Origin of the sequence: Kitasatospora sp. NPDC094016 (assembly GCF_040304045.1) — a bacterium.
GTDB lineage: Bacteria > Actinomycetota > Actinomycetes > Streptomycetales > Streptomycetaceae > Kitasatospora.
In genome coordinates this window covers 57,672-115,055 of sequence record NZ_JBEOUK010000025.1, presented here as the reverse complement: position 1 = coordinate 115,055, position 57,384 = coordinate 57,672, and the positions used below count along the sequence as shown (strand labels likewise).

The following is a 57,384-nucleotide window of genomic DNA, read 5'->3' as shown; positions in this document are numbered from 1 at the left end:
CCGGCACGCGGAGCGGGTGACCCACCGGCCCGTTGCTCAGGGTGATGAAGCGCTTACTCTGTCATGCTGTCGGCAGGGGGCCGACTGTGCACGTCCATCGGTCCGTACGGCCGCGCGTGTCGGGCCGGACGGGGGGTCCTGGCGTCCGATCGGCCGCCGGACGGGTGGCGGTGCTGCGCCCGGGTGCCGCTGAACCGTTTCGGCGCGCGCCGCGTCCGGAGGTCGCGCGATACCGGGCCTACGCTGCGCCAATGGTGGATCACCCTGAACTCTTCGAGGACGTCACCGCGGCCCTCGCCCGCGCCGGAATCGACGCCGGGCCGGGCCCGTCCCTGCTGCGGATCGGCCACCGGCCGCCGGGGGTGGCGGTCGGCTGGTCGCCGGGGGAGGTGCCGGACGGGCCGCCGTCCCGGGGAGCGCGCGAGGCGGTCAGCGGTGCGGCCGCCGTCGTGCTGCGCGAGTGCGGCTACCTGGTCGCCGAGACGGCCGGCGGCGAGCTGCTGGTGACGCCCGCCGCCGCACCGGTGGCGGTGCCGGCGGAGCCGGAGACGGTGCCGGAGCAGTGGTGGGGCTGAGCCGGGCCGACTCGGCAGCCCTCATACCGAACCCTTACCTGAACAGGGGGTCCTGTTGACCACGGTGACTCTAAGGTTTGCCTAAGCTAAGTCGAAGCGCCCTGGACCCTCGTGTCCGGGGCGTTCGGCTGTGCCGCGCCGCCGCCACCCGCGGCGGGCCGCCGAGTTCAGGTACGACCCGGGGTGACCGGGGGAGGAGCCCGCTGCATGTGGGATGAGGCGTTTCCCAGTTTTCTGATCGGGCTGCGCGAAGGTCTGGAAGCCGGACTGATCGTGTCGATCCTGGTCGCCACGCTCGTCCGCTTCGGACACAAGGCCCGGTTGCCGCAGGTGTGGACCGGCGTCGCGGCGGCGATCGCGCTCAGCCTCAGCTTCGGCGCAGTGCTCACCTTCACCGCCGCCAACCTCTCCGGCCACGCCCAGGAGGCGTTCGGCGGGGTGCTGAGCCTGATCGCGGTCGGCTTCGTCACCGCGATGGTGTTCTGGATGCGCCGCTCGGCGCGCACCCTCTCCGCCGACCTGAAGGAGAAGGTCCAGGCCTCGCTGGCGATGGGCGCCGGCGCACTGGTGCTCACCAGCTTCCTGGCCGTCGGCCGCGAAGGCCTGGAGACCTCGCTCTTCCTGTGGACCAACGTGCGCACCGCCGGGGAGTCCACCGGGCCGCTGCTCGGCGCGGCCGTCGGCCTGGTGCTCTCGGCCGGCCTCTGCTGGGGCCTGTACCGGCGGGCGCTGAAGATGAACCTCACCCGGTTCTTCACCATCACCGGCGCCGGCCTGATCGTGGTCGCGGCGGGCGTGCTCGGCTACGGCCTGCGCGACTTGCAGGAGTCCGGGCTGGTCGGCGGCGGCAGCTCGTACGCCTTCGACCTGAGCGGCCACCTGGACGCCTCCTCCTGGTACGCCACGCTGGTGCAGGGCACCCTCAACCTGACCGTCACCATGACGGTCCTCCAGGTCGTCGGCTACCTCGCCTACCTGTGCATCGTGATGACGCTGTTCGTCGAGGGCGTCCGCGGCGGCAAGACCGCGCCGGCCGCCGGGAAGGCGGCGCAGGGTCAGGGGACGGCACAGGGCGGGGAGACGGCGCAGGGTCAGGGGACGGCACAGGGCGGGGAGACGGCGCAGGGCGAGAAGGCCGGTGCGGCCGCGCCCGAGGGCGCCGGGCCGGTGCGGTCCGGGCGGCCGCGCTGGGTCGTGCCGGCCGCGCTGGTCGCGGTGCCGGTGGTGGTCGCCGGGGCCGTGATCGCGGCCAGCGACGGCAAGCAGAGCAGCTCCGCCACCGTGTCCGTCTCCGAGCAGGAGTGCGGCAAGGGCTTCGGCACCCCGCTGCCCGGCCAGCAGGTGTTCCAGATGCACAACACCGGCGCCAAGGTCTCCGAGGTCTACCTGGTCAACCCGGCCAGCGGCGCCGTCTACGGCGAGATCGAGGGCCTGGCCCCCGGCACCACCCGCGCGCTGACCGCGACCATCGGCTCCGGCGACTACGCCTGGCGCTGCGTGCCCACCGGCGGCACGTCCGTCACCTCGGCCGCCGTGCACGTCACCGGCGGCGGCCAGGTCAAGGCCGTCAAGCCGGTCGCCGAGGACGACCTCAAGGGCCCGCTCGACGCCTACAAGGACTACGTCGGCAAGGGCCTCGCGACGCTGCTGACGCAGACCCAGAAGCTCCAGGCCGACGTCCACGGCGGCGACCTCGCCACCGCCAAGGCCGACTGGCTCACCGCCCACCTCCAGTACGCCTCGCTCGGCGCCGCCTACGGCACCTTCGCCGACCTCGACGGCAAGATCAACGGGCGGCCCGACGGGCTCGCCGACAAGGCCCAGGACAAGGACTTCACCGGCTTCCTGCGCCTGGAGTACGGCCTGTGGCACGGCCAGTCCGCCGCCGACCTGACGCCCGTCGCCGACCAGCTGGCCGCCGACGTCGCCAAGCTCGGGCAGGACTTCCCCGGCCAGGACTTCGACCCCGGAGACCTCCCGCTGCGCGCCCACGAGATCCTGGAGAACACCCTCCAGTTCGAGCTCACCGGCGACACCGACCAGGGCAGCGGCACCAACCTGGCCACCACCCAGGCCAACCTGGCCGGCACCCGGGAACTGCTGACCGTCCTGCAGCCGCTGCTCGACGAGCGCGACCCGCAGCTGCTCACCCGCGTCGACGCCGGGATGAAGCGGGTCGGCGACCTGGTCGCCGCCGCCCACAAGCCCGAGGGCTGGACCGCACTGGAGCAGCTCCCCGCCGACGCCCGCCGCCAGCTCGACGGCGCCACCGGCGAACTGCTCGAAGACCTCGCCCCCATCCCCGCCCTGCTCGAGATCCGGAAGGCCGCCTGATGACCGACCACACCGCTGCCACCGGAGGCTCCTGCCCGTTCCCGCACGCCGCCGTGCCCGCCCCGGCCGTCGCCGAAGGCGGCTGCCCGGCCGGCCCGGCCCGCCGCAGCTTCGTCCGGACCGCCCTCGGCGCCGGCGCCGGAGCGGCCGTCCTGGCGGGCGGGGCGTTCACCCTGGCCGCCGGCCCGGCCTCCGCCGGGGACAGCCGCCAGGCGAAGAGCGGGGCCGTCCCCTTCCACGGCGACCACCAGGCCGGCGTCATCACCCCGGCCCCCGGCTACGCGGCCTTCGTGTCCTGCCAGGTGATAGCCCAGGACCGCAAGGGCCTGGAGGACCTCCTCAAGACCCTGACCGAGCGGATCCGCTTCCTCACCGCCGGCGGCACCCCGCCCGACCTCGGCGTCGGCGCGCCGCCCGCCGACAGCGGCATCCTCGGCCCCACCGTGCCCACCGACAACCTGACCGTCACGGTCGGCGTCGGCGCCTCGCTGTTCGACGACCGGTACGGGCTGGCCAAGGCCAAGCCGACCAAGCTGGCCCCGATGAAGACCTTCCCCAACGACAATCTGCAGGCCGCCGAACTCCACGGCGACCTCTCGCTGCAGATCTGCGCCGACCGTCAGGACACCGTGCTGCACGCGCTGCGCGACATCACCCGGCACACCCGCGGCGCGATGCAGATCCTCTGGCGGATCGACGGCTTCCAGAACGAGTCCCGCCCGGACGGCGCCCAGCGCAACCTGCTCGGCTTCAAGGACGGCATAGTCAACCCCGACACCACCTCCGCCCGCGAGATGGACCGGCTGATCTGGGTCACCGACGGGCTGGGCGAGCCCGCCTGGGCGACCGGCGGCAGCTACCAGGTGATCCGGATCATCCGGATGCTGATCGAGTTCTGGGACCGCGTCACCCTCTCCGAGCAGGAGAAGATGTTCGGCCGCCGCCGCGACACCGGCGCGCCGCTGGACGGCCGCCAGGAGACCGACGCGCCGGACTACGGCAAGGACCCGGAGGGCAAGGCGATCCCGCTCAAGGCGCACATCCGGCTCGCCAACCCGCGCACCGCCGACACCGACACCTCGCGCATCCTGCGCCGCGGCTTCAACTACGACCGGGGCGTCGACCAGGCCGGCAACCTGGACATGGGCCTGGTGTTCTGCTGCTACCAGCAGGACGTGGTGCGGCAGTTCGAGGCCACCCAGACCCGGCTCATCGACGAGCCGCTGGTCGACTACATCTCGCCGACCGGCGGCGGGTACTTCTTCGTCCTGCCGGGCGTGAAGGACAACGCCGACTGGCTCGGGCGCGGGCTGCTCGCGGCGGTCTGACGGCCGTCTGGCGGCCGTCTGACGGCGGCCTCACGGCGGCCGACGTTCGCCGGGCCCCGGGCCCCGGGTGCCGCCACGTGCCCGGGGCCCGGCGGCGTTGCGCGCGCCCCGGTGCCGTGACGCGGGCGGGAGTTCGAGGACACGCCCTACGGGCCGAGGGTGAAGCCGATCACCGCGCCGCCGCCGTCCCGGTTGGCGGCGAAGGCCTCGCCGCCGTGCGAGCCGGCCACCTCGTGCACGATGGCCAGGCCCAGCCCCGAACCGGGCAGGCTGCGCGCGGCGGTGGCCCGGTAGAAGCGGTCGAAGACCCGGGAGAGGTCGGCCTCGTCGATCCCCGGCCCGCCGTCGCGCACCTCGACCCGGCGGCCGCGCACCACCACCTCGATCGGGGCCGTCCCGGCCGGGTCGAACTTGGCGGCGTTGTCCAGCAGGTTGCCCACCGCCCGGGCCAGCGCGTCCGGGCGGGCCGTGACCACCGTGTCGTCGGCGTCCACGGTGATCTCCCGGCCGCTGCGCCGCCGGGCCTGTGCGGCGGCCTCGCGCACCAGCTCGGCCAGCACCAGCTCGGCCGGCTCCTCGTCGGCCTTCCGGTCCGCGGCGAGTGCCACCAGCTCCTCCACCAGCAGCGTCAACTCCCTCGCCTCCTCGGCCAGATCGGCCATCAGCGCGGCCTGTTCGGCGGGCGGCAGACGGTCCAGGCTGGGCAGGACCGAGAGGTTGGTGCGCAGGCTGGTCAACGGGGTGCGCAGCTCGTGCCCGGCGTCCTGGACGAGCCGGCGCTGGTTCTCCTTGGCCGTGGCGAGCCGGCCCAGCATCCGGTCGAAGGCCCGGCCGAGCCGGCCGACCTCGTCCGTCCCGGCGGCCGGCACCGGAACGTCCAACCGCCCGCTGGCGGCGACCAGTTCGGCCGCGTCGGTGAGCCGGACCAGGCGGCCCGTGATCCGCCGGGCGAGCAGCCGGCCGGCCCCGCCCGCGAGCACCGCGACCACCGCCACCGACACCCCGGTACGGATCCGCAGCGTCGCCAGCAGGTGCTCGGTGGGGCCCAGTTGCTGGGCGATCTGCACCGCGCCGCGGCCGCCGCCGAGTGAGACCACGGCCACCCGGTAGGTGTCGCCGTGCACGGGCCGAAGCCCGGACGACGTCTGGCCGGGGTCGTCGGAGCGGGCGAGGGAGCGGTCCTCCGGGGTCGGCCGGAAGTCGATCCGGGCGGTGCCGGGCAGCACCTCCCCGTCGGGGCCGAGGGACTGCGAGGTGACCCGGATCGGGCGCAGCAGATCCTCGCTCAGGCCGCCCGTGCCGTTGAAGTCGCCGGGGAACAGCATCTCCCGGCCGACCTGCTGGTGCACCGCCTGGACGGCCGCGGTGAAGTCGGCGGCCTCGTCGTCCCGGATCAGCCGGGCCGCGGAGCGGTAGCCGAGCGCGCCGATCAGCACCGCGACCAGGGCGGCCATCGCGGCGAAGGCGAGCGAGACGGTGGTGCGCAGCCCCGGTCGCGGCCACAGCAGCCGCGGCCGGTCCCGGCCGGTCACGACTCGCGCAGCGTGTAGCCGACGCCGCGGACGGTGTGGATCAGCGGTGTCAGGCCGGGCCGGTCCAGCTTGCGGCGCAGGTAGCCGATGAACACCGCGAGGTTCTTCGAGCCGGGGCCGAAGTCGTAGCCCCAGATCCGCTCGTACACCGTGGCCTGGTCGAGCACCGAGCCCGCGTGCCGGGCCAGCAGCTCCAGCAGGTCGAACTCGGTCCGGGAGAGCTCCAGCTCCTGCCCGGCCCGCCAGGCCCGCCGGGCGTGCGGTTCGACCCGCAGGTCGGCCACCGCGAGGACGCCCCCGGCGGGTTCGGGCGGGTTGCGGCGCAGCAGGGCGCGCAGGCGGGCGAACAGCTCGTCCACGTCGAAGGGCTTGACCAGGTAGTCGTCGGCCCCGGCGTCGAGCCCGGCGATCCGGTCCGGGACCTCGACCCGGGCGGTGAGCATCAGGACCGGGGTGCGGTCGCCGTCGGCGCGCAGACGGCGGCAGACCTCCAGGCCGTCCGGGCCGGGCATCATCACGTCCAGTACCAGCAGGTCAGGGCGCTGCTCCGTGAGGGCGGCCAGGGTCTGCGCGCCGTCTGCGGCGGTGCTCACCCGGTAGCCCTCCAGTTGGAGGGCGCGGGTGAGGGAGTCGCGGATGGCCCGGTCGTCCTCGGCGATCAGCACGGTGTGGGTCATGGCCCCGATTCTCCCCGGCGCGCCCACGGCGGCGTCCGGCGGGTCCGGGCGGTGGCGGCGTGCGACGGGTTCGCGGGTTCGCAGGTCCGGGCCTGGGTGGTGGCCGGGCCGGGCGCGGCTTTCGCAGCGCCGGGGACGGGCGTACGGTGGCCACACGGTGGCATGTCCGCCGGGGGTGCCACCGGGTCCTTGTCGGCACACCCCGCCGGAGGCCGCGATGGCAGACCGGATGGCCTTCCTCACTACCCCGCGCGCCGAGCGCGAGCGGCGGGACGCACAGCAGCGACTGGGGGACTCCCGGGAGGTGTACCGGCCGCGGGCACCGCTGCCGGTGGTGGGCGGGCAGGCGGCCCGGTGCATGGACTGCGGGCTGCCGTTCTGCCACCACGCCTGCCCGCTGGGAAACCTGGTGCCGGAATGGAACCGGCTGGTGGCGGACGCGGACTGGCGGGCCGCCGCCGCCCGGCTGCTGGCGACCAACAACTTCCCTGAGTTCACCGGACGGCTCTGCCCGGCGCCCTGCGAGAGCGCGTGCGTGCTGGCGATCGACGGCGCGGCGGTGACGATCAAGAACGTCGAGCTGGCGATCACCGACCGGGCCTGGGAAGAGGGCTGGGACCTGCCGCAGCCGCCCGAGCGGGGCACCGGGCGGCGGGTGGCCGTGGTCGGCTCGGGCCCGGCGGGCCTGGCCGCCGCGCAACAGCTGACCCGGGCCGGGTACGCCACCACGGTGTACGAGCGGGCCGACCGCCTGGGCGGGCTGCTGCGCTACGGGATCCCGCCGTTCCGGCTGGAGAAGCACCGGCTGGACCGGCGGCTCGACCAGATGCGGGCCGAGGGGACGGCCTTCCGCACCGGGGTGTTCGTCGGCCGGGACCTCGCGGCCGGGGAACTGCGGGCCGGGTGCGACGCGCTGGTGGTGGCGGTCGGCGCGACCGCCTGCCGGGAGCTGGCGGTGCCGGGGTGCGCCCTGCCGGGCGTGCACCAGGCGATCGACTACCTGACCTGGGCGAACCGGGTCGACGAGGGCGACCTCGCGGCCCCGCCGGTATCCGCCGAGGGCCGGCACGTGGTGATCGTCGGCGGCGGGGACACCGCGGCCGACTGCCTGGGGACGGCGCTGCGCCAGGGCGCGGCCTCCGTCACCCAGCTCGACATCAACCCGTGCCCGCCGGTGCGCCGGGCGCCGGGGCAGCCCTGGCCCGTCCACCCGAAGGTGTACCGGGAGACCACCTCGCACGAGGAGTCGGGGGCCGCGGGGGCCGGTCCCCGGGTGTTCGCGGCGACCACGGTCGGCTTCGAGGCCGGACCGGACGGCCGGCTGGCCGCCGTCCGCTTCGCCGAGGCCGAACCGGCCGACCGCAGCCCCCGGGCCGGCACCGAGCGGAGCGTCCCGGCGGAGCTGGTGCTGCTCGCGCTGGGCTTCAGCGGCCCGGAGCCGGACCAGGGGCTGATCGCCCAACTCGGCCTCACCACCGGCCCGGACGGCGCCCTGACCCGGGACGACGACTTCGCCGGCGGCGCGCCGGGCGTCTTCGTCGCCGGGGACGCCGGGCGCGGGCAGTCACTGATCGTGTGGGCGATCGCCGAGGGGCGGGCGGCGGCCGCGGCGGTGGACCGCCATCTGCGCGGCGGCACCGAACTCCCGGCGCCGATCCGGGCGTCGGCGCGGGCGCTCACGCTCTGAGGGGCGTGCGGGCGTTCACGTGCTGAGGGGTGTGCGTGCGGTCACGTGCTGAGGGGTGTGCGGGCGTTCCCGCTCCGAGGGGCGCGTGGGCGGGCCCGGCCGCCCTGCCGCACCTCCGCGCAACCCGTTGCGGTTTGGGGTATCTGCTGCCGGTGCGGTGAGCGGGGCCGGGCCCGGTCGGTTTCGGGTCAGAGCAGCGGCAGCCGGCGGAGGAAGACGTCAGGGGCCTGGTTGGTGTCGCCCGGGACGAGCGTGCCGTCCTCGGAGGTGAACAGCACCGTGGTGCCGAGGGCGTCGACGAACGGCCGCTCCGAGGCGCCGGCGGTCTGCGAGCCGTCCGTCGCCACGCTGACCCGCTCGGTGCGGCCGGTCCACAGATCGCGCCGGAAGACGTCCCCGGCGTTGTTGGTGTCCCCTGGCACCAGGTTCGCCGCGTCGGAGTCGAAGTAGACCCAGCGGGCGTCGGCGGTGATCTGCGCGTGGTAGGAGTCGCCGGAGGTCTTCGTCCCCGGGAGCCCGGCGCTGACCAGGGTCTCGGTGTCCTCCTCCAGGTCGCGGACGTACACCTCGAAGTGGTGTCCCCGGGGGCCGTTGCCGTCCTGGAGCAGCGCCGAGTAGACGGCGTAGCGGCCGTCCCGGCTGAGCGCCGGGGAGGCCGCCCCGCGGTAGCCGCCCGCCCCGTCCGTGCTCACCAGGACGCTCTGCTCGTCGCGGAGGTCGCGGACGTAGAGGGGGTAGTAGCGGGGCTTGAGGATCGCCGGCTGGTCGTCGTGCCGGAAGGAGTCGCGGACGAACTCCTCGTCGGAGACGCCGTCGAGATCGGCGGCGGCCTTCGCGGCGAGGGCGCCGGGCTTGTCCTGGCCGATGATGTTGGTGGCCTTGGAGATGAAGCCGACCGAGCCGCCGTCCCCGCTGATCACCGGCTCGGCGGAGGAGGCGTTCGCCTCGGTGCCGTCCGCGCCGACGCTGACCAGGCGGGTCCCGCCCGTCGACCGGTCGGTGACGTAGATGTTGCCGCCCGTCCAGGTGACCGTGCCGGGGGCCAGGTCGGAGCGGTTGGACTGGTAGGCGACGTACCGGCCGTCCCAGCTGATCGACGGGTGGCTGGACTGCCGGCCGGCCTGCGGCTTGGCCGGGTCGTGGCCGGTGGACACCAACTCGGTGGTCCCCGTCCAGCGGTCGTGGACGTAGACGTCCTCGAAGCCGAGGTTCCCGCCGGGGGCGAGGTTGGTGGCGTAGGAGCTGAACGCCACGTAGCGGCCGTTGCCGCTGATCGTGGCGTTGAAGGAGTCGTCGGTCGCCTGGGCGCCGTTCGCGCCGGTGCTGACCCGTTCGGTGCGGCCGGTCCACAGATCCCGGACGAAGACGTCCAACTTGCCGTTGGTGTCGCCGGGAACCAGATTGGTGGCCTTCGAGGTGAAGACGGCGAAGCGGCCGTCGGCGCTCAGACCGGCGGCGTCCGAGGCGCCGTCGGGCTGCGCCTGGCCGAGCCCGACGGACACCCGTTCGGTGCGGCCGCGCGGTGCGTCCGCCTGGGCGGGCGTCGCCACCGTGACGGCGGCCAGCGCGGCCGCCGCCAGCGCGCCGGCCGCGCGCAGCAGGTGTGGTGCGGAACGTGTGCGAGTCATCCGGTTCCTCCCCTGGGTGCGGCCGGCCGCGTCGAATTCCCCGGCGGCCGGCTCGTGGTGAGCCAACCGCCGAGTGCGGCGGGAGGTCAACGACGCCCGCCCGGGAGCGGCGGAATCGCGTCACCGGGAGGAGACGGAGAGGGTGATGGATCGGGTGCACACGGCTTTTGCCAGCACCCCGCGGCAGATGCGTCGGAGGGGGTTCGGGTGGACGGTGGCAAGCGGGTGGAGGCGTCGGTCGAGGTCCGCTACACGCCGACGACCGCGGACTTCCGGGCGGCCTTCGCGGCCCGGGCCCGGGGTACGGCGGCGGGTCGACGGTCCCGGCGGTCGAGGTACCTGACCGCCTCCTGCACCGGGGCCGGTGCGGTGGTGCTCTCGGTCGCCGACCGGACGGTGGGCCCACCGGCGCTGGTGATGTTCGCGGCCGCGCTGCTGCTGGTGGTCGGACTGCCCTGGCTGCAACTGCGTCAGGTGCGGCGGATGGCGGCGGACAAGGGTGAGTTCCGGATCGTCCTCGGCGAGGCCGGGGTGACCGTCACCAACGCGGTGTCCAGCACCGAACTCGCCTGGCGGGAGCTTCCGCACTACCTGGAGACGCCCGAACTCCTCGTCCTGCTGGGCGGGGACGAGCAGACGCACGTGCTGACCCTGCTGCCCAAGCGCGGCACCGGCGACCCGGGCCGGCTCGGCGCGTTGATCGCCCGGCACGCCACGGTGCCCGCCCGGGACTGAGGGGCGGCGCCCCGGTCCGCCGCCGTCGAGGTGGGCGGTCATGGCGCGGGTTGCTGGTCGGGCTGGTCGGGCTGGTCGGGCTGGTCGGGCTGGTCGGGCTGGTCGGGCTGGTCGGGCTGGTCGGGCCGGTGGTGTCGGTCGGCCTGGTCGAGGTGGTTCAGCTGGTCGCGCTGGTCGCGCTGGTCGTAGCGCCAGAGCGCCGGAAGCGCGGCCGACAGCGCGGTGGTGCCGGCCAGGCAGAGCAGGCCGCCGGTGCGCAGCGCGACGCGGATGCCCTGCCGGGCGGCGAGGCCGCCGGCCCGCAGGTCCCCGAGGGCGGGCCCGGCGGAGCCGATCAGCATCTCCAGGCCGGCGGCGCGGCCCCGAAGTTCGTCCGGAATGGACTGGTTCCAGATCGCGCTGCGGAAGGTGTCGCCGATCTGGTTGGCGCCGCCCGCGACGAGCAGGCAGAGCAGGACGGCCCACAGGCCGGGGGCGATCGAGGCCGCAGCCGTCGCCGCGCCGACGAGGGCGGCGCAGAGCAGCACCAGCCGGCCGTGCCGGTGCACCCGCTCGGTCCAGCCGCCGGTGGCGGCCGCGAGCAGGCCGCCCGCCGCAGCGGCCGAGTAGAGCAGGCCGAGCGCCCACACCGCGTCCAACTCCTGGGCGAGGAAGGGGAACAGCGCGGTCGGCAGGGCGCAGACGGTGGCCGCGAGATCCGCCAGGTAGGTGCCCAGCAGGTCGGGGCGGCGGGCCGCGTACCGGGCGCCGTCGACGAACTCCCGCAGTCGCGGTGCCTCGGCGTCCCGCTGCGAGGGGACTGGCCGGACCCGGGTCAGCAGGGCGATCGAGACCAGGAAGGTGCCGAGGTCGACCAGGTAGGCGGCCGGGACGCCGGCCGTGGCGATCAGCAGCCCGGCGGTGGCCGGGCCGGCCAGGCCGGCGATGCTCCAGCGCAGCGAGAGCAGGTTGCCCGCCGCCACCAGTTGGTCGGGTGGTACCAGCCGGGGGATCATCGCCTCCGCCGAGGGCTGCTGAAGGCCCTGCAGTGCCGCTGCCAGTCCGGCGGCCGCGTACAGCGGCCAGAGCGCGGGCGTGCCGAGCAGCGCGTTGGCGAGCAGCAGGGCGCTCAGTGCGGCGAGTGCGAGTTCGGTGACCAGGGCGACCGTGCGGCGGTCGGCACGGTCGGCGAGGACGCCGCCGTAGAGGCCGAACACGATGGTCGGCACGAGCTCGACGGCGCCGACCGCGCCCACGGCCAGCGGTGAACCGGTGAGGTCGGCGATCTGGAGCGGGATCGCCGTCATGGTGAGGACGGAGCCGAGCAGGGTGACGGTGCCGGCCGTCCAGGTGAGGCGGAAGTCGCGGGAGGACCGCCAGGGCGCGGTGTTCGGCAGCAGTCGGGACCTGGGACGGTCCGTTCCGGAGGTCATGGGGTGGTGGTCCCTTCGGGCCGTCGATCACGACGGCTCTCCTTATCGCTGATAAATTCCAGCTCGGAACTTAGCGGCGATAAGGTGGAGTGGGCAAGCGAATAACGGAGAGGTGGTCGGCGGTGGCACTGCAACGCGACGAGGTGGTGCGCACCGCGCTGCGCGTACTCGACGAGGAAGGCATCGACGGCCTGACCACCCGGCGGCTCGCCCGCGAACTCGGCGTCCAGTCACCCGCGTTGTACTGGCACTTCAAGAACAAGCGGGAACTGCTCGACCTGATGGCCGAGGCGATGCTCGCCGAGGCCCTCCCGGTCGACCGCAGCCCGGATCCGGAGCACTGGCCGGACTGGCTCGCCGCCGACGCCCGCGCCAAGCGCCACGCCCTGCTCGCCTACCGCGACGGCGCCCGGGTGCACGCCGGAACGCTGCCCACCGAGGACGAACTGCCCGCCGTCGAAGCCCAGTTGGACGCCCTCCGGCAGGCCGGCCTGCGGCCCCGGACCGCGCTGCGGCTGCTGCTCACCATCGACCGCTACATCATGGGCTGGGTCACCGAGGAGCAGGCCTGGCGACAGGACGCCGCCGACCGCGTCCGGCCATCCTTCCCGGACGAGGCCCTGCGCGACCTCCCGCTGCTGCGCGAGGCGGCCGACGTGCTGCGCATGACCGACCACGACGCCGACTTCGAGTACGGGCTGCGCGTCCTGATCGAGGGCTTCCGGGCCGAGATCGCGCGCGAGGCGCTCGGGACGGATGGACCCGCGTGACCGGCCATGACCGGCCGGACAGACCCTAGCGGCGGTGGGCGTGCAGTGCCTCGCGCAGGCGTCCGCCGGAGGCGGCGAGCTGCCGGGCGGCGGTTGGCGCGTCCACGTCCGCGAGCAGGACCAGGATCGCGTCCTTGGCCCGGCCCCCGGTGGCGGCGAGCGCTTGGCGGACCGCCGCCTCGTCGGCGCCGGTGGCCTCCGTGACGATCCGGTGGGCCCGTGCGCGGAGCTTGGCGTTGGTGGCCCGGACGTCGACCATCAGATTGCCGTACGTCCGGCCGAGCCGGACCATGACGGCCGTCGACAGCATGTTGAGCACCAGCTTCTGCGCCGTGCCCGCCTTCAGCCTGGTCGAGCCCGCCAGCACCTCCGGGCCGACCTCCACCTCGATCCCCAGCTCGGCCGCCGCCACCAGCGCCGAGCCCCGGTTGCACGTCAGTCCGACCGTCAACGCCCCGGCTGCCCGTGCGGTTCGGACGGCCGCCACCGTGTACGGCGTGCGGCCGGAGGCGGAGACGCCCACCACGGTGTCGGCCGGGGTGAGCCGGAGGGCGGCCAGCTCGGCCACCGCCAGCTCCGGGCGGTCCTCGGCGCCCTCGACGGCCCCGGTCACGGCGGCCCCGCCCCCCGCGATCAGGCCCACCACCAGGCCCGGATCGGTGCCGAAGGTCGGCGGGCACTCGGCGGCGTCCAGCACTCCGAGCCGCCCGGCGGACCCCGCCCCGGCGTAGACCAGCCGCCCACCGGCCGCCATTCGTGCCGCTGTGGCGTCCACCGCGGCGGCGATCCGGACCAACTCCCCGGCCACTGCGGTGGGGACGGTGCGGTCCTCGGCGTTCATCAGGCGGAGCAGGTCGGTGGTCGGCAGCCGGTCGATCCCGGCCCAGTCGGGGCGGATCGTCTCGGTCGGCGGTAGGGCGTCCTGGTTCATGCGGCCAGCGTCCCCGGACAAGGCGGTCGCCAATCGGCGCGGGGCCGCGCGTGGTGGTGCTCTCCGGGGCTCCGGGGCGGTGAGTCCCCGGCGGTTCCGGAGAGCGCGTTCGGCGGCCGCGTCCGGGGGCTGGGCGTGCTGTCGGTCCGTCAGGCCATCCAGAAGAAGACGGCCGTCATCCGACGCTCCGGCAGCTCGGTGCCGTAGTAGGAGGTCGCGCTGTGCATGAGGTTGGCGTGGTAGAGGAGCAGTTGGTTGTAGCGGTTGGGGACGCGGACGTCCTCGGTGAAGTGGTCGGCGGGCACGTGGCGGGTGCCGAGCGCCTCGACCAGGTTGTTGTGCGGCGCGTTGACGAGGTTCCCGCCGAGGCGTCCGCCGGGGAACTGCTGGCGGTAGAAGCTGGTGCCGGCGTCCTTCGGCGCGCCCGGGCTGAGGTAGAGCACGGCGGCGTAGCGGCAGAGCGCGCGGGAGTCGGTGTGCGGGCGGGACTCCGACTCCCCGGCGCCGACGACCTGGACGCAGTTGTGGTTGAGCGTGCCGCCGCCCGGGGCGCTCTGCACCCAGAGCCGGGAAGCGCCGGTGGCCTTGCGGACCAGGGCCTCGACCCGGGCCAGCTCGTCGGGCTCCAGGCCGGGCATGGTGCGCAGGCCGGGCCAGGTCTCGGGGCGGTACGGGTAGCCTTCGGTCCAGTCGCCGCGGGCCAGACAGCGCTCGCGGACTGCGTCCGGGTCGGGGAGGACGTTGTCCAGGACCCAGTAGTCCCGGCCTCGGGTGGGCTTGCGGTAGGGCAGGACCGGCAGGGTGGTGGGCCTGATGGGCTGTGAGGGCATGGGCCGACGATAGGGGCGGCGGTCGTCAACCTTCTGCCGTGAGCAGGTCAACCTTTCGTCAAGGGCTGTCCATGGGCGGGCGCCTCGCGCCGCAGGTCAGGAGCCCGGCCGGACGGCGAAGGTGCCCAGGGCGCCCTCCAGTCGGTCGAAGGCCCGGACGGCCGAGGGGCGCACCGCCGCCCTGATGGCGGCGGCCTCGTCGCCGGCCAGCAGCCGGCGGAACACCTCGGTGAACACCGTGCGGTCGACGGCGGCGAGCAGCCCGGCGGCCACCCGGCTCTCGAAGTCGACCGGCGGGCCGGCCGGTGTGCCGACCGGTATGTCGGGCGATGTGCCGGGCGGAGTGCCGGTCGCCGTCGTGGGGCGGGTGGCCTCGGCCAGGGCCTCGGCCAGGGCGGCCTCGCTCTGCTCGTGCAGCTCGCGCAGCCGGGCGACCAGGGCGGGGCTGTCGGCGACGGTGCGGGCGAACGCCGGGCCGGAGAAGCCGAGCCGTGGGTCGTGCCGGTCGAGGCCGGCCAGGCAGTCGCGGCGTAGTGCGGCGAGGGCGGACTCGCCGGGCGCACGCTCGGCGACCGCCCGGGCGAGGCGGCCGACGATCTCCTCGTGCAGGTCGAGGAGGAGGTCCTCCTTGCGCGGGAAGTGGTTGGTGACGGTCATCTTGGCGACGCCGGCGGCCGTCGCGACCTCGGCGATGGTGGTGCGGTCGAAGCCCTGGTCGATGAAGAGCCTGGTCGCGGCGTGCGAGATCGCCTCGCGGGTGCGGCGCTTGTTGAGCTCGCGCAGGGTCGGGGTGGCCCCGGGCCCGGGCGTCGGCCCCGCCGTGGTTTCCGTCGTGGGTTCCGTCATGGGGGCAGCGTAACGCAGTTCGCTGGGTCGGACCCAGAAATTATGCTTGACCTAATCACTGGGTTCGTTCTAAGTTTCTTCCGGGCGGTCGGATCGGCCGCCGGACGGACGACCCGGGGAGGGCGCATGACCACATCGGCCACGTACGGAGGCGCCATGTTCACCCAGCACACCGGGCGGCTCCGCCTGCTGAGCGTCCACGCCCACCCCGACGACGAGTCCAGCAAGGGCGCTGCCACCCTCGCGCGGTACGCGGCCGAGGGGGTGGACGTCCTGGTCGCCACCTGTACCGGCGGCGAGCGCGGCTCGGTGCTCAACCCGGCCATGGACCGCCCTGAGGTCAGGGCGGACCTCGCCCGGATCCGGGGCGAGGAGATGGCGGTCGCCCGGGGCATCCTCGGCGTGCGCCAGCAGTTCCTCGGCTTCGTGGACTCCGGCATGCCGGGCCCGGGCGAACAGCTGCCGGCGGGCTGCTTCGCCGCCCAGCCCGTGGCGGCGGCCGCGGGGCCGCTGGTCGCCCTGATCCGGGAGTTCCGTCCGCACGTGGTGGTCACCTACGACGAGACCGGGGGGTATCCGCACCCCGACCACGTGATGACCCACCAGGTCACGGTCGAGGCCTTCGAGGCCGCCGCCGACCCGGGCCGCCACCCCGAGGCGGGGAAACCCTGGCAGGCGGTGAAGCTCTACTACCACCTGGCGCTCTCCAGGGCCTGGTTCCAGACTCTGCACGACGCGATGACGGAGCGGGGCGTCCCCTCGGGCATGGGCGCACTGCTCGCGGACTGGCCGGACACCCCGCCCGTCCTCGCCACCACCACCCGGATCGCGTGCGCCGAGCAGTTCGCCGTACGGGACGCGGCACTGCTGGCACACGCCACCCAGGTCGAGCCCGGGGGCGCGTTCATGGCCCATCCGCGGGACATCGAGCGTGAGGTCTGGCCGACGGAGGACTACCACCTCGCCCGGAGCCTGGTGCCGGGCGAGGCCGGGGGTGAAGGCGAGGGGCCCGAGACCGACCTGTTCGCCGGGCTGCGCTCAGGAGGGGTGGGACTGCGCCCGGGGGAGGGGGACGGATGAGCCGGAGGTCGGGTTTCGCCCGCTCAGCACTGGCCGTCGGCGAGTACGAAGTAGCCCTGGCCGGTCTGCTTCAGGGTGTGCGTCACGAAGGTGTTCCAGAGGCCCATGCTCTGGCCCGAGCCGAGTGCGTAGGTCAGACCGCCGGTCTGGGTGGCCCGCCCGGCCCGGACCTGGTTGTAGTTGCTGTCGGTGAAGCACTGCACGGTGCCGCCGGTGGTGGTCGCCGTCACCGCCGCCGATCGGGTGCCCACGGCGCCCGACGGGTCGACCGCCGCGACGGTGTAGCCGTACGACGTGCCGGAGGCGAGCCCGGTGTCGGTGAAGGACGGGCCGGTGGCACTGCCCGCCATCGCACCGTCCCGGTAGACCTGGTAGGAGGCGGCCCCGCTGACGGCCTGCCAGGCGAGGGCGATCGAGCTCTGGCCCGCCGGGGTCGCGGTCAGCCCGGTGGGTGCGGGCAGGCCGGGGTTGGTGGGCCCCGTGCCGCCGTCCAGGCCCCAGAACTGCGCGGTGTAGTAGCTGGAGCAGATCGTGTTGAGGAAGTAGCTGCCGGTGGCCCCGCACTGGTCGGCTGCGGAGCCGGGGTTGACGGCCAGGCCGTGGCCCATTCCGGCGATGGTGAACAGCGCCACGGCGGGTCGTCCGCCCGCGTCGGCGTAGACCTCCTCGGTGGTGCCGCCCGGCAGGCTCCGGGTGCTGGTCGGGCGCTGGCCGACACTCTGGACGTTGGTCCACTGGTCGCGCAGCTCCGTCGCGTTCACCGGCCTGACCACGGTGTCCGCGCTGCCCTGCCAGATCGCCACCCGGGGCCACGGCCCGGCGTAGCCCGGGTACGCGGCCCGGACCTTGTCGCCCCACTGGGCCGGGGTGAGCCCCTGGTCGGAGTTCTGGCAGCCGGAGGCGGCGCCCTGGGTGGTCGCGCACTGGGCCGGGAGGCCCGAGTCGATGGCCCCGCCGGCGAACACGTCCGGGTAGTCGGCCAGCAGGTCGGAGGCCATCCCGCCGCCGGCCGACAGCCCGGTGACGAACACCCGCCGGTCGTCCGAGCCGTACAGGGCCTTGGCCTTGGTGACCATCTCGGCCACCGACTCCGCCTCGCCGACGCCCCGGGAGTCCTTGGCCGCGTCGAACCAGCTGAAGCAGGAGAGGCTGTTGTTGACGCTGCTGGTCTGCGGGAAGACGACCGCGAAGCCGTACCGGTCGGCGAAGGTCGTCCAACCGGAGTTGCGGTAGTAGTCGTTGGCGGTCTGCAGACAGCCGTGCAGTGCGACCACCAGCGGCGCGCCACTCGGCAGTCCGGCGGGGGTGTAGGAGTACATCGCGAGGTTTCCCGGATTGGCGCCGAATCCGGTGACCTGCTGGAAGGTCCCGCTCACGGTGTCGGTCGCAGCCGCAGCCGCAGCCGCAGCCGCAGCCGCGGGCACGGCCGGAGCGGGCGCGGGTGCGGTGGTGCCGATCGCGAGCGCGGCGGCCGTCAGCAACGCGGCGGCGACAGGACGGAGAGGCATGGGGGCTCCTGGGTGGGGGAGGAGTGGGGGCGGATGCCGTGCAGCGTGGCGCGCCCCGCGCCCCGGTGCCATGTGACGGCCACCCGAGGTCCACCGCGCCGCCATGGCGTGGACCGCCATGGTCCGACGCCCGGGGCCGCGCGTCGGCCGTATGCCGGAAGGCACTTGAGGGGCGTGCGCGAACAGGGCAGGTTGATCCCATGACGACGAATGAGGCAGGCTCCGGCGGCGCGACGTTCCCGGAGGGCCAGCAGCCCCTTGAAGGCCGGCAGCCCCTGGAGGTCCAGGTGCCCCGGACCCGGACCCACACCTGGACGGCCGGCCCGCCGATCTCCGCCTTCCCACACCTGAGCGGAGAGGAGATTCTGCACGAGATCCTCGCGGGCCGGATCCAGGAGCCCGCGATCTGCAGCACCCTGGGGTTCCATCTGACCGAGGTGAAGCCGGGTACGGCAGTGTTCGAGGGTGAACTCGGCGACCACCTCTACAACCCGATGAACACCGTGCACGGCGGCTACCTCGCAACCCTGCTCGACTCGGCGCTCGGTTGCGCCGTGCTGAGCCGGCTGCCAGCCGGGATCGGCTACACCACCACGCAGTTGAACGTCCACATGCTGCGCCCGCTGTTCGCCGACTCGGGGCTGCTGCGCTGCGAGGGGCTGGTGCTGCATCTGGGCCGGACGATGGCGACGGCCGAGGCCAGGGTGGTCGGGGTGGAGAACGGCAAGCTCTACGCGCACGCCACCACCACTTGCGCGATCCTGGCACCCCGCCCGGTGTCCTGACGTGATGGCCTGACCGGTGGTCTGATCGGAGGCCTGGGCAGATGTCCGGCCGAAGGTGCGGCCGGGCCCCGGTCGCTACGGCGGCGGGGGCCCGGGGCCGGTGCGGCCGAGGGGCCGGGTGGGCGGGCGGCTGCTTCGCGCGTGCTCCCGAGGTGCCGCCACGCCGCGAGGGGAGGATGGGGGCATGGACATCCGGCAGCTGGAGTACTTCCTCGCGATCGTGGACCACGGGGGTTTCAACCGGGCCGCCGCAGCCCTCTACCTCTCGCAGCCCGCGCTGTCGCAGGCCGTGCAGGCGTTGGAACGGGACGTGGGCGGGAGCCTGTTCCACCGGATCGGCCGCCGGGCGGTGCTCACCGAGGCGGGGACGGCGCTGATCGAGCCCGCCAGGGTCGCCGTACGCAGTCTGGAGCTGGCCCGTGCCAGCGTGCTGGCCGTACACGAGTTGCGGGACGGGCGACTGGACATCGCGGCGATGCCGTCCCAGGCGATCGAGCCGTTGACGACGATGATCCGGGCGTTCAGCCGCCGGTATCCCGGGGTGTCGGTGAACATCCGGGCGGCCTTCACCTCGCGCGACGTCATCGACATGGTGCGAACCGGAGCCGCCGAGTTGGGCCTGCTCGCCACGGAAGGGCCGCTGCGCGACAAGGAGGTGGTCTCCCATGAGGTCGGGGAACAGCGCTTCGTCCTGGTCACCCCTGCCGGTGGACCGTTCCGCGAGGGCATGTCCGTCCGGTGCGAGGAACTGGCCGGTCAGCGGTTGATCGTCGGGCAGCGGGGCACGGGAATGCGCGCGTACGTCGACGGCCTGCGCGAACGTGGCATCGGGTTCGCCATCGCGGCGGAGACCGAGCACCGGGTGGCGATTCTCCCTCTCGTGCTCGCGGGGGTCGGTCTCGCGGTGGTCACCGAGTCCTGGCGCACCGCGGCCGAACAGGCGGGCGCACTGGTCCTGGACATCGAGCCGAGGACGACCTTGCGGATCGTGCTCGTCGGTCGGCGCGCCGAACAGTCCCCGGCTGCGCGCGCTTTCGTGTCCTGTGCGCTCGATGCCGTCAAGCACTGATAAGGCAGCCTTATCAGGCAGATCGGCAGAGCGTCTTGGACGGTGCGGTGGCCCGATTGCTGCAATCGGCACATGACTCATCACCACATCGCCCTGATTCCCGGGGACGGAATCGGGGCCGAGGTCCTGCCCTGCGCCCGGCAGGTCCTGGAGGCGGTCGGCGCCCGCCACGGCATCGGCTTCTCCTACACCTCGTACGACTGGTCCTGCGAGCGCTACGTCCGTGAGGGCGCGATGATGCCGGTGGACGGCCTCGACCGGCTGCGGGACAAGGACGCGATCCTGCTCGGTGCGGTCGGCCACCCCGGTGTGCCGGACCACGTCTCGCTGTGGGGGCTGCTGATCCCGATCCGGCGCGGCTTCCGGCAGTACGTCAACCTGCGGCCGGTCCGGGTGTTCGAGGGCGTCGAGAGCCCGGTGCGCGGCGCCGTGGCGGGCGAGGTGGAGTTCGTCGTCGTGCGCGAGAACGTGGAGGGCGAGTACAGCGAGATCGGCGGTCGGCTGAACCGGGGGTTCCCCGAGGAGATGGCCGTACAGGAGGCGGTGTTCACCCGCGCAGGGGTGACCCGCGTCCTCGACTACGCCTTCGGGCTGGCTGCCCGGCGCGGCGGCGGGCTCACCTCGGCCACCAAGTCCAACGGCATCGTGCACACCCTGCCCTTCTGGGACGAACTGGTCGCCGAGCGCGGCGCCGCCCACCCCGAGGTCGCCTGGGACCAGGAGCACATCGACGCGCTGGCCGCCAAGTTGGTACTCGATCCGGCCCGCTTCGACGTGGTGGTCGCCTCCAACCTCTTCGGTGACATCCTCAGCGACCTGGCCGCAGCGGTGGCGGGCTCCATCGGCATCGCACCGGCCGCCAACCTCAACCCCGAGCGGGACTTCCCTTCCATGTTCGAGCCGGTCCACGGCTCCGCTCCCGACATCGCCGGCCGGAACGTCGCCAACCCGGTCGGCTCGATCTGGTCGGCGGCCATGATGCTCGACCACCTCGGCCATCCCGAGGCGGCCCGGGACGTCACCGACGCCATCGCCGCGGTCTTCGCCACGACCGACGAGCGCACCCCGGACCTGGGCGGCAGCGCCACGACCACCGAGTTCACGGAGAAGCTCCTCGAACTGCTCTGACCGGCACACTCACGGCCGAGGTTGCGGGCTGGGCGGGCGCGGCGGGCCGGCGACGCCGCTCCGGCCCGCCCGTGGTGAGACGCCGGTTCCACCCCGGTCGTAGGGCCGCCCCCGGTCGTCCGCCACCGAGCCGCGCGCTGTCACCGGTTTCCCCGCTCGGAAGGCCACTCCCGCCCCCGGCCGCATCCAGGTTCCTCGACGAGGAGAAACGCCATGACAGCAACCGCGCCTCCCGGCACCATCGCTTCCTCCGGCGCCCCGGTGTCCGAACCGTGGTACAGGCAGCTGTACTTCTGGGTGCTGACGGCCATCGGCTGCGGTGTCCTGACGGGTTGGCTCTGGCCGCGTACCGGCATCGCCCTGGAGCCGGTCGGCACCACCTTCGTGTCGGCCGTCAAGATGCTCATCACCCCGATCGTCTTCCTGACGATCGTGGCCGGCATCGGAGGCGTGGACAGCCTGCGCCGCGTCGGCAGGGTCGGCCTCAAGTCCCTCGTCTACTTCCAGGCCGGAACTCTGGTCGCCCTCGCCGTCGGACTCGCTGCCGTCAACCTGTTCCAGCCCGGCAGCGGAGTGCACGCCCACCCCGGCGACCTGCACCTGTCGGGGGACGCCGCCCGGTACGTCAAGGACGGCGCGCACCAGAGCTGGTGGGACTTCCTCACCGGCCTCGTGCCGTCCAGCGTGGTGGGGGCCTTCGCCGACGGCAACATCCTTCAGGTCATCTTCTTCGCGGTGCTCTTCGGTGTCGCCCTCAAATCCGTGGGAGCCGTGGGGGCGCCGATCGTCGAAGGCGTCAACCGGCTGAGTGCGGTCGTGTTCAAGATCCTCCGTTACATCATGCTGGCCGCACCCGTCGGCGCCTTCGGCGCGATGGCCTTCACCGTCGGCAAGTACGGCATCTCCACCCTCGCCGGCTTGGGGCGGCTCATCGGACTCTTCTACGGCACCTCGCTCTTCTTCGTTGTCGTCGTCCTCGGCGGCGTGCTGGCCCTGCTCAAGGTCAACATGTTCCGGTTGCTGCGCTACCTGCGCGAGGAGTTCCTGATCGTCCTGGGCACCTCCTCCTCCGAGAGCGCGCTGCCCCGGTTGATGGCCAAGCTCGAAGGGCTGGGCGTACGCCGGGACATCGTCGGCCTGACCGTACCGACGGGCTACTCCTTCAACCTCGACGGCAGCTCCATCTACCTCTCCCTGGCCACCCTGTACATCGCGCAGGCCACCGACACCGAGCTCTCCCTCACCCGGCAACTCGGCCTCCTCGCCGTCATGATCCTCACCTCCAAGGGATCCGGAGGAGTCACCGGCGCAGGGTTCATCGCCCTGGCCGCCACCCTCTCCACGGTCGGCACGGTACCTGCGGCCGGCGTCATGCTGATCTTCGGGATCGACAAGTTCATGTCGGAGTGCCGGGCGTTGACCAACCTCGCCGGCAACGGCGTCGCCACCCTCGTGGTCGCCCGCTGGGAGCGCGCCCTCGACATCGCACGCGTCGACAGGGTCCTGCGCACCGGAGTGCCCGAACCGGTGGAGGCCCCGGGCCGGTAGCGTGCGGCACCGGGGGCCTTGCCGGAAGGGGCGCCGGGGGGTGCCGCTGCTCAGAGGGCCGCGAGGAGGCCGCAGAGCGCGAGGAGGCCGCAGATCCCGAAGTTGACCAGCTTGTGCGAGAGGAAGACGGCGGCGAACTCGCGGATCGTCGCGCTCGGCCAGTAGTACGCGGCGGTCGGCGAGCCGAACACCTGCCCGTTGACGCCGGTCCTGCGGGCGGTGAGCGCCGCCCGGAAGGCGTGGAAGTTGTTGGTGACCACGACGCAGCGGTAGTCGGGCTTGGCCTGTTCCATGATGGCCTTGCTGAAGAGCAGGTTCTCCTCGGTGGTGCGGGAGCGGTCCTCGCGCTCGATGTGTTCGGCCGGGAAGCCGCGCCCGGTCAGGTAGTCGGCCATCGCGTGGGACTCCGGCAGCTTCTCGTCCGGGCCCTGGCCACCGGAGGTGATCAGCACCGGCGGGTTGCCGCGCGCGGCCTGCTTGTCGTACACCTCCCGGCCCCGGTCGAGCCGGCTGGCCAGCAGCGGCGGGACGCGCTCGCCGCCGATCAGGCCGGAGCCGAGGACGACCACGAAGTCCACGTTCCGGCGCGGCCGGTGGCGGCCGTAGAGGAACGCGTAGCCGACGAAGCAGACGAACAGGAAGGAGATGTAGCCGACCACCAGGACGGCGGTGCCCGCCAGGACGCCCAGCCGGGGTGAGCGGGTGGCCAGGGCCGCGAGCAGCAGCGCGATGACGGCGAGGATGCCCAGCCCCGCGAGGAGGGACAGCAGGTTGGCGGGCCGTCTGCCCTCCTTGCGGATCATGGTCAGGCCGTTGGCGATCAGGAACCAGACCAGGGCCGCCGTGCCTAGGGCCGGCAGCAGGATGATCGCCACCGCCGCCAGTTCCATCACCAGCGTGGGCGCCTTGCGCAGCTCGGCGAGCAGGGCGAGGGCGAGCAGGGAGACGGCGATGCCGAGCAGGACGGCATTGCTGAACTGGCGGCGGTCGCGTAGTACCCCGACTCCGAACAACAGGAAGAACAGGGCGGCTGGGACATAGACGATCATGCTTCGTATCGTAGGCGGAGGCCGTTCGCACGGACGGGCCGTTCGCGCGAACCGGCCGGGTGCCCGTGGACGAACCGGCCGGGCGGACTCGACAAGCGGACTGGCCAAGCGGACTGGCCGAGCGGACTGGCCGAGCGGACCGGTCAGGCGAACCGTTCGATCGCGGTGAGGACCGCCTCCGTCATCGCCGGACTCCCGGTGTGCCCGGACTCGTCGATGACGGTCAGTCGGGCCTCCGGCCAGGCCCGGACCAGCCGCCACGCGGTGTCGAGCGGCGAGCCGAGGTCCAGGCGGCCGTGGATCAGTTCGCCCGGAATGCCGGCCAGCCGCCCGGCGTCGCGCAGCAGTTGGCCGTCGGCCAGGAACGCGTGGTGCGCGAAGTAGTGCGCGGTGATCCGGGTGAACGCCATCAGCGCGTCGGTGGGGCGGTCGCTGTAGGCGTTCGGCTTGCCCAGCGCCTCGTGCGCGATGACGGCGTCCTCCCAGGTGGCCCAGGCGTTCGCGGCGGCCCGCCGGACGGTCTCGTCCTGGCTGTTGAGCAGCCGGCTGTAGGCGGCCACCAGGTCACCGTCGCGGTCGGCGGCCGGCAGGAAGTTCCGGAACTCCTCCCACGGGCCGGGCAGGAAGCGGGCGACGCCCTGGTAGAGCCAGTCGGTCTCCTCGGGGCGGGTCGTGGTGACGCCGCAGAGCACGATCTCGGAGACCCGCTCGGGGTGGGCCTGGGCATAGGCGAGGATCAGCGTCGAACCCCAGGAGCCGCCGTACAGCAGCCACTTCTCGATGCCGAGGTGTTCGCGCAGTCGCTCCATGTCCGCGATCAGCCGCTCGGTGGTGTTGTGTTCCAGCCCGGTCGCCGGGTCGGCGGCGTGCGGCAGGCTCTGTCCGCAGCCGCGCTGGTCGAACTGGACCACGTGGTACCGCTCGGGGTCGAAGTACCGCCGGGTGCCCGGTCGGTGGCCGGATCCGGGCCCGCCGTGCACGATCGCGGCGGGTTTGCCCGCCGGGTTGCCGGAGGCGTTCCAGTGCATCCGCTGACCGTCTCCGACGTCCAGCAGGCCTTGTGTGTAGGGCTCGTAGTGGGGGTGCAGGTCGGGCATCGCGGAACTCCTCCGTGGGCGTGCGGCCGGGGTGCCCGCACAGACCCTAGCGGGCGGTCGCAGGCCGGGCCGCGGATTTTCGGCGGGCCCGGGGCGGGGGCCGGCCGGGCCCGCCGTGGTGGGGTCAGCGCTGTTCGGCGGGCAGCAGGGTCGCGAGCCCGTCGAGGACGCGTTGCACGCAGAACTCGAAGCGGGTGTCCATGTCGGGTTCGGTGAGGTCGTCGGCCAGGGCGACGAGGTTGGGGAAGGTGTCGACGGGCAGGGCGCGGAAGCGGTCGCCGGTGGCGTCGGCGATGTCCCGGCGACTGGTGCCGAGGACTTCGGCGGCCGAGATCGGGGATTGTTCCTGGAGGACGAACCCCTGGACGAAGGCGCCCAGCAGGTAGGTGGCCAGGGCGGCGTCGGCGTCGGAGAAACCGGCCGCGCGGAGCCGGTCGAGCTGGTCCTCCATCAGGCCGAGCAGGTGGGGCCCGGGGGAGAGGCGGCCCGAGACGACCTTGGCGGCGTCGCGCTTGTCGAGCAGCAGCCGGCGGTAGCGCCAGCAGTAGGCGTGGAACTGCTCGCGCCAGCCGCCCTCGCGCGGCGGGGGCTCGGCCGAGGCCATCACCGCGTCGGTGAGCAGGTCGAGCAGCTCCTGCTTGTTGCGGACGTGCCAGTACAGCGAGGCCGCCTTGACACCGACCTCGGCGGCGACCTTGCGCATCGACAGCCCGTCGAGGCCGTCCCGTTCCAGTACCCGCAGCGCGGCCTGGGTCAGCGCGTCCCTGGTCAGCGGTGGTGTCGCGTCGTCGTTCTCCGGCATGGCTGTGCGGACGCCTCCTGCGGTCTCATCCGGTCTCATCCGGTTGTGAGTCTCGCGGCGACGGTCCGTGGCGGGCGCCCGTCGCGAGATCCCGCTTGCAATCTAACACCGTTAGGGGCACTCTGTGCGTGCCGCACCACTCCCTAACGCTGTTAGGGGCTAGGAATCGGGAGGGTTCCCATGCAGGAGTCGAGCGCCCGGCGCAAACGGCTCGCGCTACTGACGCTCTGCGTCACCATGTTCATGTCCATGCTGGACAACGTCATCGTCAACAACGCCCTGCCCCGCATCGGCCAGGACCTGGACGCCGGGATCAGCGGCCTGCAATGGGTCGCCGAGGGATACAGCCTCGTCTACGCGGGGTTCGTGCTGACCGGCGGCGCGCTCGGCGACCGGTACGGTCGCACCCGGATGTTCCGGCTCGGCCTCGCGCTGTTCACGGTCGGCTCCGCGCTCGCCGCGCTCGCCGGAACGATCGGCCTGCTGGTCGGCGCCCGGATGCTGCAGGGCGTCGGGGCCGCGCTGCTCACCCCGGGCAGCCTCGCCATGCTGCGCCACGTCTTCACCGACGAGCGCGAGCGCGCCAAGGCGATCGGCCTCTGGTCCGGGGTCTCCGCGCTGGGTCTGTCGATCGGCCCGGTGGTCGGCGGGCCGATGGTCGAGCACCTCGGGTGGGCCAGCGTGTTCTGGATCAACGTCCCGATCGGCGTGGCCGGACTGGTGCTCGCCGCCCGCGTGCTCCCGGACATCCCCCCGCGCGCCCGGCGGATCGACCTCGGCGGCCTCGTCCTCTCCGCCGCGGGCCTCGGCCTGCTGGTCTACGCGCTGATCGAGGGGCCGACCCGCGGCTGGACGGACACCCGGGTGCTCCTCTGCGGCGCCGCGGCGCTCGTGCTGCTGGCCGCCTTCCTGGTGCTCGAACTGCGGCTCGCCGAACCGATGCTGGAGCTGCGGCTGTTCCGCGACGGCGCCCTCGGCGGCGCGCTGCTCAGCGGCTTCATGGTCAGCTTCGGGATCTTCGGCGCGCTCTTCTTCCTGCCGCTGCTGATGCAGGGCCCGCTCGGCTGGTCCCCGTCCGACGCCGGCTACGCCGGGCTGCCGATGACCGCGATGATCGTCGTCGCAGCCCCCCTCTCCGGCGGGCTGACCTCGCGGTACGGGCCCCGGCTGCCGTTGGTGCTCGGTCTCGCGCTGTGCGCGGCGGGCCTCGGCGGGCTGTCCCTCTACGGCGGGCACGCCCACTACGTCGAGTACCTGTGGACCCTGTTCGCGATGGGCCTCGGGATGGGGATGACCTTCACCCCGGTGTCGATCGGGGTGCTCCAACGGGTCGCCCCGGCGCAGACCGGGATGGCCTCGGCGAGCATCAACACCCTGCGCGAGCTGGGCGGCGTCCTCGGGATCGCGGTGCTCGGCGCCGTGCTGACCAACCGGATGACCGGCAGCCTGACCGCCGCCCTGCACCGGCTCGGTGTGCCGGTGGACGCCGTCGGCCCGATCGCGGACGCGCCCGCCGGGGCGGGGCACGGCGGTGGCGGCGCGGCCGCCGTGCTGCCCGGCCCGGTCCAGGAGGCGGTGGACGGCGCCTTCATCGAGGGCCTCCACCTGGCGGCGCGCTGCGGTGCGGCCGCGCTCGCCGTCACCGCCGTCCTGGTCGCCGTCCTGCTGGGCAGGGCCCGCCCGCTCTCCCCGGGCGGCACCGGCCTCCCGGAACCGGCTCCCGACTCCGCGTCGGACCCTGGTTTCGAGCCGAACTCGCACCCCGGCCCCGGCCCCGGCCCCGGCCCCGGCTCCGACCTCGACCTGGACCCGAACCCGAACCCCGGTCCGGAGCCGCTGGCCGAGGCCCGGTCGGTCCGGCCGACCTGACCGGTACGGCCGACCTGACCGGTCTGACTGATCCGGGTGCCGACGCCCGTCAGCGGATGCCCTCGACCGCCGCCTGCGCCGTGCGGGCCAGCTCCCGGCGCGCCCCCGCCCGGGTGGCCTGCGGCGCGGGCGGCGGAATCGGCGGCAGGAACGTCACGTCGGCGACCAGCCCGCGCACCGCGACCACCCGGGCGAGCGAGGTGAGCAGTCCGTCGTCGCCGATGAAGGCGGGCACGCTGGTCGGCCGTCCGTCCGACAGCCGGTAGCGGATCGTCACCGGCTGGACGAAGGCGCCCGCCTCCACCGCCGCCTGGAACAGTGCGGGCCGGAAGCGGCCGCTCTCCCGCCCGCACCAGGTGGACCCCTCCGGGAAGACGATCACCGGTCGGCCGGCGCGCAGCACCTCGGCCACCGCCGCCACGGTGCCGGGCAGCGCGCGCAGCCGGTCGCGGTCCAGGAACACCGTGCCGCCCCAGGCGATCAGCGGCCCGAGCACCGGCCACCGGCGGACCTCGGTCTTGGCCAGCGAGCGGCCCGGGCGGCCCGCCGCGATCAGCGGGATGTCCAGCCAGGACACGTGGTTGGCCACCACGAGCGTCCCGCCGCCGAGCGCGCCGCCCGGCGTCCCGAGGTGGACGGTGACCCCGAGGGCGCGCAGCAGGACGCGTGCCCAGAGCCGGATCAGTCGCTCCCGGGTCCCGTACGGGAGGAGGCGCAGCGGCAGGCTGAGCAGCACGCCCGCCAGCACCGCCGCCAGGCAGGCCGCCAGCCGCAGCGCCCGCCGGGGGTGCGAGACGGCGGGCGCCGGGTCGGCCAGGCAGGTCTCGGGCCGGCAGGGGGCCGTCGGCAGCCAGACGCTCATGATGAGGCGCCGAGCGGCCGGGCGGGCAGTCCGGACAGGAAGTGCCGCAGGTAGCGCGGGTCGGTGCGCTCCAGCGACAGCAGCACGTACAGGTCGACGCAGTCGAAGTCCGGGTCGTACGCGGGCTCGCCGCAGACCCAGGCGCCGAGCCGCAGGTAGCCGCGGAGCAGGGCGGGCAGCGCGCCGCGCTCGGCGCGCGGCACGCCGGTGGCGTCCCAGCGGCGGCGCGGGGTGACCCGGTACTGCTCGGGCGCCAGGTGCTTGGCGCTGACGGTGTCCCAGACCCGGGCCGCGGTGGCGCCGCCGTCGTCCAGGGGGATCGAGCAGCAGCCGCCGACCCAGGTGTTGCCGGTGTCGGCGAGGTAGCGGGCGATGCCGCCCCACATCAGGTTGATGACGGCGCCGTTGCCCCGGTGGTCGGGGTGGATGCAGGAACGGCCGAGTTCCACCAGGCCCGGGCGGACCGGCGCCAGGGCGGAGAGCTCGAACTCGCCGTCGGAGTAGAGCCGTCCGGCCCGCCGGGCGGCCTCGGGGCGCAGCAGCCGGTAGGTGCCGACGACCGCGCCGTGCTCGCCCTCGCGGACCAGGAGGTGGTCGCAGAACTCGTCGAAGGGGTCGACGTCCAGGCCGGCGACCGGGCTGTGCAGGACGGCACCGAGCTCGGCGGCGAACACCTGGTGGCGCAGCCGCTGGGCGGCGCGCACGTCGTCGGCGTCGCGGGCGAGGGAGACGGTGTAGGCGGCCGGGGCCTGCGGCCGCCGGGCGGAGGGGACGGCGGGGGCGTCCTGGGTGGGGGCTACTGCGGTCGGAGCGTACGTGGGGACGGTGGTCATGGCGGACCCTCCAGGGCAGCACGATCGGCGGCGCCCTGGATCGCCAGGGCACCGGCCCGGCCCGCAGGCGCTGGGCCTGCCCGCGAACCGGTCCCCGTATATCTCTCCGAGCCGGTTGGCATCCATGTTGCGGCCCGGCGGAGCGCAGATGTGCAACTGCTGAATGGGACCACCCGTCGCCTCCCGGCCATCTGCCGGGCACCGGGCGCTCGCCCGCCGGGGGTGGACAGCCCGGGCGCCTGTGCGCCCGGGCACGCCACTCTCCCCGGGGATTCTCCTGGAACTCCCGTGGACGGGTGCGATGTCGCGCACGGCCGGCGTGCGCCGACAGGGCGCTCCCCCACACGCCCTAGAAGGCCTGCCAGCCCTGCGGGTCGACGTCGCCCGGGATGACGGGCGCGGGGCCGTAGGGTTCGCGGGTGAGGACGAAGGAGCCGAGGTCCAGGTGGCTGACGGTGCCGTCGGCGGCCCGGACGATCCTCAGGGTCTCGCCCGTGTAGTAGTCGTCCAGCCCCGTCCAGGTGCCGTCCGGCTCGGCGCGGAAGCGGGAGCTGCGGGCTCCGCCGGCGAGCGAGGTCAGTTCGAGGCCGCGGTCGGCCCGCAGCCGCAGAGCCTGCGCCGAAGTGCCCCAGTACCAGGGGCCGGTGAGGGCCAGCAGTTCCTCGTCGACCTCGGGCAGCGGGCGCCAGGGCTCGGGCAGCCGGGGCTCGTGCTCGGCGGTCAGCGTGATCAACTGGGTGGCCACCAGGGTGGTGCCGGCGCCGGTGGTGGCGTTGGACAGGGCGATCGCGGCCAGGCCGTCCTCGTCGCTGACCCACAGGGCGGCGGTGAAGCCGGGCATCGAGCCGGTGTGGCCGTACAGCACCCGGCCTCCGTGGCGGCGCAGTTGCAGGCCGAGGCCGTATCCGGAGGTCCAGGTCGTGTCGGCGGGGCCGGTGGCGGGCCGGCGCATCTCGGCGAGTGAGTCGGCGGCGAGCACCTTGTCGTCCCCGGCGGCGAGGAAGGCCGCCCAGCGGGCCAGGTCGGCGACGGTGGACCAGAGTTGGCCGGCCGGGCCCATCAGCCCGGTGTCGGTGAGCGGCTCCGGCAGCATGACGTCGGCCCACGGGTGGACGGCGAAGCCCCCGGCGTGCGGGTGCTCGGGCAGCAGGGTGGTGCGGTCCATGCCGAGCGGCGCCAGCACCTCGCGCCGCAGCACCTCGCCCCAGGGCTCGCCGCGCAGCCGCTCGACCAGCGCTCCGAGCAGCGCGTAACCGGGGTTGGAGTAGTGGTGGAGGCGCCCGGCCGGGTGCTTGATCGCGGCGCCGGGCTCCAGCAGGTCGTCCAGTCCGGGCCGCAGGGAGCCGTCGGTCCGCTCCCACCAGGGCCCGGGCGTCTCGGCGGCGAGTCCGGCGGTGTGGGCGAGCAGTTGCGCGATGGTCGCGCCGTCGGCAGGGGTGCCGGGAAGGTGGCGGGCCAGCGGGTCGGCGAGGTCGAGCAGGCCCTCGTCGCGCAGCCGCAGCACGAGCACGGCGACGAAGGTCTTGGTGAGCGAGCCGATCCGGTACTGGACGTCGGGGGTCGGCGCGTGTCCGTCGATCATGCTGCGGGCGCCGCTCCAGACCAGCCGGCCGTCCCGGACCACTCCGGCGGCCAGGGAGGGCGTGCGGCCTTCGGCCTGGGCGACGGCGATCCGGTGCAGCAGGGCGCGGCGGGTGGTCGGCAGCAGTTCGTCGGACTGATCGGTCATCTGATCCTCTGAATCCTTCGGCGTGGTCCGGCGGGGAGGCCCGTCGGCATGGTCTGCCACGAGGCCCGTAGGCCAGTACGGACGGGTGACAGACGAACCCAACCTAGCCAGGCCGCTCCGAAGGATCCACCCGTTATCTCCGCAAACGCCCCGCAAACACCCCGCAAACGCCCCGCGCCGTCGGCTCGGTCAGCCCGGCAGCGGCGGGAGTTCGGGCCGCTGCAGCCAGGCCTCGAAGAGCGGGGCCAGCGGGGCGGTCGCGTACCGGGAGGCGTGCACGAGCAGGTCGGCGGTGCCGACGACGCCGTGCCGGTGGACACTCGTCCAGTCCCGCAGCATCGCGAAGAAGGCGTCCTCGCCCAGCGCCCGCCGCAGCGCGTGCACGGCGAGGCCGCCGCGCTGGTACAGCCGGTCGTCGAACATCAGCCTGCGGCCCGGGTCGGCGAGCCTGAGGTCCTGCGGGAGCCCGGCCAGCAGGCCGTGCGCGGCGGCGGCGTGGGTGGCCGCGGCCGGGCCGCCGGCGTGCTCGGACCACAGCCACTCGGCGTACTTGGCGAAGCCCTCGTTCAGCCAGATGTGCCGCCAGTCGGCGATCGTCACGCTGTTGCCGAACCACTGGTGCGCCAGCTCGTGGGCGATCAGCCGCTCGCGCTCCCAGCCGCCGCCGAGGTGGTTCGTCCCGAAGGTGGCGACGCCCTGCGCCTCCACCGGGACGTCCAGTTCCTCGTCCGCGACGACCACCGCGTACTCGCCGAACGGGTACGGCCCGAACACCTCGCCGAAGTACGTCATCATCTCCGGCTGCCGCCCGAAGTCCCGGGTGAACGCGGGGACCAGCCGCTCCGGCACGTAGCCGGTCTGCGGCACGGCCGGGCGGGCCGCCAGCGGCACCGGCCGGTAGTGGCCGATCGACACCGTCACCAGGTATGGCGAGGTCGGCGCGCTCTGCTCGTACACCCAGGTGGTGCTGGACGCCCGGGTGGTGCGGGTCAGCAGCCGGCCGCTCGCCAGCACGGTGAACGGGGACGGCGTGGTGACCGCGATCTGGTACGTCGCCTTGTCGGCGGGCCGGTCGTTGCACGGGAACCAGGACGGCGCGCCGATCGGCTGGCTGGCGACCAGCGAGCCGTCGGTCAGCTCCTCCCAGCCCAGGCCGCCCCACGGGCTGCGCACCGGACGGGGGTTGCCGGTGTAGTGCACCTCGACGGTGAACGCCGCCCCCGCCGCCAGCGCTCTGGCCGGGCGGATCCGCAGCTTGCCGGCGCGATGGGTGTAGCGGGCGGCCTTGCCGTCGACCAGCACCCGCCCGATCCGGAACTCGGCCAGGTCCAGCGCGAACTCGGCCAGCGCCGCGTCCGCCACGGCGCTCAGCCGGGCCGAGGCCGCCAGCCGGTTCGGCCCGGGCCGGTAGTCCAGCACGAGCTCGTAGCGGTGGACCCGGTAGCGGTGGTCGCCGCTGGCCGGGAAGTACGGGTCGGGGGCGCCGGCGGCCGCCGGGACGTGCTTGGGCTTCACGGGGGCGGGCACTTCCTGCGGGCCGGGACGGGTGGTCATGACGTGGGCTGCCACGCCTCGATGGGGTTGCCCAGCCACCGCGTGTCGGCGGGGACGGACTCGGCGCGCATCACCAGCGAGGCCGGGCCCAGCGTGCTGCGCGCGCCCACCGTGCTGCCGGGCAGCACGATGCCGCCCGGGCCCAGGGTGGCGCCCTCGCGGAGGACCACAGTATCCATCCGCATGATCCGGTCGTGGAAGAGGTGCGTCTGCACCACACAGCCCCGGTTGACGGTCACGCCGTCCCCGAGGGTGACCAGGTCCGCCTCCGGCAGCCAGTAGCTCTCGCACCAGACGCCGCGGCCGACCCGCGCGCCGAGCGCCCGCAGCCAGAGGTTCAGCACCGGCGTGCCCGGCACCGCGCCGACCAGCCACGGCACCGCCAGCACCTCGACGAAGGTGTCCGCGAGCTCGTTGCGCCACACGAAGCTGCTCCACAACGGGTGCTCCACCGCCCGGAACCGGCCGACCAGCAGCCACTTCGCCGCCACCGCGACCACGCAGGCCACCGCGCCGGCGCCCAGCAGCACCAGGCCCGAGAGCAGCGCGGCCACGCCCGCCGACCAGGAGACGGCCAGCCGGGACAGCACCGCGACGGTCAGCACGCCGAGCGCCCCCGAGGCGAGCACCGGCAGCAGCCGGGCCAGCTCGACCAGCCCGCGCGCCCAGAGCAGCCGGGCCGGCGGCTCGTAGGTCAGGCTCTGGTCGGCCTCGTCCGCCGCGCGCGGCAGCCGCATCGGCGGCATGCCCAGGTACGAGCCGCCCTTCTTGGCCTTCTCCGGAGTCGCCGACAGCACGCCCACCAGGCCCCGCTTGGGCACCGCCCGGCCCGGCGCGGTCATTCCCGAGTTCCCGAGGAACGCCCGCTCGCCGACCTTCGCCTCGCCGAGCCGCACCCAGCCGCCGCCCAGCTCGTACGGCGCGATCAGGGTGTCGTCGGCCAGGAACGCGCCGTCGCCGACGGTGGTCAGGCTGGGCAGCGCCAGCACCGTGGACACCTCCGCGCCCCGGCCGACCCGCATCCCGAGCGCCCGCAGCCACAGCGGCGTGGCCAGCCCCGCGTACAGCGGGAACAGCACCTCCCGGGCCCGGTCCATCAGCTGGGTGACGGTCCACGCCTGCCAGCCGACCCGGCCGTGCAGTGGGTGCACCCCGGGGACCAGACCGCGGCTCAGCAACCGGACGGCGGCCACCAGCTGCGCCGCGTACACGGCGCCGTACGCCAGGGTGGCGGGCAGCAGGCCGAGCAGCGCGCCGCCGAGCGCCGCGCCGAGGTCGTCGCCCTGGTGGACGAAAGCGGCGAGGACCGCGAGCCCGGCCAGCGCGGGCGCCACCGGGAGCAGGCCGAGTGCCGTGCCGCTGGCACCGTAGAGCGCGGCCCAGAAGACCCGGTGCGGCGGGCGCTCCTTGGGCCACGCCCGCTCGACGCGGCCCAGCTTGACGGCGGGCGCGCCGCCCCAGCGCTGGCCGGTCGGCACGTGCCCGGTGACGCTGGAGCCGGGCAGCACCTGGGCGCGCTTGCCGACCCGGGCGCCGGGCAGCAGGGTCGAGCGGGTGCCGACCACGGCGCCGGAGCCGACCTTGACCTGGCCGACCTCCAACCGGTCGCCGTCCAGCCAGTAGCCGCACAGGTCCACCTCGGCCTCGACGGCGCAGCCCCGGCCCAGCTTCAGCATCCCGGTGACCGGCGGCAGCGAGTGCAGGTCCACCTCGGGCCCGACCTTGGCACCCAGTGCCCGGGCGTAGCGGACCAGCCAGGCGCCGGACAGCGCGGTGGCGCCGCTGAGCTCGGCGAGCCGCTCGGCGGTCCAGAGCCGCAGGTGGACGGCGCCGCCGCGCGGATGGCTGCCCGGGCGCAGGCCGCGCAGCAGCAGCCGGGCGCCGCCGGCCGCGATCGCCAGCCGGCCCGCCGGGCTGTACAGCGCCAGGGCGCCCGCGCCGACGGCCCACCAGGAGGCGGTGGGCGCCCACGGGTAGTCGCCGAGGTGGGAGAGCAGGTTGCCGGCCGCCAGCAGGGCGACCGTCCAGCGCAGGCCGACCACGGTGAACAGCGGGATCAGCAGGAGCAGCTGGAGCAGCTTGGCCCTGGTCGGCACCAGGGCGATGGTGCGGGCCTGGCCGCCCTGGGCGGCGGTGCGCTCCAGGTGCCGGGCGAGCTTGCGCAGCGTCGGGTGTTGGTAGACGTCCAGCACGGCGGCGTTCGGGTAGCGGGTGCGCAGCAGCGTGGTGAGCCGGGCGGCGGCCAGGCTGCCGCCGCCGATGCCGAAGAAGTCGTCGCGCGGGCCGCTCACCGTCACACCGAGGATCTCGGCCCACTGCTCGGCCAGCCAGGCCTCGGTGCCGTACAGCTGCTCGCTCGGCCCGGCGTTCTCCAGCTCGGGCAGCGGCCAGGGCAGGGCGGCCCGGTCGACCTTGCCGGAGGTGCGGGTGGGCAGGGTGTCGACCGGCGCGAGCAGCGGCACCAGGGCGGCCGGCAGCTCGGCGCGCAGCTTCTCGACGGCCTGCTCGCGGTCGAAGCCGTCCTGGACGACCAGGTAGCCGACCAGCAGCTGGTTGCCGCCGCGCGCGGTGCGGACGGCGGCGGCCGCGCCCGCCACGCCGGGCAGGGCCTGGAGCGCCGCGTCGACCTCGCCGAGTTCGATCCGGCGGCCGCCGAGCTTGATCTGCTCGTCGATGCGGCCGAGGAACAGCAGGCCGGCCGGGTCGGCCTGGACCAGGTCCCCGCTGCGGTACGCGCGCTCCCAGCCGAGCGAGGCCAGCGGCGCGTACTTCTCGGCGTCCTTCTCCGGGTCGAGGTAGCGGGCCAGGCCGACCCCGCCGATCACCAGCTGGCCGGTGCCGCCGGCCGCGACCGGCTCACCGGCCTCGTCGACCACGGCGAGGTCCCAGCCGTCCAGCGGCAGGCCGATCCGGACCGGGCCGTCGCCGGTCAGCAGCGCGGCGCAGGCGACCACGGTGGCCTCGGTGGGGCCGTAGGTGTTCCAGACCTCGCGGCCCTCGGTGACCAGCCGCTGCACCAGCTCCGGCGGGCAGGCCTCGCCGCCGAAGATCAGCAGCCGTACCTCGTTGAGCGCCTCGGCGGGCCAGAGCGCGGCCAGCGTCGGGACGGTGGAGACCACGGTGATCTCCTGCTCCGCCAGCCAGGGGCCGAGGTCGGCGCCGCTGCGCACCTGGGAGCGGGGGACGGGCACCAGGCAGGCGCCGTGGCGCCAGGCCAGCCACATCTCCTCGCAGGAGGCGTCGAAGGCCACCGACAGGCCGGCCATCACCCGGTCGCCGGGGCCGATCGGCTCGTCCTGGAGGAAGAGCGCGGCCTCGGCGTCGACGAAGGCGGCGGCGTTGTGGTGGGTGACGGCCACGCCCTTGGGGCGACCGGTGGAACCGGAGGTGAAGATGATCCAGGCGTCGTCGGCCGGCGTGGGGCGGGGGCGGTGGTCCGCGGCCGCCTCGCCGGGGTGGGGCGCCGGGCGTTCGCGGTGGACGGTCAGTGCGCGGTCGGCGCCGAGCACGGCGGCGACGCCGGCCTCCCCGAAGACCAGCTGGGCGCGCTCGTCCGGGTCCTCGGCGTCGACCGGCACGTAGGCGGCGCCGGCGGCGAGCACGGCGAGGATCGAGACGTACAGGTCGTTGGTGCCCGAGGGGACCCGCACGCCCACCCGGTCGCCCGGGCCGATCCCGGCGGCGGCCAGCCGGCGGCGCAGCTGCTCGACCTCGGCGGCCAGGGCACGGTAGCCGAGCACGGTGCGCCCGTCGTCCAGGGCCGGTTCGTCGGGGTGGGCGCGGACGGTGGCTTCCAGGACGTCGACCAGGGTGCGCGGTGCGGCGGCCGGACGGCCCGGGAAGAGGGCGCGCGGTGGTGGGGCCTGCGGCGGCTTGGCGTGGGGCGGTGTGGTTCCGGGTGGCGTGGCTCGGGGTGGCGTGGCGGACTGCTCCGTGCTCGGTTCAGCTGTCATGGCAGCCCGTACGCTCCTCGTCCTCGCCCCGTTCCGACTGATGCCCGGCCCTTCGGGGCGGTGGGAGCACTCGCCTGACCGGGTGACCCCACTCCGGGGCCGGAGCGGACAACCCGACTGATGGTAGCCCCGCGTGCGAGGCGCCGTACGGCCCGATACCTGGCCCAACTAGGCCGGAAATGGCTTGAGCTGACGTTGCGTCAGTCAGCAACTGGGTGGGCGTGGCAGTCATGTGACTGGATGTCAGTCGAATTGACGGATCGTCAGGACGAATTTCCGATCGTGATCCATGCCACAGCGAATGCTGCTCCCTTCGGGTGGCGGGCCCGGCTTCCCGGCCCGGTTCCGGCCCGGTCGCCGGGCCCGCCATGGTGTCGGAGCGGTGTCCGAGAGGCGCCGGAGAGAGACCCGGATGGCGCCCGGACGGTGTCGGAGCGGTCAGCGGAAGCGGTGCAGGTGCTCCTGGAGGAACGCCTCCAGGGTGCGCGGGGCGCGCCCGGTCAGGTGGGCGAAGGTGTCGTCGGGCGCCTCCCGGCGGACCACCGCGAGCTGCTGGATCTCCACCACGTGGGAGGCCAGCCAGGGCGGCATCCCGGCCCGCTCGACCAGATGGGCGTGCAGCCCGGCCGGGGGCAGGTCGAGGTAGCGGACCGGGCGCCCGAGCAGCTCGCCGAGCAGCCCGGTGAGCTCCGGGTAGCTGTACGCCCGGCCCCCGGTGAGCGGGTACGTTCCGCCGGCGAGCTCCGGTCGGGTGAGCACCTCGGCCGCGGCGTCGCCGATGTCCCGGGCGTCGACGTAGTTGCAGCGGGCCTGGCCCAGGGCGCCGTGCACCACCCCGGCGGCGGCGATGCCGGGCGCCAGCAGCAGCAGTTTCTGCATGAACGCGTACGGCCGCAGCACCGTCGCGGTGATGCCGGACACGCGCAGGCGCTCCTCGACCAGATGGTGGCCGCGCGAGACGGCCACGGGGGAGTCGGGTTCGGCCGCGGGTGCGGAGATCTTGACGATGTGCTCCACACCGTTCTCGACCGCCGCGTCGATCGCGGCCAGCTCGTGCTGGACCTGGCGCGGGCCGTTGGCCATGGTGAGGAAGAGCTGGTGCGCGCCGCGGAAGGCCGCGCGCAGCGAGCCGGGGTCGGCGGCGTCGGCCGCGAGCGTCTCGGTCAGCGCGAGGGTCCGGTCGTCGAGGCCGGCCGCGAGGCGGGCGGGGTCGCGGCTGAGTGCGCGGCTCGGTGCACCGAGGGCGGCGAGGCTGCGCAGGGTGGCGCCGCCGGTGGCGCCTCCGGCGCCCATGACGACGATCATGAGGTCTGTCCTTCCGGTCGGGTGGAGAGTCGGTGCTGCGGGGATCGGGCCGGGCGGCTGCCGCGCCAGCGCCAGGTGATCACGGTGGCCGCGATCGCTGACGAGACCGGTAGATCGACCGGAAGGCGGCCGGGCCAGGGGCTGGTGGCGAGCCCGGGGATCTGCGGCAGCCAGTGCGCGGCCGCGAGGCCGACGGCGAGTGCGACGGCCGCGGCGGCCAGGCCGAGTGCGGGGGCCAGCAGGGCGCGCGGTGCCCGGCCGCCCGGGGAGCGGTCGGGCCGGCGTCGCAGGGCGGAGCCGACCAGGGTGGCGACGACGGCCGAGGTGCCGCCGATCGTGGTGGCCGCGGCGATCATCAGTTGCGGTTGGTGCGTGACGGCCCCGCCGATGCCGGCCATCACGGCGGGCATCGCGTAGGCGACGAGGACCTCCCGCCACAGGGTGAAGGGGGGTGGTGCGCCGGGTGCTTTCTTGCTCATGGGCTTCTCCTGCGGAGGTGCTGGGGGTTAAGTGATTAGGTGGCTAACTATTAGTGCTTAGGTGCCTAACTATTGGGTCGTGAAGTGGCGGGCCGCCTTGCGCGGCCCGCCGTTGTCGACCGGGTCAGTCCGCGGTCAGCGCGTCTGCGCCCTCGACCACCCTGGCCAGGAGGTCGAGGAAGGTCGCGCGCTCCTCGATCGAGAGCCCGCCGACCAGTGCCTGCATCCGGGCGAAGTGCTCGGGCGCCAGATCGCGCAGTCGCTGCGCGCCGCGCGCGGTGAGGACCACCACGTTGGCGCGGCCGTCGTCGGCGGACGGGCGGCGGACCACCAGGCCCTCCCGCTCCAGTCCGTCCACCAGGCCGGTCACGGTCGCCCGCGAGACGCCGAGGCTTGCCGCGAGCTGGGAGGGCGACTTCTCGCCGCCGTGGTCCTCCAGATCGGCCAGCAGTCGGTAGCGGCCGGTGGAAAGTCCGAACCGGGCGAAGTGCACCTCCCCGGCCTGGCCGATCCGGGCGCCCGCCGCCATCAGCCGGGCCGCGACCAGGATCGCCTGCGGGTCGGCCGTGAGGCCGTAGCGGGCGATCTGGCGGCGTGCCTGGTCGAGGGTGGGGGCGCCGCTGCCGGCGTCTGGGTGTTGCGTCATGAAAGTAATATGGCGCCTCATCAGTTTCCCGGTCAAGTCGACCGTCCGGCGTTCGATGTCCGGCGTCCGAAGGTGGCCGCGCCGCGTGGGGCGGCCGGGCGTGCGGGGCGGCCGGGCGCCGGCGGCGGGTGGGTGTGAGCGCGGGGGCTCTGCCGGTCGCCGAGCGGCGCTCCGGCCGTCGAGTGGTGCTGCGGGCGCCCGCGTGCCCGGGTTCCATGATGACGAACCATCAGATCAATCAACCGTCAAGTTGGTTTATTCACAGAATAATCCGGTCGCAAAGTGGACGGCATCGAAACATTTACGCTGCTTCCAGGTCTTCACATGGAGATCTCAGACTGACAGGCTGGGGCCGCCCTTTCAGTACTGAGGAGGTTCCTTGTCCCGTATATCCACGCTGGCCGGAGCGGTCACCTGCGCCCTCGCCCTCGTCACCGGTAGTGCTGTCGCGGCATCGGCAGCGCCGATGGACCTGGCGCCGGGTGCGGCGGCCGAGGCGAAGGTCGCCGCTGTCAACTGGACCCCGTGTAACCCCGACCCCAGCAAGCCGGACCCAGGTATCTACGACTGTGCCGTGTACCCGGTTCCGCTGGACTATGACAACCCGTCGGGTGAGAAGATCGGCATCGCCATGATGCGCCGGCGGGCGAGCGACCCGTCCAAGCGGATCGGCTCGCTGTTCCTCAACCCGGGCGGCCCGGGTGGTAGCGGCTACCTGTGGGCGACCACCACCCGCTTCGGTACCGAGGTGCAGTCGCGCTTCGACCTGGTCGGCTTCGACCCCCGCGGCGTGGCCCGGAGCAACCCGCTCAAGTGCTTCAAGACCCAGGAGGACGCCGACGCGGTCAACGGCCGCATGGTCGGCGTGCCGGTCACCAAGTCCGAGATCAACGAGACGCTGGACGCGGACCAGGACTACACCGACGCGTGCAGCAAGAACGCCGGCCCGCTGATCGAGCACATGTCGACCATCAACGTGGTCCGCGACCTCGACCGGATGCGTCGCGCCGTCGGCGACTCGCAGCTCAACTTCGCCGGGTTCTCCTACGGCACCCTGATCGGCGCGACCTACGCCGGGATGTACCCGAACAAGGTGCGCACGATCATCGTCGACGGAAACGTCGACCCGAACCTGCGCCTGCACGACGGCCTGGAGTACGACCGTCAGCGGGCGGGCGGCTTCGAGCTGGCCCTGGACGAGTTCCTCAAGCGCTGCCAGGCCGCCGGCGCCCCGCGCTGCGCCTTCGGCGAGGGCGACACCCGGGCCAAGTTCGACCAGCTCCGCGACCACCTGCGGACCAGCCCGGTCACCCTGCCCAACGGCTCCCAGGTGACGCTGAGCACCTTCACCAGCGAGGTGGCCAGCGCGCTGTACTCGCAGGCCAAGCTGGCGCCGCTGGCGAAGTCGCTGCAGGCGACGTACCAGCTGGTCCGGAAGCCGGCCGCGAACACCCTGATGGCGCCGAAGGCGACCGTCTCGGACGACGACGCCAACATCCTCGCGGTGAACGCCCCGCGGGCGCTGCGTGAGGCCCCGGTCGACTCCGAGTACACCGCCGACGACTCCTACATGGGCGTCAACTGCCAGGACAAGCCGTACCCGTCGAACGACCGGGTCTTCCCGAACGTCGCCAAGGCCTGGGAGAAGGAGTCGCCGACCTTCGGCCGCTACCAGGCCTTCGACGCGCCCGCCTGCGCGAGCTGGCCGGCCCCGGCCCGGGACGCCGAGCGCTTCAGCGGCCCGTGGAACAAGAAGACCTCGAACACCGTCATGGTGATCGGCAACCTCTACGACCCGGCCACCCAGTACAAGTTCGCCCAGCGGATGCAGCAGCAGCTGGGCAACGCCGTGCTGGTCAGCGTGGACGCGATCGAGCACTGCGCCGTCGGCCGCAGCCAGGCGCTGAACGCGCTGGTCACCCGCTACCTGGTGGACGGCACCGCGCCGAAGCCGGGCCAGCTGCTGAAGCCGGACGCGGCGATCTTCCCGGCGGCCTGACGGGGCTGAACGGCCTGACGGGGCTGAGCGGCCGGCCGGCGGGACCGGCCGGCGAGCCCTCGGGGGCCTGAGGTACGCGTGAACGGATGTGGTGGTCGGCGGCGCCGGCCACCACATCCGCGTTTTCCGGCCCAGCCCCCGGACGACGGCGTGAACGCGGATGGCCGTGCGAACGCGGACGACGGCGCGAACGGGAAATGCAGCGTGAATACGACGGTGGATCGCCATCCGGCCCTCCTCGGAATCGAGTTCTTCTCGGATGTCGGGGACCGTAGCCGATACCACTGACAATCGGCCGCCGGGCCCGAACTGGTCCGGAACCTGCACCGATTCGCCGAAAACGACGTACTGTCACACTGGTTCGTCAACGGATTCACACCCTCGAATACCTCGGCCTTCCACCGCGGGCCCTTCCGCCGGGCCCGGATCGCCACCTTCTGGGACTGGCTGGCGCGGGACGTCGAGGGCGTGTACGGGGACGGCGCGGAGGTGTTCCACCACGTTCGGTCGATCACTCGCCCGGGGGCCCGACCGGGAGGGAGCCCCACCGGATGCGCGAGCCGCCGCAGGGGCGCAGGGTCGAGGTATGAGCGGAGTGGTCGTGCTGGTCGAGCTGGAGCCGTCCACGGAGGTGCTGGACGCGGGCGAGGTCGACGTGGGCGCGCGGATCCGCTGGGTGCACGCGGCGGCGCCGGATCCGGACGCGCCGGAGGAGCCGGGGCCGGTGACGTGCTGCGGCCTCGACACGGCGGACCTCGAACTGGAGCCCTACCGTCCGGCCGGGCCCGGCGAACCGTGGTACCCGCCGTCCCAGCGCACCCGGCGGTGCCGAGCCTGCGAGACGGTGCTCAAGGCGCCCTGAACGCACCCCGGGCGCGCGCCGGCCCGCCCGACCGGGCAGGCCGGTGCGGCTGGGTGCACCCTGGTGCACCCAGGCCACCCCTACGCGGTCGCCTTCGCCGTCTCCTCCTCGACGATCCGCCCGTCACGCAGCTCGATCACCCGGTCGGCGAGCTCCATCAGGGTCGGGTCGTGGGTGGCGACCACCACGGTGACGCCCTCGCTGCGGACGACGGCGCGCAGCAGCTGCATGATCGAGCGGCCGGTCTCCGAGTCCAGCTGGCCGGTCGGCTCGTCGGCGATGATCAGGCCGGGCTCGTTGGCCAGCGCGCGGGCGATGGCGACGCGCTGCTGCTGGCCGCCGGAGAGTTCGCCGGGCCGCTGGTTGGCCTGGCCGGCGAGGCCGACGAGGGCCAGCAGGGTGTGCGCGCGCTCCTCGCGTTCGGCGGCGGAGACCTTGCGCAGCCGCATCGGCACGCCGACGTTCTCGGCGGCGGTGAGCATCGGGATCAGCCCGAAGGACTGGAAGACGAAGCCGATCCGCTCCCGCCGCAGGGCGAGCCGGCCGTCCTCGTCCAGCTTGGCGAGGTCGGTGCCGTCCAGGGCGATGCTGCCGGCGGTCGGGGCATCCAGGCCGCCGACCAGGTTGAGCAGGGTGGTCTTGCCGGAGCCGGAGCGGCCCTTGAGCGCGGCGAGTTCACCGCGGCCGACGGTGAAGGAGACGCCGCGCAGCGCGTGCACGGTCCGCTCGCCGGTGCCGAAGCTGCGCCGGAGGTCGGTCACGGCCACCATCGGGGTGTCGGTGGTGGCGGTGGCCTGAGGCTGCGTCATTGAGGCTTCCCCCTGTGTGTGTCTACCCAGTGTCTACGGACGGGCGGCGCCACGGGTTCACGGTTTCGGGCGGCGATTTCCGGGGTGCGGGTCGGCGTTCCCAAAGGTGTGCCGTGGAGCCTGAATTGTGAAATGTCCATGGCATTCTGGCGGGCGCCCGGAGCGCGGGAGCTGCCAATGCAAGGAATTTGCTCATTACTTACTTGTTAGCGCAAGTCCCTTCCGTTCCTGGATCGAATCTGACAGAGTCGTCCGCTATCCGGTGATCAAATGCCGGTGATCATTGCGTTGATGTGTCCTAAGTGTGTCTATTCGTAGCCGAGTTGTGACCAAATCGGATCGATGGACCGGGCTGGGACGCAACCTGGGGACGTAAAGACCGGGGAGGAACTTGATGCTCGGCTTCGTCGTGCGCCGACTGCGCGGGCGACTGCCGCTGGCTGCCGCCGTGCTGCTCGCAGTGCTGATCACCACGGCCGTGCTGACCGCGCTGGTGGCATTCAACCGCAGTGTGGGCGAGGCCGGCTTGCGGCAGGCGCTCCAGGGGGCAGGCCACGCCCGGACCACGGTCGTGGTGACGGCCGAACACGGGCTCGACCAGCGTGCGAAGGACGAGGCGGAGCTCGCCGCTTACCGCGGCAGGCTCTTCGGAGACCTGCCCGTGCACACCGACAGTCTGCTGCGCAGCCGCTCCTACGGCCTGCCGGGCGGCGGCGCCCCCGTGACCGCGGGTCTCGGCCCCGGCGCCCAGCCCGATCTGACGGTCCTCGCCGACCTCGACCGCGACCGGACCCGCCTGCTCGCCGGCGCGTGGCCCGCCGCGGCCTCCGGCCCGGTCCAGACCGCCGCCCCGCAGGTCGCCGTCCCGCAGGCCATGCTGGCCCGGCTCGGCCTCACCGACCAGGCCCTGCCCGCCGACGTGCAGATGGCGGACCGCCTCGACGGCAAGTCGCTGACCGTCCGCGTCACCGGCGTCTACCGGGCCGTCGACCCGACCGACGCGTACTGGCGCATCGACCCGGTCGGTGGCCACGAGGTCGAGGTCGGCGGCTTCACCACCTTCGGCCCGATGCTGGTCGACCAGAGCGCCTTCACCACCGGCGGGTTGGTGCAGAGCAGCCGCAGCTGGCTGCTCGACGCCGACTTCGCGGGCATCGGCCGCTCCGCGGCGGAGGCCATGGGCAACCGCTCCCAGAGCCTCGCCGACGACCTGCAGTCCCGTGCCAGCATCAGTTCGCGGACCGAACTGCCCGACGTCATGCGCGAGTTGTCCTCCAGCATGATGGTCGCCCGGACCACCCTGCTGATCGGCGCCCTCCAGCTGACCGTGCTCGCCGTCGCGGCGCTGCTGCTGGTGGTCAACCTGATCGCGACCCGGCAGACGGCCGAGAACGAGCTGCTCGCCGCCCGCGGCGCCTCCGGCGCCCGGCTCGGCGTCTTCACCGCGACGGAGTCGCTGCTGCTCGCCCTGCCCGCCGCGCTGCTGGCCCCCCTGCTGACCCCGTTCCTGGTCCGCGCCCTGGCCGGCTTCGGAACCGACCACCAGGTGCCCCTGGACACCGGCGTCAGCTGGTCGCTCTGGCCGATCGCCGTGCTCTGCGCCTTCGCCTGCGTCCTGCTGGCCAGCCTGCCCAGCCTCCTGCGCGGCGCCGGAGCCGCCCTGCGCAGCCGCTCCGGCCGCCGCCAGGCCCTGGTCTCCGGCATCGCGCGCAACGGCGGCGACCTCGCCGTGCTCGCCCTGGCCGTGCTCGCCTACCAGCAGCTCAGCCAGTACGGCGGCGGGCTGTCCACCGACTCCTCCGGCCGGCTCGGCGTGGACCTGCTGCTGGTCGCCACCCCGACCCTGGCGCTCTGCGCCGGCACCCTGGTGGTGCTGCGCCTGCTGCCGCTCGCCGCCCGGCTCGGCGCCCACGTGGCCGCCCGCGGCCGCGGCCTCGGCCCGGCCCTGGTCGGCTGGCAGCTGGCCCGTCGGCCCGCCCGCGCCACCGGCCCCGTGCTGCTGCTCGTGATGGCCGTGGCCACCGGCGTGCTGGCGCTCGGCCAGCACGCCACCTGGACCGCCTCCCAGCGTGACCAGGCCGCCTTCAACACGCTCGGCGGCCTGCGGATCTCCGCCTCCCACAACGCCCTGATGGGCCAGGGCGGCCGCTACGGCGCGCTGCCCGGTGGCGACCGGCTCGTCCCGGTGGTGCGCGAGGAGCAGTCTCTGCCCAACGGCAAGGGGCAACTGCTCGCCGCGGACACCGCCGCCTTCGCCGAGCGCGTCCCGGTCCGCCCCGACCTGCTCGGCGGGCGCACCCGCGAGGACGTGTTCGGGTCGCTCGCCCAGCCCGCCCCCACCGGCCCGCAGGCCGGCCTCGAACTGCCAGGCCACCCGCTGCGGATCGACGCCGAGGTGACCGTCCAGCAGCCGGAGCAGGCGGTGAAGCTGCCCAACGGCTCCAGCCTTCCGGCGGTCCACCCGGAGGCCAGGCTGCTGGTGCGCGACCGCTTCGGCGTGATCCACAAGGTCGCGTTCGGCACGCTCCCGCTGACCGGCGACGCCAAGGTCTCGGCCTCGCTGACCACGCTGGTCGACGCCCCGCTCGGCTCGGCCGCCGCGCCGCTGACCGTGGTCGGCGTGATCGTCTCCTTCGGCGACCGGTCCGACGGTGAGCTGACCGTCCGCCGGCTGTCCGCCTCCGACAGCGCCGACGGCCCCGCGACCGCCGTCCAGGTGCCGGCCGGCTTCGGCTGGACGGCGGCGGTGCCCGCCGTCCGGGCGACCGGGGACGTGGTAGCCGGGCCGGCCGCCACCCTCGGGTCCGAACCGGCCGGTGCCGACCGCCTGTTCTCCATCCGCTACCGCTTCGCCAACGGCATGGGCGGCGAGCTGCTCCGCGCCGTCCTGCGGCCGGCCGGGACGAGCGTGCCGGACACCCTGTCCGGCGTCGCCACCCGCGACTACCTGAAGCTCGTCGGCGCCTCCGTCGGCGACACCCTCAAGGTGCCGTTCGCCGGGACCGTCCTGCCGGTCAAGGTCGCCGCGACGGTCGACGCCCTGCCGACGGCCGGCCCCGACGCGCTCATGGTCGACCTCGCCACCACGGCCCGGCTGATGGCCGCCCAGGGCAGCGAACTGCCCAACCGCGCCGAGTGGTGGCTGCCCGCCACCGGCCCCGGCGACCGGACCCCCGCCGAGGCCGCCGCCGCCCTGCGCGCCGCCCCCGGCACCCAGGACGTCCAGCTCTACGAGGAGGCCTCCGAGGCCCTCCTCAGCGACCCGGTCGGCGCCGCCCCGCAGAGCGCACTCATGGTCATCGCGGTCGTCACCGGGGTGCTCGCCGCGATCGGCTTCGGCGCCGCCGTGGCCGCCTCCGCCCGCGAACGCTCCCGGGACTCCGCGCTGCTGCTCGCCCTGGGCGCCCGCCGCAAGCAGGTGACCCGCACCATGGCCGCCGAACAGGCGCTCCTGGTCGCCCTCGGCGGGGCCGTCGGGCTCGGCCTCGGCACGCTGCTCGTCCACCTGATCGTGCCGTTCGTCGTGCTGACGCCCGCCGCCCGCCGACCGACGCCCGGGGCGCTGATCGAGCTGCCGTTCGGCCAGGCCCTGCTGCTCACGGCCGCGATCGCCGTCGTTCCCCTGTTGTCGGCCTTCCTGATCGGACGCCGCCGTCGAGACGTGGCCGCCCGGCTGCGCCACGTGGAGGAGATGTGACCACCAAGGCCGGCACCCCCGTGCCCACCCCTTCGCCCGCGCCCGCCCACGGCCCCGCGCCCTGGGTCCGCACCCGGCTGCGCGCGACGCCGCTGGCCACCCTGCTGATGGCGGCGCTCGCCTTCGTCACCGTGTTCATGGCGGCGGCCTTCCCCCGCGTCGTCGACCGGGGCGCGGACAGCGCCCTGCGGGACTTCGTGCACCAGAAGGGCGTCAACGCGACCAGCCTGCAAGCCACCTCCGAGCCGAACCTGAGCGACCCGGCCTCCGCCCTCGACGACGTGCAGCAGAAGCTGACCGCGGAGATCGGCCGGAACCTGCCGCTCACCGAGACCAGCCAGCTCTACGGCAGCCGGGCCAAGTCCCCGCGCAAGATGTTCAACGAGGGCTACGCCCGTCTCTCCGACCATCCGCCGGTGCTCGGCCTGCTGTACCTGCACGGGCTCAAGGAGCTCGTCACCCTCACCGACGGCGTCTGGCCGGGCCCCGCGGCCGAGGGCGCACCCCTGCCGATGATCATCAGCCAGACGGCCGCCGAGACCATCGGCGTCAAGCTCGGTGACGTCGTCGACAACGGCAGCGACCTGACCGGCGGCAACCGGTCCACCGTGGTCGGCTTCTACCGCGTCAACAACCCCACCGACCCGACCTGGGACGACATCGGCTGTCCCGCCCGCGCCTGCCTGGAGGGCCAGGGCACGGAACTCCACTGGGCGACCACCGGTTTCGTCGGCGACAGCGGCCTGCACCAGCTGATCCTCTGGGGCAACGGCGGCGTGAACTTCTGGCGGCTGCCCGTCGACTCCGGCGCCCTGCGTGCCGACCAGCTGGCCGAGACCCGCGCCACCGTCGGCTCCTACCTGGTCGGGCGCGGCGCCACCACCCTCGCCGACGTGACCAAGCGCCCGGACCTGCACGTCACCTCGCTCCTGCCCGACGTCTTCACCCGGGCCACCGCCCGCTACGACGCCGCGGCCCCGCTGGCCGCGATCGGACCGGCCGGAGTAGCGGGGGTGGCCGTCGTGGTGCTGTGCCTCGCGGCGGCCCTCACCGCCGACCGGCGCACCGCCGAACTCCGGCTGCTCCAGGCCCGCGGCGGCTCGCGCGGCGGCATCCTGCTGCGCCTGCTCGGCGAGGGCGCGGCGACCGTGCTGCCCTCCGCCCTGCTCGGAACGGCCCTCGCCCTGGTGCTGCTGCCCACCCCCCGGTGGGGCAACGCCCTGCTCACCGCCCTGGCGGTCACCCTGATCGCCGTGCTGGCCTTCCCGGCGCGCGCCGCCGTACTGCTGTCCCCGCCGAAGGCCGTGGCCGGCTGGCGCCGACTCGTCGGCGAACTCGCCGTCCTGGCCGTCACCGCCGCGGCCGTGGCCGAGGTCCGCCGCCGCGGCGTCGCCCCCGGCAACGGCCTGGACCCGCTGCTGGTGGCCGCCCCGCTGATGCTCGCCCTCACCGGCGGTCTGCTGCTGGCCCGGATCCAGCCGCTGGTGGTCGGCTGGCTGGCCGCCCTCGCCGGGCGCGGCCGCGGCCTGATCGGCTTCCTCGGCCTGGCCCGCGCCGCCCGCGACAGCTCGGGCCGCCGCCGGCCCTCCGCGCTGCCGCTGCTCGCCCTGGTGATCGCCGTCACCACGACCGGCTTCGGCGCCACCGTGCTCGACACCGTGGACAGCGTCCGGCTGCGCGCCGGCCGGATCGCCACCGGCGGTGACGCCTCCGTCTCCCTGCCGGTCTACGCGACCCTGCCGGAGGCGTTCACCACGGCCGCCGCCGAACTGCCCGGCGTACGGGCCGCGACCGGGGTGTGGGTCGAGCCCGGGGCCTTCTTCATCGGCGCCGACGGCGACTCCACCTCGGCCATCCTCGTGGTGGCCGAGCCGAAGGCCTACGCCGAGATCGCCCGGACCTCCGGGGTGGGCGAGTTCGACCCGGCGGTGCTCGCCGGTACCCCCGGCGGCCCGGACACCCCGGTGCCGGCACTGTTCAGCAGTGGCCTGTCCAAGCGACTGGCCGGCGGCCCGCCCCGGCTGCGCACGCCCAACGGGGGCCAACTGCGCACCACCGTCGCCGGGATCGTCACCGGCACCCCCGCCCTGCCGGACCCCGGCAAGCCGTTCATGGTGGTGCCGGTCGGGCCCGCCTCCGAGCGCCTTCCGGAGCTCAAGCGGACGAACAAGTGGCTCTCCGCCGGCGACGTCGACGCCGGCCAGGTCAGGAACCTGCTCCTGGACCGGGGCCTGACGACCGCCACGGGCCTCGCCAAGCTGATCCGGGACGAGGCCGTGGCCGCCGGCAAGGGCAGCGACGGGCTGCCCCCCGGGTACACGGTCCGCAGCAGCCACGAAGTGGCCGCCGCGCTCGCCGCCGACCCGCTGCAGCGCTCCGCGGAACGTCTGTTCTGGTACTCGGGTGCCGCCGGCGCCGGGTTCGCCCTGCTGGCCGTCCTGCTGACACTGGTCCGGGCCGCCCCCGAGCGCACGGCCCTGCTGGCCCGACTGCGCACCATGGGCCTGCGGCCCCGGCAGGGGCTGGCGCTGATCATCACCGAGACGCTGCCGCAGGCCCTGGTTGCGGCCGTCGGCGGCGGGCTGGTCGCGCTGGCGGCGGTCGGACTGCTCGGGTCGGCCTTCGACCTGTCGGCGCTGGTCGGCGCCGACGTCGGCGACGTGCTGACCCCCGTCCTGCTGCCGGTGCTGCTGCCCACGGCGGGCCTGGCGCTGGTGGTCTGCCTCGGGGTGGTCCTGGAGGCGGCCGTCTCCGGCCGGCGCCAGATCGCCACCGAACTGCGGGCGGGGGACCAGCGGTGAGGGCGGGAGGAGCGGTACGGCCCGTGACACCGGCGCCGGCCGCCGGGACCGCGGGGACCGTCGAGGTCGTCGAGATTTTCAGGACCGTCAGCACCTTCAGGACCGCCAGGACCTCTAGGACAGTCAAGACAGGAGACGAGCGGTGAAGAGCACTCCCCAGGAGCAGCCGGTCGCCGATGCCCCCAGCTTGCAGGAGCTCCGGCAGCGGGCCCTCGCCGCCGCCTCGCCCAAGGCGTACGGCGAGGGCGCGGCCATCGTCTGCGACCGGCTGGTGCGGATCTTCAGCGCCGAGGGCGTCGAGGTCCAGGCGTTGCAGGGGCTGGAGCTGACCATCCAGCAGGGCGACCTGGTCGCCCTGGTCGGTGCCTCCGGCAGCGGCAAGTCCACCCTGCTGACCATCCTCGCCGGGCTCGACGTGCCGACCGCCGGAAGCGCCACCGTCGCCGGCTGCGACCTGCTGGAGATGTCCGCCCGGGAGCGGCTGCGCTACCGGCGCGAGGTGGTCGGCTTCATCTGGCAGCAGACCGCCCGCAACCTGCTGCCCTTCCTCACCGCCGCCGAGAACGTCGCCCTGCCGATGCAGCTGCGCGGGCGCCGGGCCGGGGCCGGGCGGGCCAAGCAGCAGGCCGACCGGGTGGCCGAGCTGCTGGAGGCGCTGGAGATCGGCGACCTCGCCCACCGCCGCCCCAACGAGCTCTCCGGCGGCCAGCAGCAGCGGGTCGCGATCGCGGTGGCGATGGCCAACAACCCGCCGGTGCTGCTCGCCGACGAGCCCACCGGCGAGCTGGACTCCGAGACCGCGGGGGTGATCTTCGAGTCCTTCCGCACCGTCAACCGGGAACTCGGCGCCACCGTCGTCATCGTCACCCACGACCCGATGGTCGCGGGCGAGGTGCGCCGCACGGTCGCCATCCGGGACGGCCGGACCAGCAGCGAGGTGCTGCGCCGCACCGTCACGGACGAGCACGGCGAGGAGTCGGTCAACGAGCGCGAGTACGTGATGCTGGACCGCACCGGGCGGGTGCAGCTGCCGGTCAAGTTCCTGGAGTCGCTCGGGATGGAGCACCGGGTGGCGGTCGACCTCGCGGCCGACCACATCGAGGTCCGCCCGGACGACATCGCCGGGCACTGAGGCGACGGGCACCGAGGAAGCGGAGGGGCGGCGGCCGGCTGGTCCGTCAGCTGTCGCCGCCCATCCGCTGGAAGAGCCCGCTGCCTTCGGCGTCCGCGCGCGGGTCGGGTGCGTCCTCACCGGCGCGCTCGCCCCGGGCGGTGGCGGTGCAGAGGGCGAAGACGAGCACTGCACTGGCCGCGACGGCGAGGATTCCGAGTGCGGTCAGGACGCGTAGCCAGGTCAAGGAAGTGCCTCCTGGGGACGGTGCGGAGGAAGGCCGCCGGGGTTGTATCGGCAGTTCGGTCCGCACGGTCGAGTGTCCACAGGCGGTTCTTCCCGTCGTCCGCCGCGCGAGAGGTCGCCCGCGCGGGCGCTCGAAGCATCAGTAGGGCGCGTCACACTCCCTCGCGCGCCCCTGTGGGAATGACGGTCCGTTCCTGCGAGGACGTGGCCAACGCCCGCAGCGCGTCGAGGTCCGGCTTCCCCGCCCCGGTCAGCGGGATCCCCGGCAGCACCAGGACGGAGTCCGGAGCGCACCGAGGCCCGACCCGCTCCCGGGCCCAGCGGCGCAGTTCCTCCGCCGTCGCCCGCGATCCCGGCCCGGTGACCACGGCCGCGTGCACCCGTTCCAGCCGGTCCGGTCCGGCCGTCGCGAACATCACCGCCTCCCGCACCTCCGGGTGCGCACGCAGCGGCTCCTCGACGTCCCGGGGGAAGACGTTGTGCCCGTCCACGATCGCCATCGGGCGGCGCCCGGCCACCGTCAGATAGCCGGCCGTGTCCAGGCTGCCCAGATCGCCGGTGTGCAGCCAGCCGTCCCGCAGCACCCGGGCGGTCAGCTCCGGATCGCGCCAGTAGCCGACCATCGCCGTCGGGGTGCGGACGCAGATCTCCCCGGTCCGGCCCGCCGGCAGCACCGTCCCCTCCTCGTCCACGATCCGCACCTCGGTGTCCGGGAACGGGCGCCCGGCCGTCGACAGCAGCCGCGGGTCCAGGTGCTCGTCCGGGCCCAGCCTCGTCACCGGCCCGCACTCCGTCAGGCTGTACGTCTGGTGCAGCACCCGGCCCAGCCGCCGCGTCGCCTCCGCCAACCGGCGCGGCGACGGCGGACAGCCGGTGTACGTGACGCGGCGCAGGCTGCCGGTGTCGGTCGCGCGCAGCAGCGGATGGTCCAGCACGCGGTAGAGCAGGTGCGGCGGCAGATACACCCGGGAGACCCGGAACCGCTCGATCGCCGCCAGCACCGCCTCGGCGGCGAAGGCCTCCTGCAACACCACCGTGCCGCCCGCCGCCAGCGCCAGATCCGCCGTCGTACCGCCGCCGTGGCACAGCTCCGTACAGAGCAGGAACGTCGAACCGGACAGCAGCGCCGGTCGCGGCGGCCGGGCGAACCGGCGCAACACCCCCTTCGGCCGGCCCGTCGTCCCGCCGGTGAACCGCACCGCCATCACGTCCTGCGGGCGGAACCGCGGGGCCAGCGGGTCCGGCGAGCGGGACGCGGCCGCCGCCGACAGGTCCACCCCGAGCTCCGACGGCCCCAGCGCGAACAGACCCGCCGAGGGCAACGCCCGCGCGATCCCGTCGGCGGCGGCCCGGCAGCGGGCCGGATCGAAGACCAGCGCCGACGTCCCGGCGAACCCGGCCAGCGCCACCGACTCGCCGACCGGGCCGTCCGGATGGGGCATCGCCACCCGGCACCCCAGCAGGTTCGCGGCCAACCGCACCAGCACCGCCTCCGGCCGGTTCCCGGCCAGCACCGTCACGCCGTCCCCGCGCCCGAGCCCGGCACCCGCCAGCGCCCGCGCCGTCCGGTACACCCCGTCCAGACACTCCCGGGCGGTCAGTGCCTCCTCCCCCCAGCGGATCGCCACCCGCCCGGGATCCCGCTCCAGCCCCGCCAACACCAGCCCGGTGTACGTCGGCCCCGAATCCGCCATGCTGCGGCCTCCTGTCTGATGGGACGTCAGCTTAGGGCGGGTGCGGTGGTGGAGTGGTGTGGGGGATCCCGGGGGCAGGGGCCGCTGCCGGGGCGTCCTGCCGTGCCCGGACCGGAGTGCCGTACCCGCGGCCGGGAGTTGTTAGGGTTCCCCGTCGGACAGGGACGGGGGACACGTGGGCACCAGCACGGGCACGGCCGAGGCGCCGGGCGGGCAGGGGGCCGAGGAGCGCCCGCACGGCGTCCTCGACCTGCGGGGCGTCGCGGGGGCGGCGTTCACCGTGGGCTACCCGCCCGATGCCGTCGTGGTCGTGTCGGGCCTGCCGGGCGCGGGCAAGAGCACGCTGCTGCGGCGCTGGTCCGGGGCGGGGACGGTGCCGACCGTCGACCCGCGCGCCGTCCACGAGGCCTGCGAGGCGGTCATGCCCGCCCGCCTGCCGTACGCGGTCTACCGGCCCTGGGCCCGGCTGGAGCACGTCCGGCTGCTGCGCTCCTCCGTGCGGCGCGGCGGGCCGCTGCTGGTGCACGACTGCGGCAGCCGCGCCTGGATGCGCCGCTGGCTCGCCCGCGAGGCCGCCCGGCAGGGCCGGCAACTGCACCTGGTGCTGCTCGACGTCGGTGCCGCCACCGCGCTGGACGGCCAGCGCGCCCGGGGCCGCCACGCCTCCGCCCGGGTCTTCGCCCGCCACCGCCGGGGCCTGGACCGACTGCTCGCCGCCTTCACCCGCCACACGCGCTCCGGCACGCCGACACCGACCCCGGAAGCGGCCTCCGTCCTCCTCCTCGACACCGCCTCCCGCTCCCGCGCCACAGCCGTCCACTTCGGCCCTGCCCGGTGAGGCCCCCGGCGGAGGCGGTGACCGGGAGCAGTGCCTGAGCTGCCGGGAGCGGTGAAGTCCCCTGGCCGGAGCGGTGGTCAGAGGAGGCCGAGGCCGGGATCCACGGCGGCGAGGCGGCAGGTGGCGTCCCAGAGGCGGTCGGCGACGGCACGGTCGGTCAGGTGGGGCTGGGCGGGTTCGAGGCGGGGGGCGCCGCGCAGGCCGAAGACGCGGGGGCCCCAGAGCTGGCCGCCCTGGGCCTGCGGGTCGAGGACGGCCCGGACGATCGGCCACGCGCCGTGGTCCTTGCCCTGGAGGAGGAGCCCGGCGGGCAGGCCGCGCAGGCCTTCGGCGACGGTCCGGGTGTGGACCGGCGGGCGGGGCGGGGTGAGCGAGTCGAGTGCGCCGCCGGGGTGCGCCAGCAGGCTGAGCACGGTGCTGCCGGCGGCGCGGAGGCGTCGGTCGAGTTCGAGGCCGAAGGTCATCTGCGCCAGTTTCGAGCGGCCGTAGGCGCGTTTGGGCCGGTAGTCCACGGCCGACTGGAGGTCGTCGAGGTCCAGTCGCTCCGAGCGGGCCGCGAAGCTGCCGACCGTCACGACGCGGCCCGCCGGTGCGGCCGTGAGCAGGGGGGCCAGCCAGCGGGTGAGCGCGACGTGCCCGAGGTGGTTGGTCGCGAACATCAGCTCGTGCCCGGCCCCGGTCTCCCGGCGCGGCGGATCGTCCAGCGCGACCCCGGCGTTGTGGACGACCGCGTCGAGGTGGTCGAGGGCGAGCCCGTCCACGGCGGCCCGCAGGGAGGGCAGGTCGGCGAGGTCCAGCGGGAGGTTGCGCACCACGGCGCCGGGGACGCGGGAGCGGATCGACGCCATGGCGGCCCCGGCCCGACCGGCGTCCCGGCTGCCGAGCACGACCGTGGCGCCCGCCCCGGCGAGCTGCTCGGCGACGAAGTAGCCGATACCGGCGTTGCCCCCGGTGACCAGGACGCTCCTCCCGGCGGCGGCCGGCGGCCGGTGAACGTCCCACGGCCGGTTGCGGGTTGTGGACGACATGCTGATGACCTCCTGGCGAATTCGGGGCCGCCGGGACACCCGCGATTCGGGCCTGCGGCCCCGCCGGCAGCCCCACGATCACAGGCCTGACCGGCAGATCACTGACAGATCGCCGTCACCGCCGGCGGGCCCCAAGATCGTCGAACCGCCGGGTTTCGGGCCCGCGTCGGGTGGGGCCCTGCGAGACTAGGGCCAGCAGAGTTCGTCACGGAGAGAGGTCCGCATCCGCATGTCCAGCAGTGCCGCCGTCGACAACCCGTGGTTCCGCCGCTTCAGTCCGTCCGACTCCGCCCCCGCCCGGATCGTGATCTTCCCCCACGCGGGCGGCTCCGCCAGCTACTACATGGAGTACGCCAACGCGCTCGCGCCCTACGCCGACGTGCTCACCGTCCAGTACCCGGGCCGTCAGAACCGCTTCGCCGAACCGGCGATCGACTCGGTGCTGGAGCTCGCCGAGCAGCTCTACCGGGAGCTGCGCGAGTGGACGGACCGGCCGCTGACCTTCTTCGGGCACAGCATGGGCGCGGCCGTCGCCTTCGAGACCGCCCGATGCTTCGCCCGCGACGGCCTCCCGGGGCCCGAGCGGCTGTTCGTCTCGGCGGGCCGCGCGCCCTCGCTGCCCCGGGAGACCGCCGTCTACCGGCTGCCGGACGACGGGCTGCTCGACACGATCGTGCGCCTCGGCGGGACGGACGAGCGGATCCTCACCATCCCGGCGCTGCGCGAGCTGATCCTGCCGGCGCTGCGGGCCGACTACACCGCCATCGAGACGTACCGCTGCGCACCGGAGGCGACCGTGCCGCAGCCGATCACCGCGCTGGTGGGGGAGACGGACCAGAACGCCACCGTCGACCAGGCCGCCCAGTGGGACCGGCACACCACCGGCGGTTTCGACCTGCGAGTCTTCCCCGGTGGGCACTTCTACGTGGCGGACCAGACCGCGGCCGTGGTCGAGGTGCTCACCGCGCACCTGCGGGGCTGAGCGGCCGCGCCGGGGCGCAGTCGGCCCCGGTGACGCGCCCCGGCGGCTCGGCTACTGTGCCTGCGTGACGGGCCGTCAGTCGAGCCGCCGTCGGCGCCGTCAGCCGAGACCACCCACCCTGGAGGCCGCCATGCGCCGGATCGCCGTCGTCGGAGCGGGCCAGGCCGGCCTGCAGCTCGCGCTGGGGCTGGTGGCGGCCGGCTACCGGGTGACGCTGGTCGCCGAGCGCACCCCCGCGCAGGTGCGCGGTGGGCGGGTGCTGTCCACCCAGGCGATGTTCGGACCGGCGCTGCGGACCGAGGCGGCGGCCGGGCTGGACCTGTGGGCGGGGGAGGCGCCGGCGGTCCGCGCCGTCCGGTCGGTGCTCGCGGTGCCGCCCGGGGTGCGGGCGCTGGAGTTCACCATGACGCTCGACGAGCCCGCCCAGTCGGTGGACCAGCGGCTGAAACTGGCGCGCTGGCTGGAGCTGCTGGAAGAGCGCGGCGGCCGGGTCGAGTACCGCTCGCTGGACCGGGACGGCCTGTGTGAGCTCGCCCGCCGGCACGAGCTGACGGTGGTCGCGGCCGGGCGCGGCGAACTGGCCGGGGTCTTCGAACGCGACGCCGCCCGCTCGCCGTTCGACCGGCCGCAGCGGTCACTGTCCTGCCTGTACGTCCACGGGGTGGGCTCGCCGGATCCGGGCACCGAGCCGCGGGCGCGGATGCACGCGCTGCCCGGCCTGGGCGAGCTGTACCTGCAACCGGCCCTGACCCTCTCCGGCCCGTGCGCGATCCTGCTGTGGGAGGCGCTGCCCGGCGGGCCGCTGGACGCGTTCCGCGACGCCCCGGAGCCCGACGTCCAACTCGCCCGGATGCGCGCCCTGTTGCGCGAGTACCTGCCGTGGGAGGCGGAGCTGTGGGCGGACGCCGAGCCGACCGATGCCGGGGCCGGACTGTCCGGCGCCGTCACGCCGGTGGTGCGGCGGCCGGTGGCGGAGCTGGGCACGGGCGTCGACGCCGTCCACGTGCTCGGCCTCGGCGACGCGGTGGTGGTGAACGACCCGATCGCCGGCCAGGGCGCCAACAGCGCCGCGCGGGCGGCGCAGGCGTACCTGCGGGCGATCGTCGAGCACGGCGAGGCCCCCTACACCGCGGACTGGATGTGCCGCACCGCAGAGCGCTTCTGGCGGCAACACGCCCGGCACGCGGTCGAGTTCACCGCCGCGATGCTCACTGTGCCGGACCACGTACAGGGCGTGTTCGCGGCCGCCGCCGAGCACGAGGAGGTCGCCCGCCGGCTCGCCAACACCTACGCGGAGCCGAGCGACCACGCCGCCTGGCTGGCGACCCCCGACCTGACCGCCGCCTACCTCGCCTCGGTCCGCGACTAGGCCCTGTCCGGTCGATCTTGGCGGATCAGCTCGCGGCTCCCCCAGCCTTCGGCCGGGAGGTACCCCCATTACGCGCCCGGCTGGGCGTGCGCCCGGATCGTCCTCGTACTGGGCGTACTTGGGCGATTCGGGCGTGCGTCCAGGCGGGATGCCCGGCGTCGCGGGCCCGGCAAGATCGGCCGGACAGGGCCTGGAGCCTGTCCGACCCGCCCCGGGCGCCGTTGCGGTTGCCTCCGGGGGCCGCGCGGGACGAGGCTGGAGGGGGAACGTCAACGGGGGCGGGAGGCGTCGCTCGTGGACGGTCGCGGACCCGCGGGGCGTGCCGGCAGCGGCCACCGGACCGTGCCGCACACGGCGGACCTGCGGGTGGAGGCCTGGGCGCCGACGGCCGAGGGCTGCATCGGCGAGCTGGTGCACGCCGTCGTGGGCGGCTTCGCGGACCTCTCCGGCGCGCGGATCGTCGGTGAGCGCGGCTGCACCGTCCTCGCGGCGAGCGACGCGGACCTGCTCGCGGGCGTCCTGGAGGAGGTCGTCTACCGGATGGACGCCGACGGCGAACTCCCGGCCGGGCTGGCGCTCGGCCCGATCCGCGGTCTGGACGGCGCCCGGACCCTCGAGGTCCGCTTCCGGATGGCGGACGCCGCCACCGCGGCCCTGGTCGGCGCCGTGCCGAAGGCCGTCTCGCTGCACGATCTGGACCTGCGCGCCGGCCCGGACGGCTGGACCTGCCGGGTGACGGTGGACGTCTGAGCGGGTCGGGGGCGACACCGGGCGCAACGGGAACGGAACGGGGTGAGCGAAGTGGGGATCGCACTGGTCGAGGCGGGCCGCTGCCGCTGGCGGATCGAACCGCGCCCGCCGATGCGCGTGCCGGGCGTGGTCTTCGCCAGCCGCGCGCTGCTGCCGCAGGCCGCCGGGGACAAGGCGCTGGAGCAGGTGGCCAACGTGGCGACCCTGCCCGGCATCGTCCGCGCCTCCTTCGCGATGCCCGACGTGCACTGGGGCTACGGCTTCCCGATCGGTGGGGTGGCCGCGACCGACGTCGACCAGGGCGGGGTGATCTCGCCCGGCGGGGTCGGCTTCGACATCTCCTGCGGGGTCCGACTGCTGGGCGCGGGCGTCGGCCGCGACGAACTCGACCCCGAGCGGGTCACCCGCCTGATGGACCTGCTCGACCGCACCGTCCCGCGCGGCCTCGGCCGGGGCGGCCTGTGGCGGCTGTCCGTCCCGGAGGAACTGGACGACCTGCTGCTCGGCGGCGCCCGCTACGCCGTCGAGCACGGCCACGGGGTGCCGCGCGACCTGGAGCGCTGCGAGGACGGCGGCGTCCTGGCCGGCGCGGCCCCGGGCGAGGTCAGCACCCGCGC

45 protein-coding genes (1 of these 45 cut by a window edge) are annotated in these 57,384 nt (G+C 74.3%); 22 read left to right on the top strand and 23 right to left on the bottom strand.

The annotated features are described in order from the left end of the window. Nucleotides 1–251 precede the first annotated feature (251 nt). The 3 genes from ABT015_RS22980 (at nucleotide 252) to efeB (ending at nucleotide 4,237) form a co-directional block, all read left to right on the top strand. Complete coding sequence (locus ABT015_RS22980) at nucleotides 252–575, top strand: hypothetical protein (RefSeq protein WP_350881929.1); 324 nt, start codon at nucleotides 252–254, stop codon at nucleotides 573–575. Between the two features lie 207 nt (nucleotides 576–782). Continuing rightward, nucleotides 783–2,909 (top strand): iron uptake transporter permease EfeU, encoded by a 2,127-nt coding sequence (gene efeU, locus ABT015_RS22975; protein WP_350881927.1) that lies wholly within the window; start codon nucleotides 783–785, stop codon nucleotides 2,907–2,909. Beyond that, the gene (gene efeB, locus ABT015_RS22970) at nucleotides 2,909–4,237 is read left to right on the top strand and encodes an iron uptake transporter deferrochelatase/peroxidase subunit (protein ID WP_350881925.1); all 1,329 of its coding nucleotides are present in this window, start codon (nucleotides 2,909–2,911) and stop codon (nucleotides 4,235–4,237) included. Before efeU ends, efeB begins: the two co-directional genes overlap by 1 nt. A gap of 146 nt (nucleotides 4,238–4,383) precedes the next feature. Here efeB and ABT015_RS22965 read toward each other — a convergent pair whose 3' ends face one another. After that, entirely contained in the window at nucleotides 4,384–5,769 is a 1,386-nt protein-coding gene (locus ABT015_RS22965; RefSeq protein WP_350881923.1) for a sensor histidine kinase, read from the bottom strand. Further along, a complete protein-coding gene (locus tag ABT015_RS22960; RefSeq protein WP_350881921.1) occupies nucleotides 5,766–6,446 on the bottom strand; it encodes a response regulator transcription factor in 681 nt (226 codons plus the stop codon). The genes ABT015_RS22965 and ABT015_RS22960 overlap by 4 nt, the downstream gene beginning before the upstream one ends. 217 nt (nucleotides 6,447–6,663) lie before the next feature. On the opposite strand from ABT015_RS22960, the gene ABT015_RS22955 reads away from it, so the two are divergent. Beyond that, nucleotides 6,664–8,133: a glutamate synthase subunit beta gene (locus ABT015_RS22955; RefSeq protein ID WP_350881919.1), complete on the top strand. Its 1,470-nt coding sequence runs from the start codon at nucleotides 6,664–6,666 to the stop codon at nucleotides 8,131–8,133. Between the two features lie 188 nt (nucleotides 8,134–8,321). Here ABT015_RS22955 and ABT015_RS22950 read toward each other — a convergent pair whose 3' ends face one another. Further along, nucleotides 8,322–9,761: a TolB-like translocation protein gene (locus ABT015_RS22950; protein ID WP_350881917.1), complete on the bottom strand. Its 1,440-nt coding sequence runs from the start codon at nucleotides 9,759–9,761 to the stop codon at nucleotides 8,322–8,324. 207 nt (nucleotides 9,762–9,968) lie between these two features. Between ABT015_RS22950 and ABT015_RS22945 the strand changes: the two genes are divergently transcribed. Next, on the top strand, nucleotides 9,969–10,496 hold the full coding sequence (locus ABT015_RS22945) for a YcxB family protein (protein ID WP_350881915.1): 528 nt from the start codon (nucleotides 9,969–9,971) through the stop codon (nucleotides 10,494–10,496). A 38-nt stretch (nucleotides 10,497–10,534) separates the two neighbouring features. Here ABT015_RS22945 and ABT015_RS22940 read toward each other — a convergent pair whose 3' ends face one another. Further along, entirely contained in the window at nucleotides 10,535–11,908 is a 1,374-nt protein-coding gene (locus ABT015_RS22940; RefSeq protein WP_350881913.1) for an MFS transporter, read from the bottom strand. Between the two features lie 122 nt (nucleotides 11,909–12,030). Here ABT015_RS22940 and ABT015_RS22935 point away from each other — a divergent pair, with 122 nt between their 5' ends. Further along, complete coding sequence (locus ABT015_RS22935) at nucleotides 12,031–12,678, top strand: TetR/AcrR family transcriptional regulator C-terminal domain-containing protein (RefSeq protein WP_350881911.1); 648 nt, start codon at nucleotides 12,031–12,033, stop codon at nucleotides 12,676–12,678. 25 nt (nucleotides 12,679–12,703) lie between these two features. Here ABT015_RS22935 and murQ read toward each other — a convergent pair whose 3' ends face one another. From murQ to ABT015_RS22920, 3 genes are all read right to left on the bottom strand, one after another. Beyond that, entirely contained in the window at nucleotides 12,704–13,609 is a 906-nt protein-coding gene (gene murQ / locus ABT015_RS22930; RefSeq protein WP_350881910.1) for an N-acetylmuramic acid 6-phosphate etherase, read from the bottom strand. 149 nt (nucleotides 13,610–13,758) lie between these two features. Further along, a complete protein-coding gene (locus tag ABT015_RS22925) occupies nucleotides 13,759–14,439 on the bottom strand; it encodes a DUF6445 family protein (RefSeq protein WP_350881908.1) in 681 nt (226 codons plus the stop codon). A 96-nt stretch (nucleotides 14,440–14,535) separates the two neighbouring features. Continuing rightward, a complete protein-coding gene (locus ABT015_RS22920; RefSeq protein WP_350881906.1) occupies nucleotides 14,536–15,285 on the bottom strand; it encodes a TetR/AcrR family transcriptional regulator in 750 nt (249 codons plus the stop codon). 126 nt (nucleotides 15,286–15,411) lie between these two features. Between ABT015_RS22920 and mca the strand changes: the two genes are divergently transcribed. Next, nucleotides 15,412–16,365, top strand: a complete 954-nt coding sequence (gene mca, locus ABT015_RS22915; RefSeq protein ID WP_350881904.1) for a mycothiol conjugate amidase Mca — start codon at nucleotides 15,412–15,414, stop codon at nucleotides 16,363–16,365. 23 nt (nucleotides 16,366–16,388) lie between these two features. Here the strand turns inward: mca and ABT015_RS22910 are convergent, their stop codons facing one another. After that, a complete protein-coding gene (locus ABT015_RS22910; protein ID WP_350881902.1) occupies nucleotides 16,389–17,873 on the bottom strand; it encodes an extracellular catalytic domain type 1 short-chain-length polyhydroxyalkanoate depolymerase in 1,485 nt (494 codons plus the stop codon). 200 nt (nucleotides 17,874–18,073) lie between these two features. On the opposite strand from ABT015_RS22910, the gene ABT015_RS22905 reads away from it, so the two are divergent. The 4 genes from ABT015_RS22905 (at nucleotide 18,074) to dctA (ending at nucleotide 22,403) form a co-directional block, all read left to right on the top strand. Further along, a complete protein-coding gene (locus ABT015_RS22905) occupies nucleotides 18,074–18,658 on the top strand; it encodes a PaaI family thioesterase (RefSeq protein ID WP_350881900.1) in 585 nt (194 codons plus the stop codon). Nucleotides 18,659–18,842: 184 nt separating this feature from the next. Further along, on the top strand, nucleotides 18,843–19,727 hold the full coding sequence (locus ABT015_RS22900) for a LysR family transcriptional regulator (RefSeq protein WP_350881898.1): 885 nt from the start codon (nucleotides 18,843–18,845) through the stop codon (nucleotides 19,725–19,727). A 72-nt stretch (nucleotides 19,728–19,799) separates the two neighbouring features. Next, nucleotides 19,800–20,855, top strand: coding sequence for a tartrate dehydrogenase (locus tag ABT015_RS22895; protein WP_350881896.1), 1,056 nt, complete (start codon nucleotides 19,800–19,802; stop codon nucleotides 20,853–20,855). 213 nt (nucleotides 20,856–21,068) lie between these two features. Then, a complete protein-coding gene (gene dctA / locus ABT015_RS22890; protein ID WP_350881894.1) occupies nucleotides 21,069–22,403 on the top strand; it encodes a C4-dicarboxylate transporter DctA in 1,335 nt (444 codons plus the stop codon). 50 nt (nucleotides 22,404–22,453) lie between these two features. Here the strand turns inward: dctA and ABT015_RS22885 are convergent, their stop codons facing one another. The 3 genes from ABT015_RS22885 to ABT015_RS22875 form a co-directional block, all read right to left on the bottom strand. Next, nucleotides 22,454–23,452, bottom strand: coding sequence for a YdcF family protein (locus ABT015_RS22885; protein ID WP_350881892.1), 999 nt, complete (start codon nucleotides 23,450–23,452; stop codon nucleotides 22,454–22,456). 143 nt (nucleotides 23,453–23,595) lie between these two features. Next, on the bottom strand, nucleotides 23,596–24,549 hold the full coding sequence (pip, locus tag ABT015_RS22880; RefSeq protein WP_350881890.1) for a prolyl aminopeptidase: 954 nt from the start codon (nucleotides 24,547–24,549) through the stop codon (nucleotides 23,596–23,598). 124 nt (nucleotides 24,550–24,673) lie between these two features. Continuing rightward, a complete protein-coding gene (locus ABT015_RS22875) occupies nucleotides 24,674–25,351 on the bottom strand; it encodes a TetR/AcrR family transcriptional regulator C-terminal domain-containing protein (RefSeq protein WP_350881888.1) in 678 nt (225 codons plus the stop codon). Between the two features lie 180 nt (nucleotides 25,352–25,531). Between ABT015_RS22875 and ABT015_RS22870 the strand changes: the two genes are divergently transcribed. Continuing rightward, complete coding sequence (locus tag ABT015_RS22870; RefSeq protein ID WP_350881885.1) at nucleotides 25,532–27,220, top strand: MFS transporter; 1,689 nt, start codon at nucleotides 25,532–25,534, stop codon at nucleotides 27,218–27,220. Nucleotides 27,221–27,269: 49 nt separating this feature from the next. Here ABT015_RS22870 and ABT015_RS22865 read toward each other — a convergent pair whose 3' ends face one another. From ABT015_RS22865 to ABT015_RS22830, 8 genes are all read right to left on the bottom strand, one after another. Continuing rightward, a complete protein-coding gene (locus tag ABT015_RS22865; protein WP_350881883.1) occupies nucleotides 27,270–28,082 on the bottom strand; it encodes a lysophospholipid acyltransferase family protein in 813 nt (270 codons plus the stop codon). After that, on the bottom strand, nucleotides 28,079–28,915 hold the full coding sequence (locus tag ABT015_RS22860; RefSeq protein WP_350881881.1) for a GNAT family N-acetyltransferase: 837 nt from the start codon (nucleotides 28,913–28,915) through the stop codon (nucleotides 28,079–28,081). The genes ABT015_RS22865 and ABT015_RS22860 overlap by 4 nt, the downstream gene beginning before the upstream one ends. Before the next feature lie 349 nt (nucleotides 28,916–29,264). Then, the gene (locus ABT015_RS22855; protein WP_350881879.1) at nucleotides 29,265–30,644 is read right to left on the bottom strand and encodes a serine hydrolase domain-containing protein; all 1,380 of its coding nucleotides are present in this window, start codon (nucleotides 30,642–30,644) and stop codon (nucleotides 29,265–29,267) included. A gap of 189 nt (nucleotides 30,645–30,833) precedes the next feature. After that, nucleotides 30,834–32,198: a M1 family metallopeptidase gene (locus tag ABT015_RS22850; protein ID WP_350881877.1), complete on the bottom strand. Its 1,365-nt coding sequence runs from the start codon at nucleotides 32,196–32,198 to the stop codon at nucleotides 30,834–30,836. Beyond that, the gene (locus tag ABT015_RS22845) at nucleotides 32,195–36,151 is read right to left on the bottom strand and encodes a Pls/PosA family non-ribosomal peptide synthetase (RefSeq protein WP_350881875.1); all 3,957 of its coding nucleotides are present in this window, start codon (nucleotides 36,149–36,151) and stop codon (nucleotides 32,195–32,197) included. Before ABT015_RS22845 ends, ABT015_RS22850 begins: the two co-directional genes overlap by 4 nt. 438 nt (nucleotides 36,152–36,589) lie before the next feature. Beyond that, a complete protein-coding gene (locus tag ABT015_RS22840) occupies nucleotides 36,590–37,456 on the bottom strand; it encodes an NmrA family NAD(P)-binding protein (RefSeq protein ID WP_350881873.1) in 867 nt (288 codons plus the stop codon). Beyond that, nucleotides 37,453–37,935 (bottom strand): hypothetical protein, encoded by a 483-nt coding sequence (locus ABT015_RS22835; RefSeq protein WP_350881871.1) that lies wholly within the window; start codon nucleotides 37,933–37,935, stop codon nucleotides 37,453–37,455. Before ABT015_RS22835 ends, ABT015_RS22840 begins: the two co-directional genes overlap by 4 nt. Before the next feature lie 124 nt (nucleotides 37,936–38,059). Next, nucleotides 38,060–38,581: a MarR family winged helix-turn-helix transcriptional regulator gene (locus tag ABT015_RS22830; protein ID WP_350881869.1), complete on the bottom strand. Its 522-nt coding sequence runs from the start codon at nucleotides 38,579–38,581 to the stop codon at nucleotides 38,060–38,062. 379 nt (nucleotides 38,582–38,960) lie between these two features. Here ABT015_RS22830 and ABT015_RS22825 point away from each other — a divergent pair, with 379 nt between their 5' ends. After that, complete coding sequence (locus ABT015_RS22825) at nucleotides 38,961–40,580, top strand: alpha/beta hydrolase (protein ID WP_350881867.1); 1,620 nt, start codon at nucleotides 38,961–38,963, stop codon at nucleotides 40,578–40,580. Nucleotides 40,581–41,166: 586 nt separating this feature from the next. Further along, on the top strand, nucleotides 41,167–41,442 hold the full coding sequence (locus ABT015_RS22820) for a hypothetical protein (protein ID WP_350881865.1): 276 nt from the start codon (nucleotides 41,167–41,169) through the stop codon (nucleotides 41,440–41,442). 80 nt (nucleotides 41,443–41,522) lie between these two features. Here ABT015_RS22820 and ABT015_RS22815 read toward each other — a convergent pair whose 3' ends face one another. Beyond that, a complete protein-coding gene (locus ABT015_RS22815; protein WP_350881863.1) occupies nucleotides 41,523–42,251 on the bottom strand; it encodes an ABC transporter ATP-binding protein in 729 nt (242 codons plus the stop codon). 394 nt (nucleotides 42,252–42,645) lie between these two features. Here ABT015_RS22815 and ABT015_RS22810 point away from each other — a divergent pair, with 394 nt between their 5' ends. From ABT015_RS22810 to ABT015_RS22800, 3 genes are all read left to right on the top strand, one after another. Continuing rightward, on the top strand, nucleotides 42,646–45,948 hold the full coding sequence (locus ABT015_RS22810) for an FtsX-like permease family protein (RefSeq protein WP_350881861.1): 3,303 nt from the start codon (nucleotides 42,646–42,648) through the stop codon (nucleotides 45,946–45,948). Further along, nucleotides 45,945–48,749 carry a hypothetical protein gene (locus tag ABT015_RS22805; protein WP_350881859.1) on the top strand — a complete coding sequence of 935 codons (2,805 nt, stop codon included), beginning with the start codon at nucleotides 45,945–45,947 and terminating at the stop codon, nucleotides 48,747–48,749. The genes ABT015_RS22810 and ABT015_RS22805 overlap by 4 nt, the downstream gene beginning before the upstream one ends. 142 nt (nucleotides 48,750–48,891) lie before the next feature. Next, on the top strand, nucleotides 48,892–49,881 hold the full coding sequence (locus ABT015_RS22800; RefSeq protein ID WP_350881857.1) for an ABC transporter ATP-binding protein: 990 nt from the start codon (nucleotides 48,892–48,894) through the stop codon (nucleotides 49,879–49,881). Nucleotides 49,882–49,927: 46 nt separating this feature from the next. Here the strand turns inward: ABT015_RS22800 and ABT015_RS22795 are convergent, their stop codons facing one another. Then, nucleotides 49,928–50,107 (bottom strand): hypothetical protein, encoded by a 180-nt coding sequence (locus ABT015_RS22795; RefSeq protein ID WP_350881855.1) that lies wholly within the window; start codon nucleotides 50,105–50,107, stop codon nucleotides 49,928–49,930. A gap of 151 nt (nucleotides 50,108–50,258) precedes the next feature. After that, complete coding sequence (locus tag ABT015_RS22790; protein WP_350881853.1) at nucleotides 50,259–51,800, bottom strand: AMP-binding protein; 1,542 nt, start codon at nucleotides 51,798–51,800, stop codon at nucleotides 50,259–50,261. Nucleotides 51,801–51,975: 175 nt separating this feature from the next. On the opposite strand from ABT015_RS22790, the gene ABT015_RS22785 reads away from it, so the two are divergent. Beyond that, on the top strand, nucleotides 51,976–52,638 hold the full coding sequence (locus ABT015_RS22785) for an AAA family ATPase (protein WP_350881851.1): 663 nt from the start codon (nucleotides 51,976–51,978) through the stop codon (nucleotides 52,636–52,638). Between the two features lie 77 nt (nucleotides 52,639–52,715). Here ABT015_RS22785 and ABT015_RS22780 read toward each other — a convergent pair whose 3' ends face one another. Beyond that, nucleotides 52,716–53,666, bottom strand: a complete 951-nt coding sequence (locus tag ABT015_RS22780; protein WP_350881849.1) for an SDR family NAD(P)-dependent oxidoreductase — start codon at nucleotides 53,664–53,666, stop codon at nucleotides 52,716–52,718. A gap of 229 nt (nucleotides 53,667–53,895) precedes the next feature. On the opposite strand from ABT015_RS22780, the gene ABT015_RS22775 reads away from it, so the two are divergent. From ABT015_RS22775 to ABT015_RS22760, 4 genes are all read left to right on the top strand, one after another. Next, complete coding sequence (locus ABT015_RS22775; protein ID WP_350881847.1) at nucleotides 53,896–54,648, top strand: thioesterase II family protein; 753 nt, start codon at nucleotides 53,896–53,898, stop codon at nucleotides 54,646–54,648. 64 nt (nucleotides 54,649–54,712) lie between these two features. Beyond that, nucleotides 54,713–56,017, top strand: coding sequence for a styrene monooxygenase/indole monooxygenase family protein (locus ABT015_RS22770; RefSeq protein WP_350881845.1), 1,305 nt, complete (start codon nucleotides 54,713–54,715; stop codon nucleotides 56,015–56,017). Between the two features lie 294 nt (nucleotides 56,018–56,311). Then, entirely contained in the window at nucleotides 56,312–56,767 is a 456-nt protein-coding gene (locus tag ABT015_RS22765; protein WP_350881843.1) for an archease, read from the top strand. Nucleotides 56,768–56,818: 51 nt separating this feature from the next. After that, a protein-coding gene (locus ABT015_RS22760) for an RtcB family protein (RefSeq protein WP_350881841.1) crosses the window boundary here: on the top strand, nucleotides 56,819–57,384 show its start. The gene runs 862 nt beyond the window's last position; only the first 566 of its 1,428 coding nucleotides appear in the window; it begins with the start codon at nucleotides 56,819–56,821; the stop codon falls past the right edge of the window.

Coding starts and splice junctions, on each gene's coding strand:
- ABT015_RS22950 (WP_350881917.1), bottom strand. CDS start 9,761: ATGACTCGCACACGTTCCGCACCACACCTGCTGCGCGCGGCCGGCGCG.
- ABT015_RS22850 (WP_350881877.1), bottom strand. CDS start 32,198: ATGACCACCCGTCCCGGCCCGCAGGAAGTGCCCGCCCCCGTGAAGCCC.
- efeU (WP_350881927.1), top strand. CDS start 783: ATGTGGGATGAGGCGTTTCCCAGTTTTCTGATCGGGCTGCGCGAAGGT.
- ABT015_RS22855 (WP_350881879.1), bottom strand. CDS start 30,644: ATGACCGATCAGTCCGACGAACTGCTGCCGACCACCCGCCGCGCCCTG.
- ABT015_RS22885 (WP_350881892.1), bottom strand. CDS start 23,452: ATGATCGTCTATGTCCCAGCCGCCCTGTTCTTCCTGTTGTTCGGAGTC.
- ABT015_RS22980 (WP_350881929.1), top strand. CDS start 252: ATGGTGGATCACCCTGAACTCTTCGAGGACGTCACCGCGGCCCTCGCC.
- ABT015_RS22835 (WP_350881871.1), bottom strand. CDS start 37,935: ATGAGCAAGAAAGCACCCGGCGCACCACCCCCCTTCACCCTGTGGCGG.
- pip (WP_350881890.1), bottom strand. CDS start 24,549: ATGCCCGACCTGCACCCCCACTACGAGCCCTACACACAAGGCCTGCTG.
- ABT015_RS22910 (WP_350881902.1), bottom strand. CDS start 17,873: ATGCCTCTCCGTCCTGTCGCCGCCGCGTTGCTGACGGCCGCCGCGCTC.
- ABT015_RS22815 (WP_350881863.1), bottom strand. CDS start 42,251: ATGACGCAGCCTCAGGCCACCGCCACCACCGACACCCCGATGGTGGCC.
- ABT015_RS22865 (WP_350881883.1), bottom strand. CDS start 28,082: ATGAGCGTCTGGCTGCCGACGGCCCCCTGCCGGCCCGAGACCTGCCTG.
- ABT015_RS22940 (WP_350881913.1), bottom strand. CDS start 11,908: ATGACCTCCGGAACGGACCGTCCCAGGTCCCGACTGCTGCCGAACACC.
- ABT015_RS22775 (WP_350881847.1), top strand. CDS start 53,896: ATGTCCAGCAGTGCCGCCGTCGACAACCCGTGGTTCCGCCGCTTCAGT.
- ABT015_RS22900 (WP_350881898.1), top strand. CDS start 18,843: ATGGACATCCGGCAGCTGGAGTACTTCCTCGCGATCGTGGACCACGGG.
- dctA (WP_350881894.1), top strand. CDS start 21,069: ATGACAGCAACCGCGCCTCCCGGCACCATCGCTTCCTCCGGCGCCCCG.
- ABT015_RS22955 (WP_350881919.1), top strand. CDS start 6,664: ATGGCAGACCGGATGGCCTTCCTCACTACCCCGCGCGCCGAGCGCGAG.
- ABT015_RS22870 (WP_350881885.1), top strand. CDS start 25,532: ATGCAGGAGTCGAGCGCCCGGCGCAAACGGCTCGCGCTACTGACGCTC.
- murQ (WP_350881910.1), bottom strand. CDS start 13,609: ATGAACCAGGACGCCCTACCGCCGACCGAGACGATCCGCCCCGACTGG.
- ABT015_RS22875 (WP_350881888.1), bottom strand. CDS start 25,351: ATGCCGGAGAACGACGACGCGACACCACCGCTGACCAGGGACGCGCTG.
- ABT015_RS22810 (WP_350881861.1), top strand. CDS start 42,646: ATGCTCGGCTTCGTCGTGCGCCGACTGCGCGGGCGACTGCCGCTGGCT.
- ABT015_RS22830 (WP_350881869.1), bottom strand. CDS start 38,581: ATGACGCAACACCCAGACGCCGGCAGCGGCGCCCCCACCCTCGACCAG.
- ABT015_RS22925 (WP_350881908.1), bottom strand. CDS start 14,439: ATGCCCTCACAGCCCATCAGGCCCACCACCCTGCCGGTCCTGCCCTAC.
- ABT015_RS22845 (WP_350881875.1), bottom strand. CDS start 36,151: ATGACAGCTGAACCGAGCACGGAGCAGTCCGCCACGCCACCCCGAGCC.
- efeB (WP_350881925.1), top strand. CDS start 2,909: ATGACCGACCACACCGCTGCCACCGGAGGCTCCTGCCCGTTCCCGCAC.
- ABT015_RS22790 (WP_350881853.1), bottom strand. CDS start 51,800: ATGGCGGATTCGGGGCCGACGTACACCGGGCTGGTGTTGGCGGGGCTG.
- ABT015_RS22895 (WP_350881896.1), top strand. CDS start 19,800: ATGACTCATCACCACATCGCCCTGATTCCCGGGGACGGAATCGGGGCC.
- ABT015_RS22960 (WP_350881921.1), bottom strand. CDS start 6,446: ATGACCCACACCGTGCTGATCGCCGAGGACGACCGGGCCATCCGCGAC.
- ABT015_RS22860 (WP_350881881.1), bottom strand. CDS start 28,915: ATGACCACCGTCCCCACGTACGCTCCGACCGCAGTAGCCCCCACCCAG.
- ABT015_RS22840 (WP_350881873.1), bottom strand. CDS start 37,456: ATGATCGTCGTCATGGGCGCCGGAGGCGCCACCGGCGGCGCCACCCTG.
- ABT015_RS22820 (WP_350881865.1), top strand. CDS start 41,167: ATGAGCGGAGTGGTCGTGCTGGTCGAGCTGGAGCCGTCCACGGAGGTG.
- mca (WP_350881904.1), top strand. CDS start 15,412: ATGACCACATCGGCCACGTACGGAGGCGCCATGTTCACCCAGCACACC.
- ABT015_RS22780 (WP_350881849.1), bottom strand. CDS start 53,666: ATGTCGTCCACAACCCGCAACCGGCCGTGGGACGTTCACCGGCCGCCG.
- ABT015_RS22905 (WP_350881900.1), top strand. CDS start 18,074: ATGACGACGAATGAGGCAGGCTCCGGCGGCGCGACGTTCCCGGAGGGC.
- ABT015_RS22920 (WP_350881906.1), bottom strand. CDS start 15,285: ATGACGGAACCCACGACGGAAACCACGGCGGGGCCGACGCCCGGGCCC.